This is a genomic window from Aquimarina aggregata (assembly GCF_001632745.1).
GTDB lineage: Bacteria > Bacteroidota > Bacteroidia > Flavobacteriales > Flavobacteriaceae > Aquimarina > Aquimarina aggregata.
Genome location: NZ_LQRT01000060.1, coordinates 288,357 through 330,356, shown reverse-complemented (window position 1 = coordinate 330,356; position 42,000 = coordinate 288,357). Strand labels below are relative to the sequence as shown.

Here is a 42,000-nt window from a genome sequence, read left to right as displayed (position 1 = left end):
AGGAACAAGCTATTAGCTAGAATATTTGCAACAATAAAACGACAAACTCCATATGTAAATACAATGAAATTTGTCGCTTAAAAAAAATCTAAATTTTACTTGATTTAATCATAGAATACGGGGTGCAAAAGCTCGTAACACTTATGCATAAAAAACCAGTTACATCTCTGCAACTGGTTCTTAATGTTTATTTTCTTACTCTTACTGCCAAGCTGTAACGGCACTCGAAAGGATTCGAGCGCAAGCGGGGTCGGGTCTATTTACCAAAATTACTAATAGGTTCTAAAGGAATCTTAGGTAATTCAAATATTTCTTTTTTTATTTCTAATTCTTCTATTTTTATAGCTGTACTTGTTGATTTAAATTGAGGAGTGTCCATTACTATTTTTAATGGAATAGATTTTGAATTTTCAACATAAGTATACCAATTTCCAAAAAGATGATTAGTATAGTGATCAGGATTGATAGGGTATTTTGAGTTATAATAATATTTATATATGCTTTGACTTGTCTTCATCATAATCTCATCACATTTAATTCCCAAAATAACTTCCTTATCTTTAGTTATCTTAAGATCTATTACTTTTTCACCTTCAATATCACCATTACTCCAGTATAGTACATTTTTCATAGAAAACTTACTATAAAATTTATTGTCATCACTTCTGTATACCTGAAATTGGTTGAGTTTACCATTAAAAATATTTTTATAATATCCTTTGTCAATAATATATTCTTGAACTGTCCCCATTAAAGAGCTAAGTTGTTCATTAGTAAGATCTTTAGTTTTACTTTCATAACTATTCTCATATGTTATCTTTCCTTCAAAACTTTGTCCTAAAACAATGATGCTTGTAAAAAGAAATATTGTTAATATATGCTTTTTCATTAATTTATTTTCTTATTAAACTGTAATTCACTATAGTTTGGATTATTGATAGAATATTTTACTTCAAACTTATCTCCTACACTGACTTCATTGATTTTTATTTTATTAGAAACACTTTCACTTCCTTCAAGAAACTGCCCTTTTACTTTATAATTATAATTTACATAATATCCTCGATTCATAATACGATACTTTTTTGTAATCGTACCAGTTGTTAAACCTGAGGAATCTTCTAATTCATTATTTTCTTGAATATTATGAAATAACCCATAACAGAAAATCATTAAGATTATTGAAACCAAAATCCATAATGATTTATTTCCTCTTTTATTTTTGTTTTTCAATTGTTTCTATTGTTTTTTCCGCTGCGACTGTAGATGCTGTACCTTCTGCTGTCCCAACGATTGTTTTAACGGTGTCCTCACTTAATTGGCCTACCGTATTGTTTAAAGCTTGCGTAGTAGCTTGTGCCTCTTTTGCTGCAGTAAAACTGGTAAATGATTCACTTACTGATTTTGCTTTAGAACCTTGTGCGGCTTTTTTTCCTCCATTAAAAACTATATTATTTGCCTTGTCTAGGTTTTTTGATGCCGCTTTTACATTTGATTTTGCTGTTTTAACAGCAGCATCACTTGAGGCGTTAACAACACCTTTTGCCAATTTATCACCTCCTTCTGCTCCTATAACTCCTATGGCTGTATCTACTACTAAGCCTGTAACTGTTTTATTACTCCCCTCTGTACCAATAACATCTGTATCACCACTTCCATTAACATCAATAGCAGCTTTTACAACTTCTGTTGCTACTCGAACTCCAATTCGTCTAACAGCACTTGCTCCAAGGGTTACTGCTCCTTCTACAGCTGCTAATCCTACATCTGCAAAATCAACATTATTGAATGCTGCATCTTCAAGAGATTGTCCCTTTGCTAAATTTACTGTTACCTGAACAGCATATTCTGAAACAGCCCCAATAACCGCTCCTAAACACCAAGGGCAATTCCCGTCAGGATCATTCAAAGATATTGGAGAATTCCAACTATAAGCATAAGTGGATTTATCTACTTGCATAACATCGTCAGCAAGAGCATCTATGACAAACCATCTACCTAATGTAGGGTCATAGTTTCTTGCACCATAATCTAATGTAGCTAAACCAAACTCGTCATTTTCTTCTTTACCGTTATATCCATAGTTATGACTTCTACCTCGTAGTGTATTATTAAATCCTTTCATTTGAAGTCCAAAAGGATAATAATTCTTCTCTTCCACTATCTCAGAAGTACTTATAGAGCCATTACCATCTGCATCTTTATAGGATAATCTAATATTCCCTAAATGATCAACATATTGATATACATAATCAAACCCATTACTATTGTTAGGTTCTGCATATCCTTCAGAAGTGCTTAGGTACTGAAGTTGTCCATTTCTATAAACGTAATTACCAGTGTATTCAGTTACGTAAAAAAATAAACTCTGTACCCTTTTTTCTATCGGTTGGTTGCTACAAAGCAAAAAATAAGAACGTTCTTTCTATCATCATCATTATTACTTGGCTAAAATAGTAAAATACTAATTGCCTGTCCATTTATCCAATACTTCTTTTATCCACCCTAATGTCTCTAATGGATAAAATATAATTAGCAATATGAACATTATTATTGCTAAACCATGCCACCACTTTTTGAACTTAATTTCTATTCTTTCGATTTTTATTCTCATAATAATATCATTTACTGTATGTATCGTTTTGTTGGTATTTCTGGGTTAAGTGATTTGGTATGTTTTGCTATAAAAAGTACAGTAAAAAGCCATGTAGATTTAAGCAAAAAATATCCTTATCAACATTAATCTGTTGACTTAACTATATATTATTTAATTAGTGTTTATTTGGATTTAACCCTTTGACCCTTAAGGAGCTACTGCAAAGATAAAGAGAAGGTTTCAAGTAATAAATTGTATTAAAAATTTTCAATAGGATCTATGTCAACCCTTGCCATCACTTGTCCCAAGCTATGTTTACATAATTGGTAGTTATAGCCGCTCTTCGCATACTCAGGGTCTATAACGCAACTATGTAAAATAGCCGCGCACCGACTGCTAACATTGAAGATTTTGATTTCTAATGAGCTATTTTTACGGAAGGTATTATAATACTATACCTCTATTATCGCCTCGTAGACGTGATTTGGGCGAGTTTGGGGACATTTTAGGTAATTTTCTGTGTTTTTCAAGACTTTGAGCTAGTTTGTGTGACGTTCAATCGCCACTATGGCTAGTACTTCCAAAGCGGAACAGCCCAACGGCATCAGCCTATCACTATTCCGCTTTGGAAGCATTTTTATTCTTAAAGTAAGCTATACAAGCTTCAGCAACTTTTGTTATAGGAAGGACTTGCAATAATGAAGTCAATAGTTTACGTATTGTATTTATTTTTTTATCTGGCATCATCCATAACAAAACTACCAGAACTACAAAAAATATCATGTACATTAAAGTTTTGTCCATATTCTAATTTTATTTTGAGTTTTATAATTCTAATTATTAAGCAAAGTAAATAATTAAATAATCACCTGACAAACAGGTTGTTAACAACTCCATTTTCTTGTTAATAAACCACTATTTTCTATCGTATAATTCTACATTTAGATTAAAGTGGAAGCTGCAAAGGATCGAGTGGCTGACCTTCCACTTTAATCTAAATGATAGCCATCTGGCGACTGAAGATAACTGCGTGTACGCAAAAACAAAGGCGTAGCCAAAGCGTAGTGGAGCAACCGACACACAAAAGGTAACGTAGTGGTTTTGTGTGCCAGACGATTTTTATGTTTTCCGATTTATCCAATATTAACTTCAACATAAAAATTGGCTAGGTTGCGACTAAGCGGCGTAGCCCATGTAGTAGCGGTTTTGCTTAATTTAATTCATAGCGATAGCGTTCCTTATAGTTTTTAAGCAAAAAAGTAGCTACGGGTGATGGAGGAACAGAACAAGGCTATTTGTTTGTAGTGGAGACTGACGACCGAAGGTGAGGAAGTTGGAACGGTATGGAACAAGTGCTATTTTCAGCACTTGTGGAATAACAAAAAATAGCTTGTGGCGTGACGAAGGAACACCTTATAACAGTTTATGGGCAAAGCATTTTTCTTGCTGCGCCCATAATAATGATTCGACCAAAGGGAGTCACTTGGCTATTTTATTGGTTTTTGCTTTGATGCTTTAAAGTAAATCAACTCGATTACTTTTTTACGAGGTTTTAATCGATAGATAATATAATTGTGTTTGCTTATCACTGCCCTTCGAACATATTTATGTTTTCCTGTGACTGGGTATATTAAAGGAGTTCTTTTTACCTGTGATTTAAAATCCTCGATGTTTTGTTCTAAGGTTAGTATTTCTTTTGATGTCCAATGGGTTTCAAGATATTCCAAAACTTCATCTAAACCTTCTAAAGCTTTGGGCGTCCAAACAATTTTTAATGCCATTTCTTAAAACGCTTCATTGCTTCCTGATCTTCTACATATTCTTCTATATCTGCTTGAGCAATTCCGATTTCTATATCTTTTTGTTCTTGCTCACTTAAATCATACCACCAGTCTGTTTGTTCTTCTTCAAAAACCTTCTTTAGTTTGGCAAGTAAAGATTCTTTTTGGGTTTGGAGCAATAAATGCATTAACTCTAATTTCGTGCTCTCAATATTCATTACATTCATTTTTACATTCATAACAAAGATAACTTTTAATAATTTAATTAATTTATTCAATTTAATATTGCAAAGATTTATTTAACTCAACGGATGGAACTGATTAATAGCTTCATGCAAGCTTTCTAAGTTGTCCTGTTTATACGATTCTGTAGATAAAATATGTCTGTGACCTGCCATTTGCTGTACTTTTCTGATGTTGTATTGTCCTAACCAATTGACGATTACACTAGCTCTGATATGAGTATTGTTTGTCACTTTTTGATTGTAGGTTTTTAGCTTTTTTAAGATCGGATGTAGGATAGTATGGAACTGGGGTGTATTAAGTGGGAACAGCTTTTCATCATGACTACCTATATGATCTTGTATGATAGGTCGTACTTCTTCGATGTATTCTTTGAGTTCTATAATCTGCCAAGGTTTTAATTCTAGTTTTCGCCATGCATTTTTTCTTGTACTTGGGATGTAAATTGTTCCCTTGCGCAAGTCTACGTGTTCAACTTCTAACGATTTAAAATTATTACTCAATAAACCCTGGTACACTAATAATCCAACAACTACCTTATTACGCTTTGCAGTAGCTCTGTAGTAAAAATTATCCTTCCAGATTTTATCAGTTTCATAGCTATAAAACAGATCTTCGAGTTCATCACTGGTCAGTAAATTATGGAACACTTTTTTGCGTTCTCCTCTCACTTTTAGATCGTCTGCAATATTATCTGTTCTGTATCCTTCTTCTATCAGATACGTACAGTAATGTTTGATTGCCCAGATATGCTTGTTGATAGTTTCAGGTTTGTTCGTAGTTTTTAAGTGAGTGATATAGTTGAGTAATTGTCGATAGGTTAGTCTTTGAGGGTTAGTGCGTTTAGTTTTACACCATTGTTTCAGCTTATCAATATTGTAAACATTGGTTTTGATAGTTCTTTCACTATGATTAAGCTCTTCTAAATATGTGTAATAATCTTTCATAATAATTCAAGTAAGTGGGTATAGATTTGCGTGGATTTTAAGGAGCTATGTCCTAAAAACTGTTGTATGTCTTCGATCTTCATGCCTTGTTGTAATAAATGAGTAGCAATACTATGTCTAAGACAATGTGGAGTGATGTGTTTCTCTCTTAAGATCTCATCATCAACTAGGGTTAATAAATGTTGTAACCTTCTACTTAAATTCTGGCCATGTAATCGATCTCCGTATTTATTGATAAACAAAGCTTCTGTACTATGACTGCCCGTATACATTGGTCTGGCTTCGAAGACATAGTCTTCAAGTATGATTATACCGTGCTTGTTAATGGGTACATATCGCTCTTTGTAATTTTTTCCTTTGCGTACAAGTACTCGTCCTGCATCAAAAAGGATATCTCTTACATCAAGGCTAATGGCTTCCGTTCTTCGTAAACCACAACTATATAACACTACAAGTATGGCCTTGTCTCGTAATCGTGTTCGTTCATGTTTACTGCTATAACTAGTGACTTCAAAAAGGTCTTTGACCTCTGATTGGGTAAGGATATCTTTGATAGCACTTTCACTTTTTTCTAATCGAAGATGTACTTTAAAGGTTCTAGCTCCTTGCTTTTGTAAATACTCCCTGAACTTTCTAAGGGCATTTTGATGTTTGTTAAGATAGGCTTTGCTTAACCCTCCTCCTTTACGTTGGTTACTTCGTTCTCCTAAGTATTTGTAGTATGCTTTAACAGTATCAAGAGTAATCTGCTCTAAGCGTTGGATGTTATGCTCTTCTAACCAATGGAAGAACTCTCGTATAAATATGGGAGTATAATAAACAGTCTTTTCGTTATAGCCTAAAATATCTAACCATTGCTCAAAATCAGACAATAGTAGCCTATAGCTATCATTTTGTAGCTTTAGTTTTTTCATACGGTATGTGTTTTTTGTGATGCTGTAGCGCAGTACAGATAATAAACTGGCTTTCTTGCGGTTATCCTCGCAAGTAGATAGGTTGCGAGTTGGTTGCGACTCGCGGTTTAATTTGCTACTAAACCTAGTTCTATTTGTTGCAGGCAACCTTTTAAAGCATTATCAATACTAGCTTTTAGCCAATCATACTCTTTCATATCTATGACTTCAAAACAGTAACTCTTAGTTTTCTTCTTCCCTGCCCGTCCGGCAGGCGGGTTTACTCGCTTTATATACCCTTCTTCCTGTAGTTGTTTGTGATAGCCCCTAAGTGTACTTTCTTTGATATTTAGTTGCTTGCGGATTTCAGCATTGGTAAACGTAGTTTGTTCATTACTTTTTAAGTAGGCTTTAAGCCTTTCTAAGTGGTTTCTGGCTGCACCAGTAATGCGATCACTTTTACGTAGTAACACTTCTTTGATAATCTCATTGGCTTGCTCTATATCATCAATGGTAGTTTCTATATATTGCTCTCCAGTCTCCTTATCATATTTTTTTGGTCTTTGCCACTGGCAATAGAAGGTAATGGCTTCTATAAATTGTAAATAATGCGCATTGGTTCTTCGTGGTTTAAAAACTGATACAGGTAAGGTTAGATATTCTGCATATGGATTGCGAACCGATACTACATTTAGTGATCGTTGTACACTTCGTAAAAAACGTGCCGATTCAAATTCTTCTTTCTGATTTCGTTTGCCAGCCGATAGTAATCGCTGATAATCCATAATCTTTTGATCCTGTTCCTCGGATTCGTCTATGTAAAGTAAAAAGCTTCTGTTACTATTATCTTCATAAACAGATTCTTGAGTGGTACAACCTGCAACACTTACAGGGCCTTCTACAGTTAAGTGTATAGTTTTCGTTGTGCCTTTACGATCTTTATGAACTACCGTTTTGGTAATTCTCTTTTTAGATTGTAGTTCTCGTAATGGGTACAATACACTTTCTGCTCCGTCCAGATCCTCAATAAGTATAAGTTTGTTTCGTAATTCGGTTCTATTGAAGTAATAAAAAGCATTGGCCGAGAGTACCGTAATTTCTATTTTATCTTCATCGGGGATTAATTCCGCTACTTTAGATTGTAAATGGGTTTTACCAACGCCACTACTGCCTAAACTGATACAGTGTAATGGATTATTGGTTTTACGACTCGTAAAGATCAAGTACATTAATAATCTGTTGGTTTCTTCCCCTATGACTCCGGATTTGCCTATGAGTTCGTTTGTTTTGCTTAATAGGCCTTTAGACCTTAGGAACTTGATGGCTGCTTGTTCTTCTGTCGCAGATAATTCTTCGATAGGTGTTTGGTTAGCTTCCTTCTCTCGTTCCAGTTCTTCCATACGATATTGCTCTAGTGCTGATGTAAGTTCTTGTAGTGTCTTTCGGGTAACACTAGTACCGATCTCGATACGTTCTGCGATCTTTCGTACAAATTTCTCGACCATATTGTCATTATACAGATCGATACTATGACGTAGCACATTAATGCTTTTGGGTTTTTGTACACTCATCGTTACGCGCATACGTTCTAAGTTGTTGAACTTGATCCCTCCTAAAATGTGGATTTCTAAATACGCATTGACGTACTGGTAATTGTGTGGGTTGTGTGTTTTTAGCATTTGTTGATAATTTTTAGAATATATCTTATATGATGCAAATATATCTAAAAAGATATATTATTATAGTTCTTATAAGATGTAATTATTAACAATATGGGTGCTATATGTGTTTTTAAAGCATCTTATTCGTTATTTTTGTAGTAAATAGTATCATATCTGATTTATGACCTTAGGACAACGCATACAGGAACTTCGTAAAAAAGCTAACCTATCACAGAGTGAGTTAGCTGCAAAAATTGATATCTCATATCCGCAGATGAGCCGTTATGAGATTAAAGAAGTACAACCGCCTGCAGACGTATTAAAACGTCTTGCTGATGTCTTTGGGGTTTCTATTGACTATATTGTAAATGGTTCTTTAGAACAAAAGGCTCAAGATTCTTTAGACGATGCAGAACTGTTATCACAGTTTAAAGAAGTAGAGCAAATGGATGAAGATGATAGAGGTACTGTAAAAAAGCTAATCGATGCATTTATTACTAAACGTAAAGTGCAAAAATTAGCGCAGTAAAATTGTAAACTTTTTATTAATTATAAATATTACTAATATGATGCGCGATTGTTGCAATGGATGTGAGTGACCAGATTTACAAAGAATGTTAAGCGTTTAAAAAAACGCTTAAAAGCAGTAAACTCTCTTCTTAAAGAGGTTGACACAACATTACTTCTACTATTTAAGATTTTCAGAAAAATCTGGATCTTCTTAAAACTATTTCAAATACTATTCTAACCAAAAAACCACTCCGAAGAGTGGCTTTATTTCTTATAATTAATCTCAGGTTATAAATCCGAGCTATCTGATCTGATATCTTCTTCTTCAACAGTAACAACATTTATAGTCTCCATTTCATTATTTACAAATTCAACTTCATAAGCTATTGGCGTAAACTCATCATAAACCATTACTACTGTTCCTGTAGTATCTATTGGTATATCCTCTGATATTTCTTTTTTTGACTTTACTACATCATATAATTTAAACATAATACAATTCTATTTTGCCGGAAATCCTGTTACTAATTTCACTAATCCGTCTTTGTTTTTAATCCACGCAAATGTAACATCAATAACTCTGCCATTAGCTCCTTTGATAGCTATATTTTGAGAATATTTTGTTCCATATTTAGTTACTTCTGTTGCAATTGCTTTTTTATTATTAAATACGATTTGCTTCGCTAAATCATCAGCATTATCTAATGTAAATCCTAATGCATCTTTAAAAAACTTTGCTTTTGAGCCTCCTACTGCGTGGTCTAAATTCAATAAATATCGAGCCAATTTATCTTTGACACTTGACCTCATAGTTGAGTTAAAAACACTTTTAAATCTTACAAATTTGTAAACATAAGAGCCTCCTTGTAAGACTTTTGCAAAAGCCCATTCTCCTACTACAAACATCACTAATTCTCCAGCAGCAGTATTTCTCTGTTTTTCAGCTTCAGCAAAATCAGATTCTGTGGGATTCATTGGGTCACCACCGTTTTCAAGAGCGACGCGACTTGCATTTCCATTACGATACGCTTGAGCGTAAAAAGAACCTGCATCTGCCATTGCCTTTGGTTTCTTCTTATCATCGCAGTCATCACATTCTGCGGTTTGCCCATCATCACTAGAAAAGGTACCATCATCATTGTTTGTCCAAGTGGTTTTACCATCTCCTGATTGATTCCATAAATCATTTATAAAAGACTCTGCATTTGCACCACTAGGATCTGCCCAATACACAGGATTATTATCAAAAGCAGTATAAGTAGAAAAATTGTGATGAGTAACTGGGTCAATTGAAGTAAATCTGGCAATAGCTGGGTCGTATTGTCTAAACTCCATTTCATATAAATCTAATCCTAAAGATTCTTCTAACTCAATACCATTGTATTTAAACTGCTGTGCTGTACCATTGGTATGAGGGCTTACTATTTCATTATATCCTTTGTGTTTTAATCCAAAAGGATAATAGTTATTCTCCTCAATGATCTCATCCTGAGCAATTGATCCATTACCATTAACATCTTTATAGGACAATCTAATATTTCCTAAATGATCAACATATTGATATACATAATCAAACCCATTACTATTGTTAGGTTCTGCATATCCTTCAGAAGTGCTTAGGTACTGAAGTTGTCCATTTCTATAAACGTAATTACCAGCATACTCTGTTGTTATTAAAGAACTTCCACTAGGAACAGTTTTCTTTAATTTTGCTCCAGTTGCGTCGTAAATATAAGAAATAGTTCCTGCACCTTCACTATTAGAGATGGCAACAGTTTTTGGCAGGTTTAAATGATTATATGTGATATTGGTAATACCTTTATTTTTATCTAGGATCATGTTACCATTAGCATCATACTCAAAATCATCATTGGTATTGGTGCCGTCCTTAAAACCAAAGTTCTGATTTGCTGCGTCGGTTACTTTTAGCAACTTGTTGCCACTATCATAGTCATAGATCAATTGATCCATCTCTCCAAAAGAAGTTGCATTTATATCCAGGTGTCCATTTCTGTTTAATGATTCAATGTTACCTACTTTATCATAAGATACATTACTTAAATTATAGTTACTACTAGTACTACGACCAGCAATAATCCTATTTAATGCATCGTATTGGTACCCATAGGCTCGTTTGGTATTGTCATTGGCAGTTTTCCAAAGGGTTTCACTTATATTACCATTATATAGAGCAGTTGCACCCAAACTTTCTGTGGTGGTATTATAGTTAATCCCAAAAGCAAACAAGTCATTACCTAAAGTTGTAACATCGTTGATTCCTTTTAACCAACCTCGTATATTATAAGCATAGTCTACCGTTTGCAACCCCTCGACTCCGCTCGTGGTGACAGTTCCACCTACATTCTTTTTAGTCAACTGCCCAATTTCATCATATGCGTTACTAGCAATGCGCTCTTCTTCTTGATTATTGATCTTTTGGGTTTGATTTAATAATCTACCCATATGATCATAAGTAAAGTTATCTACCGTTGTGATTGTAGCTCCTCCTTTTATATGTACGGTATGGGATTTTAAAACTTTCCCTACAAAATCTAATTTATTAAGTACATAATCATCGGTACCTAGATACTCATTCTTAACAATAGTCTCCCAAGGTCTACCTTTCTCATCATAATAAATAGTAGTCGTAATCCATTTATTTGTATCTAATACCCGTACTTGAGATACCGTAGGCAACCCTTTTACTTCGGCTGTAGCGGTCATGCCTTCCCAAGTGATGGTAGTTGTTTCAGGATTCAGCGTTACTAGATCACCTATGTTGTAATCGTCATAATAATTCACCGTAAGAATTTTATACATTCGTACTGGATATGAATCATTTGTATAGTACATTGTTGCTCCTGCAATAGTAATAGGAGCTGTTGATCTTGACTCGTATGTAGCATAAGATGTACCCCCTGTTTTCTTGCGAAGAAGTGCTACGGTACTCCCATTTTCTATAATTCCGGTATAAGCAACTCTTCCAAAGGCATCATATTTTGTAAATAACCATCTTCTTTTTGCTCTTAAATTAGCATCTTGAGTTAATACAGGTTGGTCTAACCTATTGTATATAATATACTCCCAATCTTTACCCGGAATTTTCTTTTCGATCAATCTATTTCTATGATCATAACGATATTGATAGCACAACTCTTTTAATTCTATTGCGCTTACGTCATCGTCTGTAGTAACTTTTGGAGGTATCACAAAAGTTAAGTTTCCAAAATCGTCATATACATAATAGGTGTCATGTGCAACATTTGCATTATACGTTCGCTTTAAAACTACTTGTCCGGATTTATTTTTATACTCTTTAGTAGTATGATTATTGCCATCTGCAGGGCTCCAGTTTTCATCTTTGGTAACTGTTACATATAATTCATTAGGTAAATAATGGTTTTCTTTTACTAATTCTGGTTTTTCGGTATTTCCTCCTGTAAAAATTACCTTAAAATAGAATACCTCATTAGCATCATTCGTATTCCAATCAAATTTTATAGTATGATCGGTGTCATTAGATGCATTAGCTTTCCAGGCTTTACCTGGTGCGCCTTGCTCTAGCACTCGATTTAATGGTGAGTTTTCAAATACACTTTCTGAATATGCATTTACGGCTGCGGGATTGGTTATCCCAGGAAAATCGTCTGCATAAATATCTAGATAATATGTATTAATATCCTGGTCAACATCTACTGCCTGCAAACTTCCTGAGCTTGCATTGGATGCAAAAGGCAAGTACTGTTTATCTTGTCTACCGTAACTATCATATTGTATATGGGTAACAATATCTTTACCCTGCGGTGATGCCTTAATAGCTCTTTGTTGTATGGGTCTACCCAAGCCATCAAAATAAGTAACACTTTCTATAGCATCATCTACAGCACTTATTGTAGAACAATCTACGTTATTGATTTCTGCAATGGTTAATGCCACCTGTGGCACAATGGTATGTATATAATTTTCGTCTGATAATGCTACCTGCGCCTGGATTTGAAATCCCATGAATAGCATTATAATACTATATATGATTTTATTTTTTATCATCTTAATTATTATTTATGGGATTAATGTTGATCTCCAATCGGTCCATCTCCGTCCCCAGAGGACTTATTGACAATTATTGGCATTGTTTTTAATACGATTTGACCTGTACGTGTATCGGTATAGGTAACACTTAATTCGTATTCTCCGTTTTCAGTAACTCCCACCGTATAACTAGATCCACTACCTACATTACGCGTCCAGGATGGGTTACTTAATCTCCATAATTTCCATTGAGTTCGGGTATAGTATCCTGAACCACCAGTAACACTAGTGATATTAAATCGTACACTAGGTGTAGAATTATTAAGAGATGCATTACCAGGAGTTACATTAATTACCATAGGATTATACGATTTAACTACATAATCAGTATCTCTATAATGTGTAGGCTGTACTTTGGTATCGATCACTCTTAGTTTTACAGTATAAGTGCCTGTACTTGTAAAACGATATGACATCCCTGTTCCTGTGGCACTTTGTTTAGTACCATTAATAAACCATTCATATCGACGTTGACCTGATCCTCCAGCAAATCCTGTTCCACTAAAAGACACGGTAGTACCCTTTACAATATGTGGTTTACCACTAATTACATGACCAATCAAAGGATTGTATACACGCATTGTTCTTTGGTTACTATTTACAGATTCTCCACTTTCATTATCAATTACCTTGAAATAAACAGTATAGGTCCTGTTGGCCGGAAAATTATGTGTATAACTGGTCGTAGTAGTACTCTGTTTCACCCCATTTAGGTACCATTCATATCGTAAGTTACCTGATCCTCCAATAATATTAGAAGCTGTATAGGTCACCTGCGTTCCTTCAATAATATCAGGGTATGGATCACTTATTGTTGGGGTGGCCAAAGGAGGATATTTTACGGATACTACAAGTATTTTGCTCACAGATCTTTTGGTTTGCGTATCATATGCCAATACAGAAATAGTATACTCCCCCTCGCTAGAAAACGTTTTAATAAATGAAGGACTGATATCACATTGCTCCTGAACTCCATTTACTTTCCAAGTGTATAAGAACTGACCGGCACCACCAGCAAAACTTGCTGTGAATGTAATAGGTTTATTAGGTGTTACTAAACCAGGAGAGGTTATATCAATATTAAATGCCCCATATTGATTGGTCTGCTGATTTGCATAATTGTAGTTTGTTTTTTGTACAATATGTCCATCCCTATCCAATATATACTGCAATCGATTTAAATCGTCATATTGATAATACACGGTTTCTCCTTTTGGATTCGTCATGCTTGTGACTCCTATTAAAGGGTCATAGGTATATCCACTTACTTGCGCATTTGCAAAATAGGAATGATCTCTTAACGCTTTAAAAAGATTACGCATGGTATTCTCTTTTGCTTCTGAATTTTCGGTATCTGATGTTGTTTTTAATTGATTGATCAAAGTTATTACAGTAGCGGGTATTCCTGTATAACTGGCATTATTTATTTTTACAATAGGTAGGGTATTATGATATCCCCAGATGTACATCATGTGGCTACCACTTTCTTGAGAAACCTCTAGCGGATTCCACTGAGAATCATACTTATGATATATAAGACGTGGTTCTAGAGTTTTAGTCCCTTTAGCGATTTTAGTTATCTCAGGAAGAATAATTCCGTTACCCCAATCTTTAAATTCGGTAACCTGAGTTCCTAAAACAGTAGCATTTTTTGTTGTTTTTGTTTCTATGGGAGTCGTAATTCTATTTTGAACTACCAAAAGATTATTTACCGTACCACCTTTATCATAAGGATACGTATAGGTTGTGGCTATTGCACTCCCATCACTATCTGTAGTGGTCTGGGTCTTAAGTTGCCCATAAGGGTTATCGTATGTATAGGCATTATTTTGGGTAATTGTTTTATTATGATGTATTTCTTCTTGTGTTGAAGAAAATATAGGATACACCTCTGAGTGATTGGTATATCTAGTTGCTTTGAAAACATTTGGATTATTTATATAATCGACTTCTGCAATTCTATATGCTGGATCCGTTGGATTTCCAATAATATAAACATAGTCAAACTTTACTTTACCTACTTTTAAGTTGTAAGAATTAAAATCAACCGCAGTTCCATTATTATCTTCTAGAGGACCATAGACATTTGTGGTTTTTGTATTCATTTCATAAGAAGCTCCTTTTTTAACGAAGGTTTCTTGTTGTAATGTTAATCCCTTTCGCCAATTTTTTTTATCTGTAGGAGCATAAGGGAAACTTTGTGTCAAATCTGTTTCTCCCGAAAAATGATATCTTGTTTTTAAGACTTCACCAGAAGCACCAACTAGTTGCTCTTCTACAGAGGTATATAATACTGGACTACCGATATATGTACTTAATGGAAGCATACTAGTCGAAAAGACTCTTGTTAAATAACAATCCATTTTTGGTATAAAAGGAGGTCTAGTAAGTTGAGGGTAATGATGAGATTCATTGGTCACATATTTGGGTCTAGAAAGATTAATCCCCGTTGACTTTACCATATCTTCTTCAAGATAAGAGTATCGTTTTGTAATACAATCTCCCTGTTCTCCACAAGAGTTAACCTCTTTAATTCGAATTCCTCCTAAAGAAATGTTAGTAATCTCCGGATCTGGTGGTGGATTACCTGAATAGTATCTTAAATTCACATTAACTACTGCTCTCGCAGCGGTTTCTGGGTTTGCTACATCCCCATTTCTTTCAAAATAAACTTCAATTTTGTACTCTCCTGGCTCTACTCGTAGTAATGTATTTTCAAATACCTTAGGAGTGTTAGGAGATTGCTCTCCGTCTTTTATATCATATAGGTAATTACATAAACCTCCTGATCCAGTACAGTTGGCTATAGAGCTTCCATCAGTCCTTTTTAATTGAACTGATACTGTCGCCCCTGGTGCCGAAGTACTAAGATCGTATGAAAGTGAAATATATGTCTCTCCTCCTGGGCTTTCTTTTGGTGTAAATATTACAGGTATGGTTTCTAAAATAAAATCGGATCCCTCATAACTATCCGAAGTAATATTTATGTTTATTGGAGTATCCAAACGATCTTCCGCACCAATTTCTCCTGTATCTATTTTTCCATATACCTGATTTTGTTCATAGGTAAATTCTGAATAACCTTGTGTGGGATAATAGATTTTCTTTAATGCACCTAATCTAGTACTATTAAAATCTGGAGCTCGATTTGAATTTTTGGAAATCAGACTTCCTGTATTATTATTATTTCCATTATAATATCCCCAATAATCCTGTTTGTAATAGGCAATATCAGAAGGAATGTTTCCATAATACCCAAACCTATAAAAATTCTCTTTTTTACTAGTATTACTTTTTCCTCTGTCTATATTGGTGAGTAATTTTCTTTTTACATTTTCAGTATCATATGTAAAAGTATAACCCATTATTTCTTGTCCAACCGTATTAGTTATTCTGATAGCATCCAAGGATACTGGGTTTTGCCCGAATGTAACATGTAATGGATCTAAAACCGTATAGTCAAAGTTTATAACTTCTGACGGAGTATTGATTCTAGAAACCATTAAGCCAAAGGTTTCATTAAATGTTGACGTTTTAGATACGCCATCAAGATTTCTATAATTATCACATAAACTATAGTCAGCAGAAAAAAGATCATATTTAGCCCATGAATCTGAATATATATTTTGCGCTGTGTGATAATTGATATATTCAAAAGTAATTTGTTTGTTATTTAGAAGTTCAATACGATCTATAACCCAAGCAGAAGTATAGAATGTAATAGGAGAGCCTACATTATCAATTACTTCTTGCTGAGAAGTCTCTTTACTTATAAAATAATATTTGATTCCTAAATCATCAATAAGTTCAAAACCACCATCATTAGGCAATCTAGTAAGTTTATAATTTTTATAGGGCGCAAATATGGCTTGTCCTTCATGATTGAAGTAAAAAGTTGCCGATAAAGAGCCTATATTGATCATATACTTATCCGATTCGGTATCCCATCGGCCTGAAGCAGATTCTTTTAATAGATCACCGGTTTCATCAATTGTCATTTCATGAATACTGGTTTGGTATTTATACACTTTCTTTCCTATTTCGTTAGGCCCTATATATCCAAATTGCGATTCATCTGCCTTACCACGAATTTGCCGAGTAATCATACCTTTTCCCGAAAAATCCCAACCTAAACCTAAAGCCCCAGATATCTCATCTACCATCAATCCCGAATAATTATAGGATAATGAAATAGGTAAACTAAATCCTGATTCATTAATAGTATGTAATGGGATGGTATGATTAATTTTACCTGTAGAAAGGTTTACAGGGATTTCTCCATATTTTCCTAAACTTGCTGCTTCCGGCGAAACAGGAAAAATTTGTGGAGGTTGTGACAATTCTTGCCCCTCTTGTGCAAAAACTGATAACCCCAGAAAAACCAGAGTTAATAGCGTAATAAAATATTTCATAAAGTGATTAAAATTAGAATTGCATAATGCTTTCTGTAATCAAACTTTCTTAACGCTGAAAGCTGACTGACTTATTTTGACTAGTGCGTAATGATTTAAGTAATTATTTTTTAATAAATGATATAATATTTTAAGAATCCCCTATATAAAATATAGAGGATTCTACTTATTTGATTTTATAGTGGACCTTGTGGTCCCCCACCTCCACATGCATTACTAATACAACTATTAAAAGAATTTGTACATCGTATATAAGTAGCTTCAATTTCATCTATATTAGCCAGATAATCTTCTCGTATTTGATCACAATTAAATGGTCTATCTGCCACCGGCCCATTACATTTTCGCAATAGATTATCCCAAGAAGCCGCCCACCAAATACAATCTTCATAGGGCCCATCACAAAGAGATGCTCCATAAATACATTTACTAGCTACACTTGCTTCTCTTATCTTAACATCAGATAACATCACATCGGCAAGTTTTCTTAATCTAAGTTTACTTTTTTCATCCAATTCAATACCGTTTCTTCCATCGGCTGTAGCTTTAAAATCTAAAGCTAAACGTCGTAAAGCATCTACATTTTCTGATACACTCACAAACTCTTCTTGTTGAATTAAAAGTTCTTCAGAATTTTCTTCTTTGTTGCATGAAATAATAAACAAAACAGACAACACTAAAATGAATTTTTTCATGGGTTTGAGTAATTAATCATTTGTATGTCTCTTGATCATTTATAGACATTCAAGAGTTCTGTCTATCTATATTATTTATCTAAAAAGAACAAAACATGTGTTATTTCTAATTCATATTAAAAATGAAATTTTATAATTTTTTTGAAGTGTTGATTGGCATAGGTAATACTCCAAAAGTATAAAGAACACTAGGTCATATGCAATTAGAACAGATACAGATTTATAAATTTTACATCCAAAATTCATAAATTAATCGTAACAAAATAGGAGGTTAATACATTATAAATAAAGGGGTCTTGATTTTTATCTGATTTTTGAATTGTATATTAGCTCCCGAATTAAATTAGGGCAAAAATCTAAGGTTGAAAATCACGAATTATCCAAATAAATTTAATTGTTCAAACAATAATTAAAAGTTTGACTTAAAGAAAAATGTAATAATTCATGAGGTTGCTACTAAGACATAAAATGAGTAATTTAATAACGCTATTCCAGGTTTTGGTTTTCTACACATTGACAACCTCCCATACGTATAACAGACATTACGCATCAATTAAACTAAAAGATAATCTAATTCAGAGTAAAAAAACTCCTGATTCCCTACAAAACAAAACATATAAAGAGTTAGAGAATCGTTTTAATGCAAATCGAAGTGATTCATTATTAGTAACAACATATTCTTATGCTTATTTACGAAAAGCAAAAAAGGAAAGTAATACTTTTGAAATCGCTAACGGTTATCATATGTTATGTCAAATCACTATTGGTGATTTGGACACATCTGTTAAATATGCTGATTCTATTATAGACCTCACTAAAAATAAGCGTTATAAAAAGTACCCAACAAGAGGTTATCTATTCAAAGGTCTAATCTGTTTTTCTAAGCATCAATATAGCAAGGCTTTAGACTCATATTTATTAGCACTCAGATCTGCAGAGTTAGACGATGATGCTGAAAACATTATTGCTTTAAAGCATAATATTGCCTTGTTAAGACATACACTAGGAGAAGATAGAAAAGCATTAGAAACCTACTTAGACAACTTAAAATTTATCAAAACTCAAGATACTCTTGTTAAGTTTCGCCCTCATTATGTAACTACATTATTTAAAATATCTAGCACTTTTAATGATTTAAAAAATGTAGATTCAGGACTAATTTATATCAAAAAGACCATTAAAACTAGTCTTGCTAAGAAACCTCAATATTATTATAAAGAAGCATTAATTAATTATGGGATAAATAGTTATTTAAGAAAAGATTATCAAAGTGCAATTGATAGTTTAACTAAAGCTGAAAAGTTACTAGGACCGAACAGTATTTATGCAAGCAAGGTGAAATCATATTTATGGCTTGGTAAGAGTAATATGGCACTAAACAGAGAAAGCAAAGCTTTTGTTTATTTTAAAAAAGTAGATTCTATGACAGAAATGTCAAATTATTCTGCAAGTATTAGAGATGCATATACCACACTAATTGATCATTATAAAAAGATAGATGATAAAGATAATCAGCTACGATTAATGCAAAAGCTTATTCAATATGACAGTGTTACTAATAAAAATAACAAAAGACTAAATGTTGATATCGTTAGAAATTATGATACAGCACAACTTATTAAAGAAAAAGATCTGTTGATTAAAGATGTTCAAAATCAAAATCAAAAGACAAAATACAATTCTTTTTTGATAGGAGTTCTGTCGATATTTATGATAACCTTATTCTACTACTTCTTTTACAAAAGGAAAAGATTACAGGATCAAAAAGGGTTTAACAAAAGACTAGAAAACATCAAAAATAAAAAAATAAAAAAAGGAAAAGAACTAGAGATAGATACAAAAGTAACCAATAATATTATTCAAAAACTAGAAAAATTTGAAAATTCGGAAGCATTCTTAGATAGTAATTTAACGATGGCAAAAGTGGCTAAAAGCTTTAAAACCAACTCCACATACTTATCTAAAATTATTAATACTCATAAAAAGAAAAATTTTGCGAAGTATCTGAATGATCTAAGAATAGAATACGCTATAAAAAAAATAAAGACTGACCGTAAATTTAGATTATATGCTATAAAATCAATAGCCAAAGACGTAGGCTTTAATAGTGTGCAATCCTTCTCTAATGCTTTTTATAAAAAAACAGGAAAATACCCATCTGAATTTATACGGAAGATAGACTAATACTTAGCTAAAAGTATCGTAATATCATAAGTAATAGAGACATAAATTTTAAACAATAGATTTACTATTTCTAATATATATAATATATATTAGCTTCAATTAAACTTATATACAGAAAAAATGAAAAGGAAAAATCTAAACACTATTTCTCTAAAAAAAGCTACAATTGTAAAATTAAATCATATTCAAACAACTCAAATCCAAGGTGGTAGCAAAGGCTGTTTAAAATCGTATCCAATTGGTGAATGTGTTACAGGTACTTTAGTTTCAGAACAACATGAGTGTTAATCACTTTAAATTTCAAAAAAAGCCTTGGTGATGATGACCAAGGCTTTTTTATAAAACTTAAAAGAGTTACCTATTCCCAATATTTTCACAAACACTTTTACATACGTTATAGAAAGTCTAATTTTATGATAATTTTGGAATATTCATAGAGACTAACAACTAATACAACAAGAAAATCAAAATTGGTTTTTCCTCTTTAAATCTGTAAATTTGAAAAGTAAAAATTTCTTATAAATGTCGTGTGCTATTGCATTTTTTCAAAAAAATATAAAACTCTTTTTCACTTCATTTCTCCCCATATTTCTCTTATTTAATAGCCTAACTCTTTTTGCCTTTCAAACTTCCTCTGACAGCTTATCAACAAAAGAGTATTCGTATTTAAGAAAATTAGTATACGGAAATTTCAAGGACTCTTTAAAAGCAATCCCGTATGCACAATCATATCTTTATAAGGCAAAAATTGATAATGACACTATCAAAATAGCTAATGGATTCTTTTATTTTTCAATTGTTACTCAAGATGAAAAAATTAAAGACAAATATATAGACAGTATGATTCTATATGCAAAAAATTTAAACACAAAACTTTATCCAGCATCAGCTTATTTTTATAAGGCTAAAATAGCATACAATAGAGGGAATTTTAAAAAAGCTATTGACTTATACCTTAAAACCAATGAAAAAGCAAAAGAGTCCGGAAATACTCATTTGTTTTATGCTAGTAAAAAAAGTATGGGCATCTTAAAAAGTAGAATAGGTGAACATCAAACGGCATTAAAAGAACTTAGACAATGTTATCAGTATTTTTCAAAATGTAAAAAGGAAAAATCAAGAGACTATTTAAGAACATTATTTGCACTATCAGATGCTTATAACTTAAATAAGAAGCTAGATTCGGCAACGTATATTAATGTTCTTGGATATACAGAATCTATAACTTTTAAAGATGAAGATTTTAGACATTACTTTACACTAAATGAAGGTATTAATCTATTTGATAAAAAGAATTTCACAACAGCCAAAGATAGTTTATCAAACGCTATTAAAGAGTTTAAATTGAATGGAGATGAAGCCAATCTTTCTATGGCTTACTTTTTTTTCGGAAAAACCTTGGATGCATTGGGCGAAGAAAAAGAAGCTATTAATGCACATATTAAAGTTGATGAAATATTTCAGAACATAGCTGAGATTATGCCCAATAATCGCGAAAATTATGAAATCTTAATCAATTATTACAAAAAATTAGGTGATAAGGATAATCAATTAAAATATATCCAGCAATTAATTACTGTTGATAGCATACTGCACACTAATTATAGGTATTTAATAAAGGGAGTTGTACAAAACTATGATACTCCAAGATTACTTTCAGAAAAACAAAAAATTATCGATAGTTTAAAAACTGGGAAAAAAACATCCTACACGATTATTAGCATATTAGGAATTGTTAGTTTTTTGTTATCTATCTTATGGTTAATTAATAGAAGACGTCAAAAACAATATAAACGACGATTTGAAGAACTTTACCATAAAAAAGATGTTCCTAAAAAAGGTGACACAAAAACAGCATTGCAGCAGGAAAAGGCAAAACTTACTATACCTGATGAAGTTGTAAAAGAGATTCTTAACAAATTGAAAATTTTTGAAAATGAATTAGGGTTTACGCAACAAGAGATATCATTAACTTCTCTAGCAAAGAAGTTTAAAACCAATTCGAACTATTTATCCAAAATCATTAATACATATAAAGAAAAATCCTTTAAGCATTATATCAATGATTTAAGAATAAATCAATCTATAGTGAAGTTAAAAACAGAACCTAAATTCAGAAACTATACTATAAAGGCTATTGCCCAAGAAATGGGATTTAATACGGCAGAAGTTTTTTCAAAAACCTTTTACAACCAGAACGGAATTTATCCATCCTATTTTATAAAAGAATTAGAAAAACAAATAAAATAATTTTTACGGGTGAAGGTTTATATAGTAAAGTATAGAAAACTATTAAAGGATAACTCTTGTTTATATTATAGCATAGGATCACTACCTTTAAAATAGCTTAAATGAAATTAAAACAACCTTGTATTCCTAATATTTTCATAAACACTTTTGCATACGCTATAGAAATTCTAATTTTAGACTTCAAATTAAGAAGTATACATGCAAAATCAAAAACACCTCTTTGACCTTTCTGAAAATATTACCTATTTAAACGGAGCATATATGGCTCCACAATTAAAATCTGTAACCAAAGCTGGGTTAGAATCTGTAGCTCGAAAAGGGCAACCTAATACAATTTTACCTGATGATTTTTTTACTGACAAAGAGATTTTAAAACAGCGTTTTGCCACTTTAATTCATGCTCCAGATTACAGAAATGTAGTGAGTATACCTTCGGTATCCTATGGTATTGCAAATGCTGCCAATAATGTTCCTATCCAAAAAGGAGATGAAATACTACTGGTCGATGAACAATTTCCTAGCAATGTATATATCTGGCAAGAGGTTGCCAAGAAAAAAGAAGCTACTATAAAAATCATTAAACCTCCTCAAACTTTTGAAAACCGAGGGCCAAAATGGAATCAAAATATACTCGCTGCCATAACACAAAAAACAGCTGTTATTGCTTTGGCACAAGTGCATTGGGCAGATGGTACTTTGTTTGATTTAAAAACTATACGAGAAAAAGCTACACAGTCTAACGCAATGCTTGTCATAGATGGCACACAAAGTGTAGGTGCATTTCCGTTTTCTATACAAGAAATTGAACCAGATGTATTAATTTGTGGAGGTTACAAATGGTTACTTGGTCCATATTCTATTGGAATGGCCTACTATAGTGATGCTTTTAATAATGGTACACCTATCGAGCATAATTGGATGAATCGTTACAACAGTCAAGATTTTACAGGACTCACTAAATATGAGGATCGTTATCATGAAAAAGCAGCGCGATATGCTGTAGGTGAAGCAAGTAATTTTGTACTTACTCCTATGATGATAAAGGCCATTGACCAATTAATCCAATGGCAGCCTAAAAACATACAAGACTATTGTACAAAAATCTCTGCCCACGCAGTTAATGAGCTTAGAGATCTTGGATGCTTTATAGAAAATGATCTCCATAGGGCACATCATCTTCTTGGGGTTTATTTTCCTGAACATCTAGATGTAGATAAATTAAAAACAAAGTTAAAACAAGAAAACATTATTGTGTCTTTTAGAGGAAACGCCATGCGTATCTCTCCGAATGTGTATAACTCTGAAGCTGATTTTGATCAATTATTAAAATGCTTTAAAAGCATATTATAAAATAGAAATTCTCTTTATCATCCTTGCGTATTTAACTTTACCATAACCAAAGCCTAATCCTTTGGTTATCTTGTATAGTTATTTATACTATATTTTAGTTGAAACAAAGTTCAACTCCGGCCAGAGTTTATTTTAATCTTAAAATCGAACTCATGAAATTTCCAAAAATCAATTACTTCTTAAAACTATTTGTTTTAGGATTAGTGATCATATCTTCTTTTTCTTCTTGCGAAAAAAACGATGACAGTACGGTCGTATCTATAGAACAGCTAGATAAAGAAGAAAACCTATCCCCTTCAAAGAATTCAACCTTTTTAAGACAACAAGAAAGTTTAGGTGGTCATACTATCGAGCGACATGTAGGAAAGTCCACAGCATACCTTCGCAATAGATTAAATACAAGTTCAATTAGTGCCGCCAGTACATACTATGAGTTAAACCAAGCTGGACAAGTAATCGTAAATGCTATTAACACAAATAGGGTTCGAATTAATAATTGGTTAAGTGGCGGTGGTTCCAGACTTACATTAAGCTATACACATAGAAGAAATATAGGTGTTGTATTAAGGAGAGGGCAAAATAATCCAAATCCTTCAAGAAAATTTAGAGTGATCTTACAAAAAAGATCAAGTGCTCCAAATGGATATTATGTATTGACATCATACCCAAATTAATATTTTAATGCATCAAAAACCAAAAACCCTCGTATCTAAAAATTGAATTTAATATATTTGGATTTGAGGGTTTTTAAACTGAATAATAAAGTATGTTAGAAGTAAAGTACCCCTTTTTGTTTCAATTTCTTACCGGATATTTCTCAAGTGCAGATCTCGATAATCTGAATGATCAAGAAGTGGTAAAAAGTTTTTTTTCTGAAAACCCATTTGATATCATCAACCAAACTCAAAAAGAATTAAATATTATTATTGAGGACACTAGTATTTTAGCTGAAATAGGTATCGAAGCCAATAAATATTTTAGAGACGATGATGAAACTATCTCATGGGTTAAAAGCATAGCTCAAAGTTTTACTAACGAATTATCTTGAAAAACTCTTTAGAATTTTACGCTTATATAACATTCTATAAAATACTTAAAATATTATATTTGTGCTAAAATACCCGCTTAGTGAGCACTACTTTAATCTCGCAAACCATTTCACAGTCTCTGCAAGTACAGAAACTGGGAAAAGCTATTGCCCAATCTGAAGCAAAAGTACATTTACAAGGCCTACTAGGATCTTCTCTTTCTTTTGCAATTACTGCCATTTTTGAAACTAGTGAGCAACCCTTTTTATGCATTTTTAACGATAAAGAAGAGGCAGCATATTATCTAAATGATCTTGAACAATTACTGGGTGACAAAAATGTTTTGTTCTATCCCGGTAGTTATCGTAGACCATATCAAATAGAAGAAACCGATAATGCTAATGTACTACTTAGAGCAGAAGTTCTTAACCGAATTAATTCTCGCAAAAAACCAGCTTTAATCGTTACCTATCCCGATGCTCTATTCGAAAAAGTAGTTACCCGAAAGGAACTGGAAAAAAACACACTAAAAATAAGCGTAAATGACACCTTATCTCTTGATTTTATAAATGAAGTTTTATTTGAATATCAATTTCAAAGAGTAGATTTTGTAACAGAACCAGGAGAATTTTCGGTACGTGGTGGGATTGTAGACGTTTTTTCTTTTAGTAATGACAAACCTTATCGAATCGAGTTTTTTGGAGACGAAGTCGATAGTATAAGAACATTTGATGTAGAAACTCAATTATCTACAGATCAAATTAAAAAAATTACGGTAATTCCAAATGTCGAAAATAAAGCCATGCAAGAAACTCGAGAGAGTTTTTTAAAATATATTGCTTCAAAAACGGTAGTTCTTGCCAAGGATATTGATTTACTTTCTGCTAGAATTGATAAAAATTTTGAAAAAGCCGAGGTGGCTTTCAAAACATTATCAGAAGATATAAAACATGGCAAACCAAACGAACTTTTTGCCACTTCAGAACTTATTAAAAAACAATTATTAGAGTTTACATTAGTAGAAATTGGAGACCGACCTTTTACCAAAGCAGATTATGCTATAAAATTTGACACTAAGCCTCAACCATCGTTTAATAAACAGTTTGATTTACTGATTCAAAATCTAAATGAAAATCATGAAAATGGATATAAGAATTATATCTTCTGTGTGAGTGAGCAGCAAGCAAAACGTTTTCATGATATTTTTGATGATGCCGATCTTGATGTAAAACAATATGAAACTATTGTTTTTTCTGCTTTTCAAGGTTTTATAGATCACAATCAAAAGATTGCCTGTTATACCGACCATCAGATATTTGAGCGTTATCACAAGTTCAATCTAAAAAATGGATACGCCAAAAAACAAGCTATTACCCTTAAAGAGCTTACAAATCTTGAGGTTGGTGATTATGTTACCCACATAGATCATGGAATAGGAAAATTTGGAGGCCTGCAAAAAATAGATGTTGAAGGTAAAAAGCAAGAGGCTATAAAATTAATTTACGGAGAAAGGGATGTACTATACCTGAGCATTCATTCTCTGCATAAAATTTCTAAGTATAACGGTAAGGATGGTAAACCTCCTCAAATTTATAAGTTAGGTTCAAAAGCTTGGAAAACTCTTAAACAAAAAACCAAAGCTCGTGTAAAACATATAGCGTTTAACCTCATTCAGCTATATGCAAAGCGAAAGTTACAAAAAGGGTTTCAGTATAACCCTGATAGCTATTTACAACATGAACTTGAGGCTTCTTTTATCTATGAAGACACTCCCGATCAAAGTACCGCCACAGAAGCTGTAAAAGCGGATATGGAAAGTGAACGTCCGATGGATCGCTTGATATGTGGAGATGTTGGATTTGGTAAGACAGAAGTTGCTATACGAGCTGCATTTAAGGCCGTTGATAATGGTAAACAAGTCGCTATTCTTGTTCCTACTACAATTCTTGCTTTTCAACATGCAAAAACATTTAGAGAACGTCTTAAAGATTTCCCGGTAACAGTAGATTATGTAAACCGTTTCCGTACAGCTAAACAAAAAAGAGAAACATTAGAAGAATTGGCATCAGGAAAAGTTGATATTATTATTGGTACGCATCAACTGGTCAATAAAAGTGTAAAATTTAAAGATCTTGGATTATTGGTGATCGATGAAGAACAAAAATTTGGGGTATCTGTAAAAGACAAGCTTAAAACGATTAAAGAAAATGTAGATACACTAACATTAACCGCCACCCCTATCCCTCGTACATTGCAATTTAGTTTAATGGCAGCCCGTGATTTATCAACAATCACTACACCACCTCCTAATCGATATCCAATAGAAACCAATGTGATACGATTTAACGAAGAAACTATTAGAGATGCCATTAGCTATGAAATACAACGTGGTGGACAAGTATATTTTATTCATAATAGAATTGAAAATATAAAAGAAGTAGCAGGTATGGTACAACGTCTTGTTCCTGATGCTAAAGTAGGTATTGGACATGGACAAATGGAAGGAAAAAAATTAGAAAGTTTAATGCTTTCTTTTATGAATGGTGAATTTGATGTTTTAATTTCTACTACTATTGTGGAGAGTGGCTTAGACGTGCCAAATGCTAATACTATTTTTATTAATAATGCCAATAATTTTGGGCTTTCTGATTTGCATCAAATGCGAGGTCGTGTGGGTAGGAGCAATAAAAAAGCATTCTGTTATTTTATCACGCCTCCTTATTCTGCTATGACAGAAGATGCACGCAAGCGTATTACTGCTCTAGAGCAATTTTCTGAACTTGGAAGTGGATTTAACATCGCTATGAAAGATCTTGAGATACGAGGTGCAGGAGATTTGTTGGGTGGTGAACAAAGTGGTTTTATTAATGAAATTGGATTTGATACCTATCAGAAAATTCTAAATGAAGCTATAGAAGAACTTAAAGAAAATGAGTTTGCCGAACTTTATGAAGATGAAGCCAAAGAAAAAGTATATCTAAAAGATACCCAAATTGATACCGATTTTGAACTGTTGTTTCCCGATGATTACATTAACAATATTACAGAACGATTAAATCTTTATACCGAACTTAACGGAATAAAAGATGAAGAAGCCTTGCAAAACTATGAATCACGATTAATTGATCGCTTTGGCGAACTACCAGACCAAGCGTTAGATTTATTAAATTCTGTTAGAATAAAATGGATTGCAACCGGCATAGGCTTGGAAAAAGTAATTCTGAAACAAAACAAATTAATTGGATATTTTATTAGTGATCAACAATCTGGTTTTTACCAGACTCCTGCGTTCTCTTTAGTACTTCAATTTGTACAAAAGAATCCTGGTGTTTGTAAAATGAAAGAAAAACAAACCAGAAATGGGTTACGCTTATTACTAACTTTTGAACACATAAAATCTGTTGACAAAGCATTAAAGGTTTTACAACCGCTAAAGCTTGAGAATTAGTAAATTGAATATATCTTATACAAGACCACTGTCTAATTAGTGGCACCTGTTAATTTTGTAAGAACAATCTTTCTTTTTCTTGTTTTAAAGGTATTGAAATTAGACTTTAAACTTTTAAAAAACCATTCATCGATAAAAAATCGTATTTTAACGATAGTTTTTAGGTGTTTTACCGTCAAACACTATATAATGGAGTATATATTTTTAATTTTAATCATAATTCTAACAATATGACCAACAAAATTATGAATAGAAGAGAAGAATTTAGTTTTTTAAAAGGAACCTGGAAGCAGATTAAAAAAATAAACAATACAGTGAATCAATTTATCGATGATCTAAATAACGATAAACTTTATGCAATAAATTATGCCAACTTAAGAAGAAGGTTTATTGAAGAAATAGAGAACTACAAGAACAACCCTGAATTGATCGATATAGAAGAATTTTCTATGAATTATTCTTTTGGATATCATTATTGTAACAATATTGATGACATGAATAGTAAAGAAGCTATGTTCATTGAGGTTAAAGGATATCTAAAGACATTAACAATAAGAGCCTAAAGGAAAAGGATTTTTTAAAACCTTAAAGTTTGCTCATACCATTCAAAATAAAGTGATCAATCTGTAATTACTTAACAATTTAAACTAAGACGCATTAATTAAAACTAATGTAGACTATCTAGCTTGCAAAAAACAATATTTTTCCCCGAAACATACATGTATTAATCAGAATACTATCTTCAAGATCTAATCTTAAAAGTGCTTAAAAAACACATAACAAAGTATTGATAAAAATTAATTTCTTAAATAATCAATACCTCATCCCAATAGAATAATTCCTATATTTCGAATTCAAAATAAAAACCCAAAAGCTTTGAAACTTCTACCTATATCCCAATTGGCGGGTAAATGGCGGGTCAAAGACAAGCTAAAATATTTGACAAACTAATGTTATAATTTAATATTGCTGAAGAAAATGAAACCAAGTTCTAGTGATCACCAGAATACAACTAAAAACTTAAGAATCATGAAACAGCCAGCATTAGGTTTAAAAATATCTGAACTCAGAAAGTCAAAAGGACTTACACAAGAAGAACTTGTAGAACAATGTAACATTAGTGTTCGTACTATACAACGTATTGAAGCTGGAGAGGTAATGCCCAGGAGCTATACTGTAAAGACAATTTTATCGGCCTTAGATTATGATTTAGAAAAAATTCAAACAGAAAGTTCTACTGCTACAAAAGAGTTTAAAAAACTATTTTTACTTGAAATTGATGACCAAAAGAACGCTAATTTTCTTACTCGACAACTTTCTATTGCATGGATTAGTGGTATCGTCTACTTCTTACTTGGATTTGGAGAGTTTGCCATAGATTATCTTAGGTATGCTCAAGATGAAATGATCATTAACAACATTGTTTACATCCTTCTAAAATTGGTCATCCTTACATCTGTTCTATTGTTTACTCGTGGATTTATTCTTACAGGAAAAATCTTTAAAAATTATTTGCTTCGTATCACCGCTTTTATTGTTGTTTTTATCAATTGTATATTTTATGCCTATGATATTTTATCTCTTTATTTTGGAACATTTGACACTGAAGTTTTAATGGGTGCAGAAGCTGTTACTTTTGGTATCATCGGGATATTATTTGGAATATCTGTACTACGCTTAAAAAATGGATTAGGAACAATTGCAACTGTTACCGGCATTTTTGAAATCGTTACCTATAGTTTACTAGTCACTATTGTATTATCATTTCTAGGAATGTTTGTACTTACACCAACAATAATTTTAGAAATCATCCTGCTTTACAAAGTTTCTGAAATGCTTAAAGAAAAGCAAACAGAAATGAATCAGAATTCATAAGCAACTCAACACGAAATACTTCAGGACATTTATTGAGTAATTCTTCAATAAAGAGGGAAAACTTATGCCTAATTTTAAACATAGAAAATGAAAAAGACAATCATAATTCTAATAATAATCATAGTACTACCAACTTGCTTTTATCTTTTTGAACCTATCCTAGTTTACAATACTGGGTGGTCTCCATATCCTCAAACCAATCAATTACGGCCAGTTAAACAACATAAAGATTCAATTTTAAAAGAAGCAGATCATCTACTTACAAGCATTTTTAACCAACTTAAGACACCAGCTTTCTCTGTTGCTATTGGTCAAAATGACAAAATTATATGGTCTAACGCTATTGGTTATCAAGACATTGAAAAATCAATAAAAGCTAACATACACACAAAATTCAGAATAGGTAGTACTTCTAAGGCTGTAACTTCGATCGGATTAGGTGTTCTAATTCAGAATAACAAACTAGATTTCACCACTAAAGTCAAAGAAATTATTCCTTATAGTAGTGCTAATCTTTCAGAAATTACGGTAAAACAATTGGCTTCGCATACTTCAGGAATTCGTAATTACGGGACTTGTTTATGTTTTCCGATCTGGGAATATTACAACACCAAGGAATATCAAACCGCAAAAAACAGTATCGAAGTATTTAATGGAGATAAATTACTATTTACTCCCGGTTCTGATTTTAGCTATAGTTCTTATAATTACACCTTGTTAAGTGCAATGATTGAAAGTGTTACAAAAAAGGAATTCCCAGATTTTATGAAAACTGATGTATTTGATCCCTTAAAGATTCATATTGAAACAGAAAAACCATCTACTAATCCAAAAAATTTATCTAAGTTCTACGAAGTCGAGAACAATCAATACAAAGAAGTTTTCAAGGTCAACAACAGTAATAAATGGGCTGGTGGAGGATTTATTGCAACACCAAGTGATCTGGTAACTTTAGGTAACGCTTTTTTAAACAAGAAAATACTAAATGATACTATTGTAACCTCATTAATACAACCTATTATCTTAACCAACGGAAAGGTGAATAAGCAAAATTATGCTATTGGATGGCGTAATGACACTATTCAATCTATTTTTAATGATAAACGTGATGTCCAAATACTACATCATGCCGGTGTTGCATACGGAGCAACCTCTGTGTTTATATTATTTCCAGAATACGATTTATCTATTTCTTTACTTATGAACAAAAGTGGTTCTGCATCTGATTTGTTTAATCACGCTTATACTTTTGTAAAGCTATTTTTATCTAAATCCTAACCACATGAAAACCTTAATTGTATTTATAATCATTATCATAACGAATTTAATCAAAACAATTCTTCAATAGCAGGATTTAATATTTTGACACTTAATATTCTACATAAAATCCAATAGGGATTCAATATAAAATCAAACAGGATCAGAATGCAAACATTCTGATCCTGTTTTCGTAAGAATTTGCCTTATTGTTTTCTTTTAAACCTATACTGGACCTCCAACAGGTCTGCATATACATCCAGCACAGATATAGGGATAATCGCAATCATCACCAGAGTGACAAAATGAATTTAGTCCCCCACCACCATTGATAATTTGTTGTTGATTTTTGTCTAGTTGCTTAACTCCTTGATGATTTAAAATTGTTTGTAACATAATAACTGGTTTTAAGATTAAAATTTACCTATTTAAAGATATCAAATTGATTTTACTACAACACGCTAAATGTCAGATTATTAAATAATAAATACCTACTATCTTAGCTTTATTTTTCTTAGAGCACCTGTTCCTCCAAATTCTGAAATATAAAGTACCTTACCATATTTATCTGCAGTTATCCCATTCGGTCCATTAAAAGACGCTTCGTTAATAAGACCATCTACCACCGCGGCATTGCCATTACCAGCAAATTCTTCTACCTGACCATCTAGAGTAACCCTAAATATTTTATTTACGCCAATACCAGTCGCAAAAACAGAATTACCGACAACGGTTATATAGCCAATTCCAAAACCATTAACTACGGCATTAGGAATAGTAGTAATTAGTGTAACAATTCCTTCTGGGTTGATGGACAAGATATCTGCAGTTGCAAAATTACCGACGATAAGATTTCCTTTACGATCAAAATCAACTCCTACTCCACCTGCTAATCTAGGATCTGACGCATATACAGTCACTTCTCCTTGAGGTGTAATTCTATGAACTGTTGGTGTGCCAAAATTTGATACATAAATATTTTTATGATGATCTAATGTTAAACCAGAAGGAAATCCATTAATAGTTGCTAAAACAGTTTGAGATCCGTCTGGTGTGATTTTCAGAATGTCTCCTGCTCCGTCTCCGCTTCCATTAACAACGTAAAGATTACCTTGTGCATCAATTGCATTTCCTAAAGGACCTGTTAGACCTGATGCAAACTCTGTGACATCACCACTTTTAGACACTTTAAACACTCTTGTTCCGTTTCCATTCGCCCCGACAAACTGACCAAATTCAGAAACATAAACATTCCCAAATTTATCGACACTAACAGCGTCATTTCCGGCAAAATCTGTGACAACTGTTTCTACTTCGAGTTCTGGATCAAAACCATCTCCATAACAAGAAGAAACTATAATCGACAACCCCATTACAGCGAAAAAAAGAATTGTTTTCGCACTACTGTTTTTAATACATGTTTTCATGATAAGTGATTTTTAAGTTAAGCTCGAAACTAACTTAGACTATCACAAAAATCGACAGCTTGGATATACTCGTACCTTTTTTTAGGCTGCTTTTAATCCTTTTATATAATTACTAGGCGTTGTATTCATTTCTAATTTGAACGCTTTATTAAAGGTAGATTTTGAATTAAAACCCACTTCCATAGCAATAGCAAGAATCGTATGATTAAGATGCTCTTCTTTTTCAATACGTTTTAAAAACTCAAGAACTCTATTGCGATTGATGTAATCATAAAAATTAATTCTTAAGATAGTATTAAGATACCATGATACATTATGTGAAGAAGTATTTAACCTTATTGCAAGATCTCTAAGCGTTAAATCAGGTTTCAAAAATATTTTTTCTTTTTTGATTAAGTCATCTAATTTTTTTCCCAAAGAAATTATTTCATCTTGCGGTAAACGCTTTGATAGTTTTACTTTCTCTTTTTGAAAAGGCATTCTAAAAAGTTCTGGTTCTTTAAGACTGTAATAACCTACTACAAAAATAAAGATGGATATGGCTCCCCACATAGAATTATACCCTATAAATTGTATTGAGTGGTTAAAGAAATAAATTGCGATATAGTTTATGGCCCACATCATTAAAAAAACACCTACAGCTATCTGAAAAAACTTTAAAAATGATAATAAATTTTGATGATAAGAAACTGCATTTTTTTCTTCTTTAATATACTTTTTTAGTAGCTTAAAATTAAGTATCCAATAATAGAAATTAGCTATAACCCCAACTCCTTCGATAACAAAAAAAGGAATCCTGAAAAATCCTGAATTCATTTTTTTTGAAAATATTTCTTCTGATAATGATATGGTATAACAAAAAAATAAAAAATGTAATAGTGCTAATAAATAATGTATTTTAGGTAGCTTAAACGTATCATTATTAGCAAATGCTATTCGCCTAAAATACTCGTAACATAGTGGGCCAAAAATAAAAATAACTGTATCTACTAATACTGTCCATTGTAAAAATCTTGGTGTTAAAAATTTAAAATAAACCAATCTTCCTAACAACATAAGAACTGCTAATAACAGCACTAAGGACAGGATTTTATTTGCACCTTTATTCCTGTTACGAATCATCTGAATTGTCACTGCCAAAAAGATACCTTGACTAATTCCTAAAAACAGAATTAGATCTATAAATTCAAATGATTTCATATATCTATATTTTTTTGATAAAACTAGAGTAACATCATAGCTATTTCGACCGAATGGATGCAATCGTACTCTAAAAACAGACTGTTACAGCATATTTTTTAAAAAGCAGATCCTTATTTATGTGCTGTATATCTATTTTGTGTTACACCATTTTTCAACACCAACATATCTTCTACAGATAGGTTTTGATCATTATCGTACTGTAAACATTCTTTTAACTGATCTTTTGAACGAGCTCCCAAAACTGCAGAAGTAATAGCCGGATGTGCTAACACATAGTTAATTGCACTTTGACACATTGTTTTACCTCCTTTAGAAATTTGATTTAAAATCGCTACTGCAGATGCAACTTGAGCCTCATCATGTTCCAAATACGCTTTTACAGGCTTACCCGCAAGTAATCCTTTGGCTACTGTTCCTCTGGTTAAGACCCCAATATTCTTTTTCAACAATAAATCCAGGCATTCTTCTTCTGGTCGTCTATCTAATAAACTGTATTGCATCATAACACTTGTGATATTTGACCTTTTAACATATTCTTTTATAACATTAGGTCGTATTGAAGAAATACCATAATATCGAATTTTACCTGATTTTTTAAGAGTCTCGAATGCATCAATTGTTTCATCAATAGGATCATCTATGGTTCCGCCATGTAATTGATAAAGATCAATATAATCTGTTTGTAACCTTAGTAAACTCTTCTCTACGGCTTCAATTATATATTTCTTGCTGGGGTTCCAATCCCAACCACTATGATCCTTACGCAACTGATTACCCACTTTAGTTGCGATAATAAGATCGTTTCGAATGCCTTTTATAGATTTACCTAGCATTACCTCGTTCTCTCCACTTTGATATAAATCTGCTGTATCAAAATAATTAACCCCTTTATCTATAGCGTAATGAATAAGTTCTTTGGCAATAGCTTCACTTTCTAAGGACATACATCCAAAAGAAACCTCACTTATTGTTAATTCAGAATTTCCTAGTTTACGATATCTCATATAGAAGTGGTTTAAATTTTTTTGATCAATTGAAGTGTGTTTTTGCGCTTCATAGTAGCGCTACGCAGTAAGAAAAAGATAAATATGAGTGAAAAAGGACATTTTTATAGCGAATTGAAAAAAGTTTAAACCACTTCATATTAAAAATGATAAAAAGCATCTTCAAGATGTTCTATTTTGGTTCCTGATGCATTCTTTATAATCGCTATAATATCAAAACGTACTTCTACATCCAGATCATTTTCTATAACGTAATAATCGATTGTTTTTACCAATGATTGCATTTGTTTAGGTTTTACAAAATCTTGCGGATTACCAAATTCTGGGGTGCTTCTAGTTTTAACCTCTACAGCAACAACAATAGTTCCTTTTTGAGCAATAATATCAATTTCGGACTTAAGGTATCTATAATTCTTTTCTAAAATAGTATACCCGTGATTTACTAAAAAATCGGCAGCCATTTGTTCTCCTTTTTTCCCAAGAGCATTATGTTCGGCCATATCCTATATATATTCAAGTTTAACTTCGTCTTCTTTTATTTCAAGAAATGCTTCTGCACCTAACATCAGTGCTCTATTATCCTCTATATGCCCCATAGGAAAATTAAAAACTACAGGAAAATTATAATCCGAAACTACATCCAAAATAATACCTTTTGCTTTTTTTCCAAAAGGTATATTATTGTCATGCATCTTACTCATACCACCTACTATCAAACCCGATAATTGGTCAAAGCAGCCATTCCTTTTTAAGTTATAGAGCATACGATCAATATGGTAAAGATATTCATCCAAATCTTCTATACACAAAATTTTACCTGTTGTATCTAAAGAGGATTTAGAACCACATAATGAATATAAAATAGATAAATTACCTCCTATTAATTGTCCTTTACAACTTCCAGAAACATTCTTTTTTGATGGATTTATAGTATAGCTTACTTTTTCTCCAAAAATGATATCATGAAGTGAATTTCTAGACGCATCGCTACCTTTATGTACATCTATTGGCATGGCTGCATGCAAGGAACAAATACCTAAATTATGAATATGAGAATGAAGTACGGTAATATCTGAATACCCGATTATCCATTTTGGCTTTTTACAAAAACCTTCAAAATTAATGTGATCTACAATTCTTATAGTGCCATATCCTCCTCTAGCGCACCATATTGCTTTGATCTCATCATCGTCCAGCATTTTCTGAAAATCATTTACTCTTTCTTGATCAGAACCAGCGAATTGATGATTTTGTTTACCTATTGTTTCACCTATAATGGGATCCAAACCCCACTTTTCTAATATATTAATTGCCTCTCTTATCTCTCTAAAATCAATCTTTCTAGCGGTAGATACTATTGCAATTTTATCTCCAGGACTAACAAAATCAGGGGTTAACATTTCTTAAAATTTCAAATTTGAATACTAATTAACAAATACTTTCGTTATAATCTATTATATTGTGTTGAATTTGTCCCTCAACTTTACTACTAAAACGTGAATGCCTATGATATCTGATACTTCTTGTAATCTAGATTCTTTGGATCCCTATGTGCCCTCGGCAACTGATCCTTGGAACGTAACAAAAATAAATCATTTATATCGAAGACTTGGGTTTGGTGCCTCTAAAGCAGATGTTTTATCTGCACTATCCAACAGTCCATCGGCTCTAGTCGATACTATGATTGATAATGCTATAGCATTAAATACAACTCCATTACCACCTTGGGGTCTATGGGATCGAGATCAGTTTGAAGCCGCTGAAATGGCTAATCAAGATAATGATGTTGGTTTCTACAGACGCGAAGGAAAAAACCAAATGGTAGGTGATCTGATTCAAAATGGTGTTCGAGATCGATTAACTCTATTTTGGAGTAATCATTTTGTTACCGAAGATGATACGTATCGAAGCCCAGCGTATCAAGCGCAGTATTATTCTATGCTGCAAATGCATGCCTTAGGTAATTTTAGAGATTTTGTATACGATATTGGCATATCAAATGCAATGTTAGTATATCTTAATGGTGATGAAAATATTAGAGATAGACCAAATGAGAATTATGCAAGAGAGTTATATGAGCTTTTTACTCTTGGAGTAGATAATGATTATACCGAAGATGATATTCAAGAAACCTCAAAAGCTCTTACAGGTTATGTAGATACAAATGATATCCCTTGGGGAGACATTTTATTTAATCCAGCACAATTTAGTAATGACAACAAAACCATTTTTGGTCAATCTGGAAATTGGACCTATGACGATGTCATTAATATTTTATTCCAACAAAGAACTACACAAGTAGCAACATTTATTTGCACTAAATTGTACGCTTATTTTGTAAGTCCTACATGTAGTGAAGCTATTGTTGCACAGATGGCGCAAACCTTTATTGATAATAATTTTGATATTGCACCGGTACTTCGCCAACTTTTTAAAAGCCAGCACTTTTTTAATAATGAAGCTATAGGAGCTATTATTAAAAGTCCTTGTGATTTAATGATTTGTTTTTATAACGAACTGGGATTTACTTTATCTTCCACAGATGTGAATGATTTTATAAGAGGTACAGTTCGTATTTTGGGTCAAGATGTATTAAATCCTATAGATGTTGAAGGTTGGCAAGGTGATGAGGATTGGATCAGTCCTGACTATTTAATAGGTCGATGGGAAAGTGCACGATTTCTTATCAACAGAGCCTGGATGGAAAACCAACAACAATTTAGGGATTTTGTCGTGGGATTACCAATTGGTGCTGCAGGAGATGGTAATCTTGCCACTACTTTAAGTGCCGATGAAGTTGATATTGTAGTAAGAGCATTAGTGAATTACTTTTTCCCAAGAGGCATAGCCGATCCTGTAATTTATAATGAAATTTTGGGTGTATTTAAAGATGTACCTGCCTTTCCTCCTAGTTATTATGAGCCAGATGCCATGGATCCCGCTATATGGAGACTAGATCGCGCAGAGGTAGCAGAGCAATTCTTTGCCTTCTTAAACTACATCGTAGATATCCCCGAATTTCAACTTAAATAAAATTGCTATGTGTCAAACGAATCACAATCAAAATATAAAATTAGATAAAGACGGTAATTGTAATACCGATGATCATAAAAAATGGAACCGAAGATCATTTCTTCAGGCTCTTGGTCTTGTTGGTGGAGGCTCAATGATGCTTGCCAACACTCCTTTATCGGTGTCAAGACCATCCCCATTATCTATTGCATTAAGTCAAGCCACAAATAATGAGAATATTTGTGTTTTTGTCCGTCTAAGTGGCGGTAATGATGGTTTTAATACCATCATCCCTGTATATGACTATGACGTATATGCCAATGCCAGACCATTAATACGAATACCTCCTAGTGAGTTTATCAATCTTAATGAAGACTTTGCCATGCCTAAACCAATGAATAAATTAGAAGGCGTTTGGGGTGATGGCCAAATGAAAGTTGTTCATGGTGTTGGATATGAAGATTCATCATTATCTCACTTTAAAGGTTCTGATATTTATGCCAATACGAATCTACAAGATGATGATCGAACAGGTTTCATGGGTAGGTATTTTGGCGAAATTTATCCTGATTACTTTTTTAATCCGCCACCAAGCCCACCGTCTATTCAGATAGGAAGTATTGGTAATTTAATTTTTAAAGGTCCGCAAAGTGATTATTCTTTTGCAGTTTCAGACCCTAGAAGATTACTTCAAATCATAGAAAATGAAACTTTTTATAATCTTGATGGTTTAGATGAATGTACTTATGATGATAAAGTAAGATATTTAAGAGAAGCCACCAATACTACATTTAATTATGCAGATGTAATTAGTGCAGCCTACGAGAGATCTACCGATTTTGGTGGTTATCTAGATGACAGTTTAGGAAGACAGTTTAGCATCATTTCTAGGTTGATTAAAGGAAATCTTGGTACTAAAGTATTTTTAGTAACCTTAGGAGGTTTTGATACACACAATAACCAAACGCAAAGACACCAACAATTACTTACATCCTTCTCTGAGGCTATAAGTAATTTCTATGCCGATTTAACAGCCGCTGGCTGGGATGATAAGGTACTTACGATGACTATGTCAGAGTTTGGTAGACGATTTAGAGAAAATGGTTCTTTGGGTACCGATCATGGTACCGCAGCACCAACTATGTTTTTTGGAACTGCGCTAAACGGAAATGGTTTTGTAGGGGAACATCCTGACTTAAACAGTTTAACTCGTGGAGGAAACGTATCAAACACTATGGATTTTAGACGTGTATATGCCACTGTAATGAAAGATTGGCTATGCATTGACGAAGGTCTGGTCGGACGATCCTTATTAGATACTGATGGTGGTCCCTTTGAATCGCTTGACTTAGGATTCAACTGTTCAGGTACCAATCCTAATATCCCTACAGATGGAGAAACGTTAACACATATTCCTACATATAGTGATAGTCAAACATTTATTAATATCGTATCTCCGCAAACAACGCATATAGATGTTTCTTTATATAATGTTGTAGGACAAAAGGTCGCAACATTAAGTAATGAGATGCTTATGGAAGGTGTAAATCTTGTCATTAATGTAAAAGAATCTGCAAATACAAGACTAAGTACCGGCCCGTATGTATATCGTATTGAGACCAATAACGGTGAGTTTAGCAAATCTATTATTATTTCATAAATTCAATAAATACTACCATTAGCCGATCCAAATATTTTGAATCGGCTAATGGTTATATCTTGTAGTGGTTTTTATTACCTTTGTGCCTTATTTTTTAGCATTATGAGCACACAAGGGAGATACACCATTACAGCAGCATTACCGTATACTAACGGTCCAATTCATATAGGTCATTTGGCAGGAGTTTATGTGCCTGCAGACATTTACTCTCGTTATCTAAGAATTACCGGCAATGATGTTGCTTTTATCTGTGGTAGTGACGAACATGGAGCTGCAATACCTATGCGTGCCAAAAAAGAAGGTGTTTCGCCACAAGTAATTATTGATAAATATCATGCAATAATTAAAAAATCTTTCGAAGATTTCGGAATTTCTTTTAATAACTATTCCAGAACCTCTGCCCCTATTCATCATGATACCGCATCAGAATTTTTTAAAAAAATGTATGAGGATGGTAAATTTGTAGAAGAGACTTCTGAACAATTATATGATCCAGAAGCTGATCAATTTCTTGCAGACAGATTTGTAACAGGAACCTGTCCAAAATGTGGAAACGAAGAAGCCTACGGAGATCAATGTGAAAACTGTGGTAGTTCTCTTAATGCTACCGATCTTATCAATCCAAAATCTACTATTTCTGGTGCTAAGCCTATTTTAAAACAAACAAAACACTGGTTTTTACCACTAGATCAATATGAAGATTTTCTAAAAGAATGGGTATTGGTAGGTCACAAAAAAGATTGGAAAACCAATGTATATGGACAAATCAAATCCTGGGTAGATGATGGTCTTAGACCTAGAGCCGTTACTCGAGATTTGGATTGGGGGATTCCTGTTCCGGTTGAAGGAGCCGAAGGAAAAGTACTATACGTTTGGTTTGACGCGCCTATTGGTTATATATCATCTACCAAAGAGTGGGCTGCACGAGAAGGAAAAGATTGGGAACCGTACTGGAAAGATAAAAATACTAAGCTTGTACATTTTATAGGCAAGGACAATATTGTTTTTCATTGTATTATTTTTCCTAGTATGCTAAAAGCAGAAGGAAGTTATATTTTACCTGAAAATGTGCCTGCCAATGAGTTTTTAAACCTTGAAGGCAATAAATTATCTACTTCCAAAAATTGGGCAGTATGGCTTCATGAATACCTAGAAGAATTCCCAAATCAACAAGATGTATTGCGTTATGCGCTTACTGCTAATGCTCCAGAGACTAAGGATAATGATTTTACATGGAAAGATTTTCAGGCTAGAAATAACAACGAACTAGTTGCTATTTTTGGAAACTTCATTAATCGTGTAGTCGTATTAACAAATAAGTACTATGATGGGGTTGTTCCCACCCCAAGCAAATTTTCCGAAATTGACGAACAGACATTAACTGAATTAAAAGCATATCCGGCTGTTATATCAAGCTCTATAGAGCGATATAGATTTAGAGAAGCTAGTCAGGAATTGATGAACGTAGCACGACTAGGAAACAAATATCTCGCAGACGAAGAACCCTGGAAAACAATTAAAACAGATGAAGAGCGTACTAAAACAGTAATGTATGTTGCTTTACAAATTGCATCAGCACTAACCACGTTATCTGAGCCTTTTTTACCTTTTACTTCTAAAAAATTAGATGCTATTCTTGCAATTTCTTCAAATAACATTGAAACACAATGGAATGAAATTGCTTCAAAAGATGTTTTGCTTCCTGCAGGACACAAAATTGAAAAAGGAACACTTCTGTTCTCAAAAATTGAAGATACAGATATCCAAAAACAACTAGATAAACTAGAAGCTACCAAAAAAGCTAACGAAGCCGAAAACAAGGTGGTAGAACCACAAAAGGAAACAGCCACTTTTGATGATTTTACCAAATTAGACATGAGAATCGGTACAATTATAGAAGCCGAAAAAATGGCTAAAGCTAAAAAATTACTCGTGCTTAAAGTCGATACAGGAATCAATGTAAGAACCATTGTTTCTGGTATTGCAGAACACTTTACTCCAGAAGAAATAATTGGTAAAAAAGTAACTGTACTGGTAAACCTTGCCCCAAGAAAGTTGCGTGGGGTAGAAAGTGAAGGTATGATTTTAATGACCGAAAACCCAGAAGGTAAAATTGTATTCTTAAATCCTGATGAAGATAATGTAAACCCTGGTGCAGTAGTTAATTAATTTTTTCTAACATATACGGCACTTATAGGTAACAAATGTGACTCTTATGACATTCATAAGAGTATATAACCATTTTTATGAAAAAGCATATCACAGTTTTATTTTTACTATTCTCTTTCGTTTCTCTTTTTTCTCAGGAAGTAATTTCTGAAAACCCATTACGTTTAAAAGGTGGTCTAAGTGATCGAAGAGAGTCTATTCCAATTATAAATTCAGTTTCAAAAGAATTATCATTGTTTATTGTAGACCGCAAAACAATGTACTTAAATAAATATGACAAAACGTTTAATTTACTTGATCAACTAA

At 32.8% G+C, this 42,000-nt stretch carries 34 protein-coding genes (1 of these 34 cut by a window edge); 15 read left to right on the top strand and 19 right to left on the bottom strand.

Features of this window, described 5'->3' with window-relative positions:
* Positions 1–256 precede the first annotated feature (256 nt).
* The 9 genes from AWE51_RS25970 to AWE51_RS25930 all read right to left on the bottom strand — a co-directional run bounded on the left by AWE51_RS25970 (position 257) and on the right by AWE51_RS25930 (position 8,139).
* Entirely contained in the window at positions 257–889 is a 633-nt protein-coding gene (locus AWE51_RS25970; RefSeq protein ID WP_066320347.1) for a hypothetical protein, read from the bottom strand.
* A complete protein-coding gene (locus tag AWE51_RS25965; RefSeq protein WP_066320346.1) occupies positions 889–1,233 on the bottom strand; it encodes a hypothetical protein in 345 nt (114 codons plus the stop codon). Before AWE51_RS25965 ends, AWE51_RS25970 begins: the two co-directional genes overlap by 1 nt.
* Positions 1,217–2,407 carry an RHS repeat-associated core domain-containing protein gene (locus tag AWE51_RS25960; protein WP_066320344.1) on the bottom strand — a complete coding sequence of 397 codons (1,191 nt, stop codon included), beginning with the start codon at positions 2,405–2,407 and terminating at the stop codon, positions 1,217–1,219. The genes AWE51_RS25965 and AWE51_RS25960 overlap by 17 nt, the downstream gene beginning before the upstream one ends.
* 57 nt (positions 2,408–2,464) lie before the next feature.
* The gene (locus AWE51_RS26815; protein WP_157766241.1) at positions 2,465–2,614 is read right to left on the bottom strand and encodes a hypothetical protein; all 150 of its coding nucleotides are present in this window, start codon (positions 2,612–2,614) and stop codon (positions 2,465–2,467) included.
* Between the two features lie 1,469 nt (positions 2,615–4,083).
* The gene (locus AWE51_RS25950; RefSeq protein ID WP_066320339.1) at positions 4,084–4,377 is read right to left on the bottom strand and encodes a type II toxin-antitoxin system RelE/ParE family toxin; all 294 of its coding nucleotides are present in this window, start codon (positions 4,375–4,377) and stop codon (positions 4,084–4,086) included.
* Positions 4,368–4,616, bottom strand: a complete 249-nt coding sequence (locus tag AWE51_RS25945) for a hypothetical protein (RefSeq protein ID WP_232517458.1) — start codon at positions 4,614–4,616, stop codon at positions 4,368–4,370. The genes AWE51_RS25950 and AWE51_RS25945 overlap by 10 nt, the downstream gene beginning before the upstream one ends.
* Positions 4,617–4,676: 60 nt before the next feature.
* On the bottom strand, positions 4,677–5,567 hold the full coding sequence (locus AWE51_RS25940) for a tyrosine-type recombinase/integrase (protein WP_066320338.1): 891 nt from the start codon (positions 5,565–5,567) through the stop codon (positions 4,677–4,679).
* On the bottom strand, positions 5,564–6,481 hold the full coding sequence (locus AWE51_RS25935) for a tyrosine-type recombinase/integrase (RefSeq protein ID WP_066320337.1): 918 nt from the start codon (positions 6,479–6,481) through the stop codon (positions 5,564–5,566). The genes AWE51_RS25940 and AWE51_RS25935 overlap by 4 nt, the downstream gene beginning before the upstream one ends.
* Positions 6,482–6,588: 107 nt before the next feature.
* A complete protein-coding gene (locus AWE51_RS25930; RefSeq protein ID WP_157766240.1) occupies positions 6,589–8,139 on the bottom strand; it encodes a hypothetical protein in 1,551 nt (516 codons plus the stop codon).
* A 163-nt stretch (positions 8,140–8,302) separates the two neighbouring features.
* Here AWE51_RS25930 and AWE51_RS25925 point away from each other — a divergent pair, with 163 nt between their 5' ends.
* A complete protein-coding gene (locus tag AWE51_RS25925) occupies positions 8,303–8,650 on the top strand; it encodes a helix-turn-helix domain-containing protein (RefSeq protein WP_066320334.1) in 348 nt (115 codons plus the stop codon).
* Positions 8,651–8,919: 269 nt separating this feature from the next.
* Here AWE51_RS25925 and AWE51_RS25920 read toward each other — a convergent pair whose 3' ends face one another.
* From AWE51_RS25920 to AWE51_RS25905, 4 genes are all read right to left on the bottom strand, one after another.
* Complete coding sequence (locus tag AWE51_RS25920) at positions 8,920–9,123, bottom strand: DUF4926 domain-containing protein (protein ID WP_066320333.1); 204 nt, start codon at positions 9,121–9,123, stop codon at positions 8,920–8,922.
* Between the two features lie 9 nt (positions 9,124–9,132).
* Positions 9,133–12,636 carry a DUF6443 domain-containing protein gene (locus AWE51_RS25915; RefSeq protein ID WP_066320332.1) on the bottom strand — a complete coding sequence of 1,168 codons (3,504 nt, stop codon included), beginning with the start codon at positions 12,634–12,636 and terminating at the stop codon, positions 9,133–9,135.
* Positions 12,637–12,698: 62 nt separating this feature from the next.
* Positions 12,699–17,132 (bottom strand): RHS repeat domain-containing protein, encoded by a 4,434-nt coding sequence (locus AWE51_RS25910; RefSeq protein ID WP_066320329.1) that lies wholly within the window; start codon positions 17,130–17,132, stop codon positions 12,699–12,701.
* A gap of 176 nt (positions 17,133–17,308) precedes the next feature.
* Positions 17,309–17,827 carry a hypothetical protein gene (locus AWE51_RS25905; protein ID WP_066320327.1) on the bottom strand — a complete coding sequence of 173 codons (519 nt, stop codon included), beginning with the start codon at positions 17,825–17,827 and terminating at the stop codon, positions 17,309–17,311.
* A gap of 468 nt (positions 17,828–18,295) precedes the next feature.
* Here AWE51_RS25905 and AWE51_RS25900 point away from each other — a divergent pair, with 468 nt between their 5' ends.
* The 10 genes from AWE51_RS25900 (at position 18,296) to AWE51_RS25860 (ending at position 31,240) form a co-directional block, all read left to right on the top strand.
* Positions 18,296–20,011, top strand: coding sequence for a helix-turn-helix domain-containing protein (locus tag AWE51_RS25900; RefSeq protein WP_157766239.1), 1,716 nt, complete (start codon positions 18,296–18,298; stop codon positions 20,009–20,011).
* A 120-nt stretch (positions 20,012–20,131) separates the two neighbouring features.
* Positions 20,132–20,299 carry a class I lanthipeptide gene (locus tag AWE51_RS26810; RefSeq protein WP_157766238.1) on the top strand — a complete coding sequence of 56 codons (168 nt, stop codon included), beginning with the start codon at positions 20,132–20,134 and terminating at the stop codon, positions 20,297–20,299.
* A gap of 234 nt (positions 20,300–20,533) precedes the next feature.
* Complete coding sequence (locus AWE51_RS25895) at positions 20,534–22,261, top strand: AraC family transcriptional regulator (protein ID WP_066320323.1); 1,728 nt, start codon at positions 20,534–20,536, stop codon at positions 22,259–22,261.
* Between the two features lie 198 nt (positions 22,262–22,459).
* Positions 22,460–23,611 (top strand): aminotransferase class V-fold PLP-dependent enzyme, encoded by a 1,152-nt coding sequence (locus AWE51_RS25890; protein WP_066320320.1) that lies wholly within the window; start codon positions 22,460–22,462, stop codon positions 23,609–23,611.
* Between the two features lie 152 nt (positions 23,612–23,763).
* The gene (locus tag AWE51_RS25885) at positions 23,764–24,285 is read left to right on the top strand and encodes an RNase A-like domain-containing protein (RefSeq protein WP_066320319.1); all 522 of its coding nucleotides are present in this window, start codon (positions 23,764–23,766) and stop codon (positions 24,283–24,285) included.
* A gap of 92 nt (positions 24,286–24,377) precedes the next feature.
* Positions 24,378–24,659, top strand: coding sequence for a hypothetical protein (locus AWE51_RS25880; protein WP_066320316.1), 282 nt, complete (start codon positions 24,378–24,380; stop codon positions 24,657–24,659).
* Positions 24,660–24,739: 80 nt separating this feature from the next.
* The gene (mfd, locus tag AWE51_RS25875) at positions 24,740–28,087 is read left to right on the top strand and encodes a transcription-repair coupling factor (RefSeq protein ID WP_066320313.1); all 3,348 of its coding nucleotides are present in this window, start codon (positions 24,740–24,742) and stop codon (positions 28,085–28,087) included.
* 230 nt (positions 28,088–28,317) lie between these two features.
* Positions 28,318–28,650, top strand: coding sequence for a hypothetical protein (locus AWE51_RS25870; RefSeq protein ID WP_066320311.1), 333 nt, complete (start codon positions 28,318–28,320; stop codon positions 28,648–28,650).
* Between the two features lie 466 nt (positions 28,651–29,116).
* Entirely contained in the window at positions 29,117–29,962 is an 846-nt protein-coding gene (locus AWE51_RS25865; protein ID WP_066320309.1) for a helix-turn-helix domain-containing protein, read from the top strand.
* Positions 29,963–30,049: 87 nt separating this feature from the next.
* Positions 30,050–31,240 carry a serine hydrolase domain-containing protein gene (locus AWE51_RS25860; protein WP_066320306.1) on the top strand — a complete coding sequence of 397 codons (1,191 nt, stop codon included), beginning with the start codon at positions 30,050–30,052 and terminating at the stop codon, positions 31,238–31,240.
* A 204-nt stretch (positions 31,241–31,444) separates the two neighbouring features.
* Here the strand turns inward: AWE51_RS25860 and AWE51_RS26805 are convergent, their stop codons facing one another.
* The 6 genes from AWE51_RS26805 to AWE51_RS25835 all read right to left on the bottom strand — a co-directional run bounded on the left by AWE51_RS26805 (position 31,445) and on the right by AWE51_RS25835 (position 36,253).
* Positions 31,445–31,615: a hypothetical protein gene (locus tag AWE51_RS26805; protein WP_157766237.1), complete on the bottom strand. Its 171-nt coding sequence runs from the start codon at positions 31,613–31,615 to the stop codon at positions 31,445–31,447.
* Positions 31,616–31,713: 98 nt separating this feature from the next.
* Positions 31,714–32,646, bottom strand: coding sequence for an SMP-30/gluconolactonase/LRE family protein (locus AWE51_RS25855; protein WP_066320303.1), 933 nt, complete (start codon positions 32,644–32,646; stop codon positions 31,714–31,716).
* A gap of 81 nt (positions 32,647–32,727) precedes the next feature.
* Positions 32,728–33,846 carry a helix-turn-helix domain-containing protein gene (locus AWE51_RS25850; RefSeq protein WP_066320294.1) on the bottom strand — a complete coding sequence of 373 codons (1,119 nt, stop codon included), beginning with the start codon at positions 33,844–33,846 and terminating at the stop codon, positions 32,728–32,730.
* Between the two features lie 113 nt (positions 33,847–33,959).
* On the bottom strand, positions 33,960–34,853 hold the full coding sequence (locus tag AWE51_RS25845) for an aldo/keto reductase (RefSeq protein WP_066320291.1): 894 nt from the start codon (positions 34,851–34,853) through the stop codon (positions 33,960–33,962).
* Positions 34,854–34,993: 140 nt separating this feature from the next.
* Positions 34,994–35,353, bottom strand: coding sequence for a YraN family protein (locus AWE51_RS25840; protein WP_066320288.1), 360 nt, complete (start codon positions 35,351–35,353; stop codon positions 34,994–34,996).
* 3 nt (positions 35,354–35,356) lie between these two features.
* Entirely contained in the window at positions 35,357–36,253 is an 897-nt protein-coding gene (locus AWE51_RS25835) for a S66 peptidase family protein (RefSeq protein WP_066320286.1), read from the bottom strand.
* Positions 36,254–36,359: 106 nt separating this feature from the next.
* On the opposite strand from AWE51_RS25835, the gene AWE51_RS25830 reads away from it, so the two are divergent.
* The 4 genes from AWE51_RS25830 to AWE51_RS25815 form a co-directional block, all read left to right on the top strand.
* Complete coding sequence (locus AWE51_RS25830; protein ID WP_066320284.1) at positions 36,360–37,886, top strand: DUF1800 domain-containing protein; 1,527 nt, start codon at positions 36,360–36,362, stop codon at positions 37,884–37,886.
* Positions 37,887–37,893: 7 nt separating this feature from the next.
* Positions 37,894–39,525, top strand: a complete 1,632-nt coding sequence (locus AWE51_RS25825; protein ID WP_066320282.1) for a DUF1501 domain-containing protein — start codon at positions 37,894–37,896, stop codon at positions 39,523–39,525.
* A gap of 102 nt (positions 39,526–39,627) precedes the next feature.
* The gene (metG, locus tag AWE51_RS25820; RefSeq protein ID WP_066320394.1) at positions 39,628–41,694 is read left to right on the top strand and encodes a methionine--tRNA ligase; all 2,067 of its coding nucleotides are present in this window, start codon (positions 39,628–39,630) and stop codon (positions 41,692–41,694) included.
* A 77-nt stretch (positions 41,695–41,771) separates the two neighbouring features.
* Positions 41,772–42,000: the 5' portion of a hypothetical protein gene (locus AWE51_RS25815; RefSeq protein ID WP_066320279.1), read on the top strand. It continues 1,244 nt past the right edge of the window; 229 of the gene's 1,473 nt are visible here — the first part of the coding sequence; the start codon lies at positions 41,772–41,774; its stop codon lies off the right edge, out of view.

Coding starts and splice junctions, on each gene's coding strand:
- AWE51_RS25970 (WP_066320347.1), bottom strand. CDS start 889: ATGAAAAAGCATATATTAACAATATTTCTTTTTACAAGCATCATTGTT.
- AWE51_RS26815 (WP_157766241.1), bottom strand. CDS start 2,614: ATGAGAATAAAAATCGAAAGAATAGAAATTAAGTTCAAAAAGTGGTGG.
- AWE51_RS25950 (WP_066320339.1), bottom strand. CDS start 4,377: ATGGCATTAAAAATTGTTTGGACGCCCAAAGCTTTAGAAGGTTTAGAT.
- AWE51_RS25945 (WP_232517458.1), bottom strand. CDS start 4,616: ATGAATGTAAAAATGAATGTAATGAATATTGAGAGCACGAAATTAGAG.
- AWE51_RS25940 (WP_066320338.1), bottom strand. CDS start 5,567: ATGAAAGATTATTACACATATTTAGAAGAGCTTAATCATAGTGAAAGA.
- AWE51_RS25935 (WP_066320337.1), bottom strand. CDS start 6,481: ATGAAAAAACTAAAGCTACAAAATGATAGCTATAGGCTACTATTGTCT.
- AWE51_RS25930 (WP_157766240.1), bottom strand. CDS start 8,139: ATGCTAAAAACACACAACCCACACAATTACCAGTACGTCAATGCGTAT.
- AWE51_RS25925 (WP_066320334.1), top strand. CDS start 8,303: ATGACCTTAGGACAACGCATACAGGAACTTCGTAAAAAAGCTAACCTA.
- AWE51_RS25920 (WP_066320333.1), bottom strand. CDS start 9,123: ATGTTTAAATTATATGATGTAGTAAAGTCAAAAAAAGAAATATCAGAG.
- AWE51_RS25915 (WP_066320332.1), bottom strand. CDS start 12,636: ATGGGATTTCAAATCCAGGCGCAGGTAGCATTATCAGACGAAAATTAT.
- AWE51_RS25910 (WP_066320329.1), bottom strand. CDS start 17,132: ATGAAATATTTTATTACGCTATTAACTCTGGTTTTTCTGGGGTTATCA.
- AWE51_RS25905 (WP_066320327.1), bottom strand. CDS start 17,827: ATGAAAAAATTCATTTTAGTGTTGTCTGTTTTGTTTATTATTTCATGC.
- AWE51_RS25900 (WP_157766239.1), top strand. CDS start 18,296: ATGAGTAATTTAATAACGCTATTCCAGGTTTTGGTTTTCTACACATTG.
- AWE51_RS26810 (WP_157766238.1), top strand. CDS start 20,132: ATGAAAAGGAAAAATCTAAACACTATTTCTCTAAAAAAAGCTACAATT.
- AWE51_RS25895 (WP_066320323.1), top strand. CDS start 20,534: ATGTCGTGTGCTATTGCATTTTTTCAAAAAAATATAAAACTCTTTTTC.
- AWE51_RS25890 (WP_066320320.1), top strand. CDS start 22,460: ATGCAAAATCAAAAACACCTCTTTGACCTTTCTGAAAATATTACCTAT.
- AWE51_RS25885 (WP_066320319.1), top strand. CDS start 23,764: ATGAAATTTCCAAAAATCAATTACTTCTTAAAACTATTTGTTTTAGGA.
- AWE51_RS25880 (WP_066320316.1), top strand. CDS start 24,378: ATGTTAGAAGTAAAGTACCCCTTTTTGTTTCAATTTCTTACCGGATAT.
- AWE51_RS25870 (WP_066320311.1), top strand. CDS start 28,318: ATGACCAACAAAATTATGAATAGAAGAGAAGAATTTAGTTTTTTAAAA.
- AWE51_RS25865 (WP_066320309.1), top strand. CDS start 29,117: ATGAAACAGCCAGCATTAGGTTTAAAAATATCTGAACTCAGAAAGTCA.
- AWE51_RS25860 (WP_066320306.1), top strand. CDS start 30,050: ATGAAAAAGACAATCATAATTCTAATAATAATCATAGTACTACCAACT.
- AWE51_RS26805 (WP_157766237.1), bottom strand. CDS start 31,615: ATGTTACAAACAATTTTAAATCATCAAGGAGTTAAGCAACTAGACAAA.
- AWE51_RS25855 (WP_066320303.1), bottom strand. CDS start 32,646: ATGAAAACATGTATTAAAAACAGTAGTGCGAAAACAATTCTTTTTTTC.
- AWE51_RS25850 (WP_066320294.1), bottom strand. CDS start 33,846: ATGAAATCATTTGAATTTATAGATCTAATTCTGTTTTTAGGAATTAGT.
- AWE51_RS25845 (WP_066320291.1), bottom strand. CDS start 34,853: ATGAGATATCGTAAACTAGGAAATTCTGAATTAACAATAAGTGAGGTT.
- AWE51_RS25840 (WP_066320288.1), bottom strand. CDS start 35,353: ATGGCCGAACATAATGCTCTTGGGAAAAAAGGAGAACAAATGGCTGCC.
- AWE51_RS25835 (WP_066320286.1), bottom strand. CDS start 36,253: ATGTTAACCCCTGATTTTGTTAGTCCTGGAGATAAAATTGCAATAGTA.
- AWE51_RS25830 (WP_066320284.1), top strand. CDS start 36,360: ATGATATCTGATACTTCTTGTAATCTAGATTCTTTGGATCCCTATGTG.
- AWE51_RS25825 (WP_066320282.1), top strand. CDS start 37,894: ATGTGTCAAACGAATCACAATCAAAATATAAAATTAGATAAAGACGGT.
- metG (WP_066320394.1), top strand. CDS start 39,628: ATGAGCACACAAGGGAGATACACCATTACAGCAGCATTACCGTATACT.